The organism is Pseudomonas sp. MWU16-30317, from assembly GCF_020515695.1.
In the GTDB taxonomy this organism is placed as follows: domain Bacteria; phylum Pseudomonadota; class Gammaproteobacteria; order Pseudomonadales; family Pseudomonadaceae; genus Aquipseudomonas.
Genome location: NZ_JAIWJA010000007.1, coordinates 230,687 through 288,146 on the forward strand (window position 1 = coordinate 230,687; position 57,460 = coordinate 288,146).

Annotated in this window: 49 protein-coding genes, 1 pseudogene and 1 riboswitch (1 of these 51 only partly in view); of the genes and pseudogenes, 13 read left to right on the forward strand and 37 right to left on the reverse strand. The window is 62.9% G+C overall.

Going from position 1 to position 57,460, the window contains the following annotated elements; all coding sequences use genetic code 11:
• The first annotated feature begins 1 nt into the window (after position 1).
• Positions 2–1,267 (forward strand): outer membrane protein transport protein, encoded by a 1,266-nt coding sequence (locus LIX93_RS20295; protein ID WP_226505848.1) that lies wholly within the window; start codon positions 2–4, stop codon positions 1,265–1,267.
• A 177-nt stretch (positions 1,268–1,444) separates the two neighbouring features.
• Here the strand turns inward: LIX93_RS20295 and LIX93_RS20300 are convergent, their stop codons facing one another.
• From LIX93_RS20300 to cobO, 11 genes are all read right to left on the reverse strand, one after another.
• A complete protein-coding gene (locus tag LIX93_RS20300) occupies positions 1,445–2,650 on the reverse strand; it encodes an MFS transporter (RefSeq protein WP_226505849.1) in 1,206 nt (401 codons plus the stop codon).
• A gap of 217 nt (positions 2,651–2,867) precedes the next feature.
• Positions 2,868–3,587, reverse strand: a complete 720-nt coding sequence (locus tag LIX93_RS20305) for an adenosylcobinamide-GDP ribazoletransferase (RefSeq protein WP_226505850.1) — start codon at positions 3,585–3,587, stop codon at positions 2,868–2,870.
• Positions 3,587–4,162, reverse strand: a complete 576-nt coding sequence (gene cobC, locus LIX93_RS20310) for an alpha-ribazole phosphatase family protein (protein ID WP_226505851.1) — start codon at positions 4,160–4,162, stop codon at positions 3,587–3,589. Before cobC ends, LIX93_RS20305 begins: the two co-directional genes overlap by 1 nt.
• Positions 4,159–5,214, reverse strand: a complete 1,056-nt coding sequence (gene cobT, locus LIX93_RS20315) for a nicotinate-nucleotide--dimethylbenzimidazole phosphoribosyltransferase (protein ID WP_226505852.1) — start codon at positions 5,212–5,214, stop codon at positions 4,159–4,161. Before cobT ends, cobC begins: the two co-directional genes overlap by 4 nt.
• Entirely contained in the window at positions 5,214–5,732 is a 519-nt protein-coding gene (cobU, locus tag LIX93_RS20320) for a bifunctional adenosylcobinamide kinase/adenosylcobinamide-phosphate guanylyltransferase (protein WP_226505853.1), read from the reverse strand. The genes cobT and cobU overlap by 1 nt, the downstream gene beginning before the upstream one ends.
• A gap of 1 nt (position 5,733) precedes the next feature.
• Positions 5,734–7,200, reverse strand: a complete 1,467-nt coding sequence (locus LIX93_RS20325; protein WP_226505854.1) for a cobyric acid synthase — start codon at positions 7,198–7,200, stop codon at positions 5,734–5,736.
• Entirely contained in the window at positions 7,197–8,195 is a 999-nt protein-coding gene (gene cobD / locus LIX93_RS20330) for a threonine-phosphate decarboxylase CobD (protein WP_226505855.1), read from the reverse strand. The genes LIX93_RS20325 and cobD overlap by 4 nt, the downstream gene beginning before the upstream one ends.
• Positions 8,188–9,096, reverse strand: a complete 909-nt coding sequence (cbiB, locus tag LIX93_RS20335; RefSeq protein ID WP_226505856.1) for an adenosylcobinamide-phosphate synthase CbiB — start codon at positions 9,094–9,096, stop codon at positions 8,188–8,190. Before cbiB ends, cobD begins: the two co-directional genes overlap by 8 nt.
• On the reverse strand, positions 9,093–9,743 hold the full coding sequence (gene bluB / locus LIX93_RS20340; RefSeq protein WP_226505857.1) for a 5,6-dimethylbenzimidazole synthase: 651 nt from the start codon (positions 9,741–9,743) through the stop codon (positions 9,093–9,095). The genes cbiB and bluB overlap by 4 nt, the downstream gene beginning before the upstream one ends.
• 117 nt (positions 9,744–9,860) lie before the next feature.
• Positions 9,861–11,165 carry a cobyrinate a,c-diamide synthase gene (locus LIX93_RS20345; protein ID WP_226505858.1) on the reverse strand — a complete coding sequence of 435 codons (1,305 nt, stop codon included), beginning with the start codon at positions 11,163–11,165 and terminating at the stop codon, positions 9,861–9,863.
• Entirely contained in the window at positions 11,162–11,773 is a 612-nt protein-coding gene (cobO, locus tag LIX93_RS20350) for a cob(I)yrinic acid a,c-diamide adenosyltransferase (protein ID WP_226505859.1), read from the reverse strand. Before cobO ends, LIX93_RS20345 begins: the two co-directional genes overlap by 4 nt.
• Positions 11,774–11,905: 132 nt before the next feature.
• Positions 11,906–12,132: riboswitch (cobalamin riboswitch) on the reverse strand.
• 267 nt (positions 12,133–12,399) lie between these two features.
• Between cobO and LIX93_RS20355 the strand changes: the two genes are divergently transcribed.
• Positions 12,400–13,716 carry a sorbosone dehydrogenase family protein gene (locus LIX93_RS20355; RefSeq protein ID WP_226505860.1) on the forward strand — a complete coding sequence of 439 codons (1,317 nt, stop codon included), beginning with the start codon at positions 12,400–12,402 and terminating at the stop codon, positions 13,714–13,716.
• A gap of 58 nt (positions 13,717–13,774) precedes the next feature.
• On the opposite strand, the gene LIX93_RS20360 is transcribed toward LIX93_RS20355, so the two are convergent.
• From LIX93_RS20360 to galB, 3 genes are all read right to left on the reverse strand, one after another.
• A complete protein-coding gene (locus LIX93_RS20360; protein WP_226505861.1) occupies positions 13,775–14,857 on the reverse strand; it encodes a 4-oxalomesaconate tautomerase in 1,083 nt (360 codons plus the stop codon).
• Between the two features lie 151 nt (positions 14,858–15,008).
• Entirely contained in the window at positions 15,009–15,716 is a 708-nt protein-coding gene (locus LIX93_RS20365; RefSeq protein WP_226505862.1) for a 4-carboxy-4-hydroxy-2-oxoadipate aldolase/oxaloacetate decarboxylase, read from the reverse strand.
• Positions 15,713–16,456, reverse strand: a complete 744-nt coding sequence (gene galB, locus LIX93_RS20370) for a 4-oxalmesaconate hydratase (RefSeq protein ID WP_226505863.1) — start codon at positions 16,454–16,456, stop codon at positions 15,713–15,715. Before galB ends, LIX93_RS20365 begins: the two co-directional genes overlap by 4 nt.
• A 125-nt stretch (positions 16,457–16,581) precedes the next feature.
• Here galB and LIX93_RS20375 point away from each other — a divergent pair, with 125 nt between their 5' ends.
• Positions 16,582–17,772, forward strand: coding sequence for a LysR family transcriptional regulator (locus LIX93_RS20375; RefSeq protein WP_226505864.1), 1,191 nt, complete (start codon positions 16,582–16,584; stop codon positions 17,770–17,772).
• Positions 17,773–17,803: 31 nt separating this feature from the next.
• On the opposite strand, the gene LIX93_RS20380 is transcribed toward LIX93_RS20375, so the two are convergent.
• From LIX93_RS20380 to LIX93_RS20405, 6 genes are all read right to left on the reverse strand, one after another.
• Positions 17,804–19,060, reverse strand: coding sequence for a gallate dioxygenase (locus LIX93_RS20380; RefSeq protein ID WP_226505865.1), 1,257 nt, complete (start codon positions 19,058–19,060; stop codon positions 17,804–17,806).
• A gap of 56 nt (positions 19,061–19,116) precedes the next feature.
• Positions 19,117–20,463 (reverse strand): aromatic acid/H+ symport family MFS transporter, encoded by a 1,347-nt coding sequence (locus LIX93_RS20385; protein WP_226505866.1) that lies wholly within the window; start codon positions 20,461–20,463, stop codon positions 19,117–19,119.
• A 108-nt stretch (positions 20,464–20,571) separates the two neighbouring features.
• Complete coding sequence (locus LIX93_RS20390; RefSeq protein WP_226505867.1) at positions 20,572–21,489, reverse strand: DUF1932 domain-containing protein; 918 nt, start codon at positions 21,487–21,489, stop codon at positions 20,572–20,574.
• Complete coding sequence (locus tag LIX93_RS20395) at positions 21,486–22,811, reverse strand: cation:dicarboxylase symporter family transporter (RefSeq protein ID WP_226505868.1); 1,326 nt, start codon at positions 22,809–22,811, stop codon at positions 21,486–21,488. Before LIX93_RS20395 ends, LIX93_RS20390 begins: the two co-directional genes overlap by 4 nt.
• 105 nt (positions 22,812–22,916) lie before the next feature.
• Positions 22,917–23,789, reverse strand: coding sequence for an oxygenase MpaB family protein (locus LIX93_RS20400; RefSeq protein WP_226505869.1), 873 nt, complete (start codon positions 23,787–23,789; stop codon positions 22,917–22,919).
• 6 nt (positions 23,790–23,795) lie between these two features.
• Positions 23,796–25,010: a multidrug effflux MFS transporter gene (locus LIX93_RS20405; RefSeq protein ID WP_226505870.1), complete on the reverse strand. Its 1,215-nt coding sequence runs from the start codon at positions 25,008–25,010 to the stop codon at positions 23,796–23,798.
• A 208-nt stretch (positions 25,011–25,218) separates the two neighbouring features.
• On the opposite strand from LIX93_RS20405, the gene LIX93_RS20410 reads away from it, so the two are divergent.
• The 3 genes from LIX93_RS20410 to LIX93_RS20420 all read left to right on the forward strand — a co-directional run bounded on the left by LIX93_RS20410 (position 25,219) and on the right by LIX93_RS20420 (position 28,891).
• The gene (locus LIX93_RS20410) at positions 25,219–26,121 is read left to right on the forward strand and encodes an AEC family transporter (RefSeq protein ID WP_226505871.1); all 903 of its coding nucleotides are present in this window, start codon (positions 25,219–25,221) and stop codon (positions 26,119–26,121) included.
• A 213-nt stretch (positions 26,122–26,334) separates the two neighbouring features.
• The gene (locus tag LIX93_RS20415; RefSeq protein ID WP_226505872.1) at positions 26,335–26,847 is read left to right on the forward strand and encodes a cytochrome b/b6 domain-containing protein; all 513 of its coding nucleotides are present in this window, start codon (positions 26,335–26,337) and stop codon (positions 26,845–26,847) included.
• A gap of 259 nt (positions 26,848–27,106) precedes the next feature.
• On the forward strand, positions 27,107–28,891 hold the full coding sequence (locus LIX93_RS20420; protein WP_226505873.1) for a sensor domain-containing phosphodiesterase: 1,785 nt from the start codon (positions 27,107–27,109) through the stop codon (positions 28,889–28,891).
• A gap of 149 nt (positions 28,892–29,040) precedes the next feature.
• Here the strand turns inward: LIX93_RS20420 and gspD are convergent, their stop codons facing one another.
• The 12 genes from gspD to LIX93_RS20480 all read right to left on the reverse strand — a co-directional run bounded on the left by gspD (position 29,041) and on the right by LIX93_RS20480 (position 39,752).
• Complete coding sequence (gspD, locus tag LIX93_RS20425; RefSeq protein WP_226505874.1) at positions 29,041–31,359, reverse strand: type II secretion system secretin GspD; 2,319 nt, start codon at positions 31,357–31,359, stop codon at positions 29,041–29,043.
• Positions 31,356–31,916 carry a general secretion pathway protein GspN gene (locus tag LIX93_RS20430; protein WP_226505875.1) on the reverse strand — a complete coding sequence of 187 codons (561 nt, stop codon included), beginning with the start codon at positions 31,914–31,916 and terminating at the stop codon, positions 31,356–31,358. The genes gspD and LIX93_RS20430 overlap by 4 nt, the downstream gene beginning before the upstream one ends.
• Positions 31,913–32,524, reverse strand: a complete 612-nt coding sequence (gspM, locus tag LIX93_RS20435) for a type II secretion system protein GspM (RefSeq protein WP_226505876.1) — start codon at positions 32,522–32,524, stop codon at positions 31,913–31,915. The genes LIX93_RS20430 and gspM overlap by 4 nt, the downstream gene beginning before the upstream one ends.
• Complete coding sequence (locus LIX93_RS20440) at positions 32,508–33,593, reverse strand: type II secretion system protein GspL (protein ID WP_226505877.1); 1,086 nt, start codon at positions 33,591–33,593, stop codon at positions 32,508–32,510. The genes gspM and LIX93_RS20440 overlap by 17 nt, the downstream gene beginning before the upstream one ends.
• Positions 33,590–34,459, reverse strand: a complete 870-nt coding sequence (locus tag LIX93_RS20445) for a type II secretion system protein GspK (protein WP_226505878.1) — start codon at positions 34,457–34,459, stop codon at positions 33,590–33,592. The genes LIX93_RS20440 and LIX93_RS20445 overlap by 4 nt, the downstream gene beginning before the upstream one ends.
• Complete coding sequence (locus LIX93_RS20450; RefSeq protein ID WP_226505879.1) at positions 34,459–35,064, reverse strand: prepilin-type N-terminal cleavage/methylation domain-containing protein; 606 nt, start codon at positions 35,062–35,064, stop codon at positions 34,459–34,461. The genes LIX93_RS20445 and LIX93_RS20450 overlap by 1 nt, the downstream gene beginning before the upstream one ends.
• Before the next feature lie 92 nt (positions 35,065–35,156).
• Entirely contained in the window at positions 35,157–35,495 is a 339-nt protein-coding gene (locus LIX93_RS20455) for a general secretion pathway protein GspI (protein WP_260524856.1), read from the reverse strand.
• A 191-nt stretch (positions 35,496–35,686) separates the two neighbouring features.
• Positions 35,687–36,121, reverse strand: coding sequence for a GspH/FimT family pseudopilin (locus LIX93_RS20460; protein WP_226505881.1), 435 nt, complete (start codon positions 36,119–36,121; stop codon positions 35,687–35,689).
• Entirely contained in the window at positions 36,121–36,531 is a 411-nt protein-coding gene (gene gspG, locus LIX93_RS20465; RefSeq protein ID WP_226505977.1) for a type II secretion system major pseudopilin GspG, read from the reverse strand. Before gspG ends, LIX93_RS20460 begins: the two co-directional genes overlap by 1 nt.
• 21 nt (positions 36,532–36,552) lie before the next feature.
• Positions 36,553–37,752, reverse strand: coding sequence for a type II secretion system inner membrane protein GspF (gspF, locus tag LIX93_RS20470; RefSeq protein ID WP_226505882.1), 1,200 nt, complete (start codon positions 37,750–37,752; stop codon positions 36,553–36,555).
• Between the two features lies 1 nt (position 37,753).
• On the reverse strand, positions 37,754–39,472 hold the full coding sequence (gene gspE / locus LIX93_RS20475; protein WP_226505883.1) for a type II secretion system ATPase GspE: 1,719 nt from the start codon (positions 39,470–39,472) through the stop codon (positions 37,754–37,756).
• A 64-nt stretch (positions 39,473–39,536) separates the two neighbouring features.
• The gene (locus LIX93_RS20480; RefSeq protein ID WP_226505884.1) at positions 39,537–39,752 is read right to left on the reverse strand and encodes a hypothetical protein; all 216 of its coding nucleotides are present in this window, start codon (positions 39,750–39,752) and stop codon (positions 39,537–39,539) included.
• Positions 39,753–40,216: 464 nt separating this feature from the next.
• Here LIX93_RS20480 and LIX93_RS20485 point away from each other — a divergent pair, with 464 nt between their 5' ends.
• Complete coding sequence (locus LIX93_RS20485) at positions 40,217–42,949, forward strand: glycoside hydrolase family 3 C-terminal domain-containing protein (protein WP_226505885.1); 2,733 nt, start codon at positions 40,217–40,219, stop codon at positions 42,947–42,949.
• A 143-nt stretch (positions 42,950–43,092) separates the two neighbouring features.
• On the opposite strand, the gene LIX93_RS20490 is transcribed toward LIX93_RS20485, so the two are convergent.
• Positions 43,093–43,743, reverse strand: a complete 651-nt coding sequence (locus LIX93_RS20490) for a TetR/AcrR family transcriptional regulator (protein ID WP_226505886.1) — start codon at positions 43,741–43,743, stop codon at positions 43,093–43,095.
• A 173-nt stretch (positions 43,744–43,916) separates the two neighbouring features.
• On the opposite strand from LIX93_RS20490, the gene hmgA reads away from it, so the two are divergent.
• From hmgA to LIX93_RS20520, 6 genes and pseudogenes are all read left to right on the forward strand, one after another.
• Entirely contained in the window at positions 43,917–45,224 is a 1,308-nt protein-coding gene (gene hmgA, locus LIX93_RS20495) for a homogentisate 1,2-dioxygenase (protein WP_226505887.1), read from the forward strand.
• Positions 45,221–46,525, forward strand: coding sequence for a fumarylacetoacetase (fahA, locus tag LIX93_RS20500; protein WP_226505888.1), 1,305 nt, complete (start codon positions 45,221–45,223; stop codon positions 46,523–46,525). The genes hmgA and fahA overlap by 4 nt, the downstream gene beginning before the upstream one ends.
• A gap of 188 nt (positions 46,526–46,713) precedes the next feature.
• Positions 46,714–47,583 (forward strand): oxaloacetate decarboxylase, encoded by an 870-nt coding sequence (locus LIX93_RS20505; RefSeq protein ID WP_226505889.1) that lies wholly within the window; start codon positions 46,714–46,716, stop codon positions 47,581–47,583.
• Positions 47,584–47,717: 134 nt separating this feature from the next.
• A complete protein-coding gene (locus tag LIX93_RS20510; RefSeq protein ID WP_226505890.1) occupies positions 47,718–48,929 on the forward strand; it encodes an MFS transporter in 1,212 nt (403 codons plus the stop codon).
• A gap of 9 nt (positions 48,930–48,938) precedes the next feature.
• A complete protein-coding gene (locus LIX93_RS20515; protein WP_226505891.1) occupies positions 48,939–50,180 on the forward strand; it encodes an arsenic transporter in 1,242 nt (413 codons plus the stop codon).
• A 979-nt stretch (positions 50,181–51,159) separates the two neighbouring features.
• Positions 51,160–51,396 (forward strand): annotated as a pseudogene (locus tag LIX93_RS20520) (integrase); the annotation flags it as partial.
• A 544-nt stretch (positions 51,397–51,940) separates the two neighbouring features.
• Here the strand turns inward: LIX93_RS20520 and LIX93_RS20525 are convergent.
• From LIX93_RS20525 to LIX93_RS20540, 4 genes are all read right to left on the reverse strand, one after another.
• Entirely contained in the window at positions 51,941–53,845 is a 1,905-nt protein-coding gene (locus LIX93_RS20525) for a methyl-accepting chemotaxis protein (protein ID WP_226505892.1), read from the reverse strand.
• Positions 53,839–54,936 carry an NAD/NADP octopine/nopaline dehydrogenase family protein gene (locus tag LIX93_RS20530; protein WP_226505893.1) on the reverse strand — a complete coding sequence of 366 codons (1,098 nt, stop codon included), beginning with the start codon at positions 54,934–54,936 and terminating at the stop codon, positions 53,839–53,841. The genes LIX93_RS20525 and LIX93_RS20530 overlap by 7 nt, the downstream gene beginning before the upstream one ends.
• 140 nt (positions 54,937–55,076) lie before the next feature.
• Positions 55,077–56,927, reverse strand: coding sequence for an ABC transporter ATP-binding protein (locus LIX93_RS20535; RefSeq protein ID WP_226505894.1), 1,851 nt, complete (start codon positions 56,925–56,927; stop codon positions 55,077–55,079).
• Positions 56,928–56,974: 47 nt separating this feature from the next.
• Positions 56,975–57,460, reverse strand: the 3' portion of a protein-coding gene (locus LIX93_RS20540) for an ABC transporter permease (protein WP_226505895.1). 387 nt of this gene lie beyond the right edge of the window; 486 of the gene's 873 nt are visible here — the last part of the coding sequence; its start codon lies off the right edge, out of view — the gene reads right to left on this strand; its stop codon occupies positions 56,975–56,977.

Here is a 57,460-nt window from a genome sequence, read left to right on the forward strand (position 1 = left end):
AATGAAAAAAGCAATGATCAAGACCAGCCTCAGTCTCGCAGTGACTCTTGCCTCCACTCAACTCTTCGCTTCCGGCTTCGCCCTGAACGAACAAAGCATCAGCGGTATGGGTGTCGGCTTCGCCGGCCGCTCCTCTTCCGCCGACGACGCCAGCACCGTGTACGGCAACCCTGCCGGCATGTCGCGGCTCAAGCGTGAACAGATCACCGTCGGCGCCGCGGCGGTCATCGCCAAGACCGACATTTCTGGAAGCAGCACCACCAACACCGGCAGTAACAACGGCGACATGGTTCCCGTTGTTGGTGTGCCCATGGGCTACTACGTCAAACCCATCGACGATCACTGGACAGTGGGTTTCGGCGTTTACGCCCCATTCGGCCTGAAGACCGAATACGAGAACGGCTTCCAGGGCCGCTACTTCGCCCATGACAGCAAAGTGCAGGTCGTCACCCTGCAGCCCACCGTCAGCTATGCCTTCAACGACAAGGTATCGATTGGTGGTGGCCCGACCTTCAACCGCATCGACGGCACCCTGACCTCGGCACTGCGCAACCCGCTGGGCGGCGCCGACGGCAAAGCCTCGATCAAGGGCGACGACACTGCAGTCGGCTACAACATCGGTATCCTGGTACAGGCGACAGACAAGACTCGTCTGGGCCTGGTCTACCACTCGATGGTCGACTACAAGCTCAAGGGCAGCACCAAGGTCAGCCTGGGTGCATTGAATCCTCTGCTGGGCAGCCGCGACTACGACGCCAGCCTGAACATCAAGACGCCAGAAAGCATCGACGCCTCCTTCACCCATGAGCTGACCGATCAGTGGACTCTCTATGGTGGCAGCACCTGGACGCGCTGGAGCCGACTGAAGGACATCACCGTCAACAATACCGGCAATCTCGGGGTCATTGGCGCAGGGCAGTTCGGTACCATCAGCGAACAGGAAAACTGGCACGACACCTGGTCTCATGCGGTTGGCGCTTCCTACAAGGTCAACAAGCAATGGACCCTGCGCACCGGCTTCTCGGTGGACCAGTCGCCCACCAACAACACCGATCGCTCGCCGCGCATTCCTACGGGCGACCGCATGGCGGTCAGCTTCGGCGCAGGCTGGTCGCCAACCGATGACGTGACCATCGACCTGGCATATTCCTACCTCAAGGAAGAGGCCGTTACCGTCGACCAGAGCAATCCTCGCAAAGGCACCTACGACGCTCGCTACCGCAACAGCGCCCACGGCCTGGGTGCCGGCCTGACTTATCGCTTCTGATAGTCATCGCTGACAAAAAACGCATCCTCGGATGCGTTTTTTTATGCCTGTCGATAGCACATCAGCACAGTGCGCCCAGTTGCATCAGCGCCATGCCGCTGTGCTGCCAACCCCACCAGACCAGCGCCAATGCGCTAGCGCCAGCGCAGCACAACAGCCACCGCAGCCCATGACGAATCATGCGGCTGCCATCTGCAAGCGGGCCACAGGGTGCTCACGCACGGGCCAGTTGAGCACCGCGGCGATCAGGCTGAGGGCAATGGATATCTGCCAGATCAGTGTATAGCTGCCGGTATGATCGTAAACCACTCCACCCAGCCAACCGCCCAGAAAAGCGCCCAACTGGTGGAACAGGAAGACGATACCGCCCAGCATCGACAGGTTGCGCACGCCGAACAGTGTCGCTACCGTGCCGTTGGTCAACGGAACAGTCGACAGCCACAGCAGGCCCATGGCGATACCGAACAGATAGGCACTGGTCACCGTCACCGGCGCCCATAGGAACAGGCTGATAACCACCGCCCGCAGCAGATACAGCCCCGCCAGCAAGCGCGGCTTGGAACGTCGACCGCCAAGCCAGCCGGCGATGTAGGTCCCGAATACGTTGAACAGGCCTACCAGCGCCAGCACGGTGGTACCGACCACGGCCGGCAGGTGCTGGTCGACCAGATAAGACGGCAAGTGCACGCCGATAAATACCACCTGGAAGCCACACACGAAGAAGCCCAGGGACAGCAGCCAGAAACCGCTATGGGAACAGGCCTCCTTGAGAGCCTCTTTGAGTGTCTGCTCGGTGCCGGCCACTGCGGGCGAAGGCTGGTCACGCAACATGGCCACCAGTGGCAGAATCAACGCGGCCAGCAGCCCCAGGACCAACAGGGCCCCCGACCAACCGAGCCAACTGATCAGGCCCAAGGTGCCCGGCAACATGGCGAACTGACCGAATGAACCTGCGGCAGCAGCGATCCCCATGGCCATGCTGCGTTTTTCCGCCGGGACGGCACGCCCCACCACACCCAGAATCACTGAAAATGAAGTCCCCGAAAGGCCGATGCCGATGAGTATCCCGGCGCTCAGGGACAGCGACCAGGCCGAGTCAGCCTGGGACATCAGCAACAACCCCGCCGCGTACAGCACGCCACCGGTCAGCACCGTGCGCCGTGCCCCGAAACGATCGGCCAAGGCTCCGGCAAACGGTTGCGCCAACCCCCACATCAGATTCTGCAGCGCAATAGCAAAGGCGAAAAGCTCCCTGCCCCAGCCAAACTGCGCGCTCATCGGCGCAAGGAACAGCCCGAAACCGTGGCGAATGCCCAGCGAAAGCGCCAGGATCAACGCGCTGCCGAGCAACACCCAGCCACAGCTGCGCCAAAGAGAAGTCATTATTGTTATCCCCAGCGAATAATTTGAAACATGGGTATATACCCGTATTGCATTAAAAGGCAAGTACCTTGCTTGCCACTGTCGAACTGTCTATAGCGGGGTTGCAGATGGCCTCTTCGCGGGCAAGCTTTGCACAGGTGTACCACTCAAGATCGACAAATACTGTGGCAGCAAAGACCCGTAGCATCAGCGCAGCGGCTGGATCAAACAGTCACCACTAAATGACGACGGCCAGCAGCGCAGCCAGCTCAAGCAGCTCCAACAGCGCCCCAGCGGTATCCCCCGTGGTGCCGCCCAACCGACGCACCATCAACTGCCGCAGCCAAAAGAACACCACGGCGGCAACGGCCAGCATACCTAGGCCCACCCAGTACCAACAGGCGATCCCACTCACCAGCAACACCGCGCGCCCCGCCGGCCGCGGCAGGTGATCGGCCAACGCCTGCCCCAATCCTCCCGCGCGTACATAAGGCGTACAAAGAAACAAACCCAGCAGACCCGCCCGCCCCACCACCGGCACCATCACCAACAACCCCACCTCACCGCGCTCGAGCAACACCACCAAGGCGCAAAACTTGAGCAGCAATACCAGCACCAGGGTCACCACCGCGATAGGGCCGCTGCGCGGGTCCTTCATGATCTCGAGGGTGCGCGCCCGGTCACCGAAACCACCCAGCCAGGCATCAGCACTGTCGGCCAGCCCATCCAGATGCAACGCTCCGCTCAGCAAGACCCAGGCACTGAGCAACAGCGCCGCTTGCAACATCGGCGGCGTGGCGCCCAGCGCCAGGTGCAGCAACCACAGCAGCCCGCCAAACAGCAGCCCCACCAAGGGGTAGCACAGCAACGAGCGACCCATGGCCTGGGGTGACGGCATGCCAGGCAAGGTCACCGGCAGGCTGCTGAGAAACTGCAAGGCAATCCAGAACGGCAACATCACATTGGCTCACGCAAAATGCCGCCCGCTTCGATCTGCAGCGCCATCAACGCGCCGTGGCGCACCTCCACTTGCAGTAACTGCTCGCGCGGCAGGCCGCGGGCCTGAGCCAGCAGCAGACGCATCACCCCACCATGGGTGATCAGCAGCAAGCGCTGTCCGGCGTAGGCTTGATACAAGCGGTCGATGGCGGCCAACACACGCTCGCGAAACGCCAGCACCGGCTCGCCCCCGGGTGGTGTGAAGCTGTAGGGATCGCTCCAGAACAGCCCCAGACCGCGCTCGTCGGTCTCCATCAACTGCGCCGGGCTGTGGCACTCCCAAGCGCCGAAATGCAGCTCCTGCAGATCCTTTTCGTACACCAGCGGCAGTTCGAGTGCCTGCATCAACGACTCGGCGTAACGCGCGCAGCGCTGCAAGGGCGAGGTCACGATCGCGTCCCAGGGCCCCTTCGCCAGCACCGCATCACGCATCTGCCCCCAGCCCCGCGCGGTCAGGGCATCGTCGGTGCTGCCGCGCAAGCCGCCGCCCTGTTCGGTCTCGCCATGACGCAGCATATCCAGCCACAGTGTCATGCTGGCCGATCCGCCACGGCCGCCTCGGCGAAAGTCGCCATCTGCCCGTGGGTGGCACAGGCCAGGCGCAGCAGCGGAACCGCCAGCGCCGCACCACTGCCCTCGCCCAGACGCAGGCCCAGCTCCAGCAATGGCTGCGCTTGCAGTGCAGCCAAGGTAATCCGATGGCCGGGTTCTGCGCCGCGATGACCGAACAGCAGCCAGTCACGGCAGCCCGGATTGAGACGCACGGCCACCAACGCCGCCACTGTGCAGATGAAACCATCCACCAACACCGGCAGACCTTCCTGCGCGCAGGCCAGATAAGCCCCGGCCAATGCGGCCACTTCGAATCCGCCAAAACACAACAGCTGGGTCAGCGGGTCCTTGCCCTGCAACTGGTGCAGGTCCAAGGCCCGCTGCAGCACCTGCGCCTTGTGGCTCACGCCCTTGGCATCGAGCCCGGTACCGGGGCCGGTCAGGTCACTGACCGGGCACTGCAACATCACGCTGGCCAAGGCGCTGGCTGCGGAGGTGTTGCCAATGCCCATTTCGCCACCGATGAACAGCTGCGCCCCCGCCGCCAGCGCCCGCCCAACGCTGTCGCGCCCGGCTTGCAGGGCCAACATGCCCTGTGCTCCGGTCATCGCCGGGGTATGCGCGAAGTTGGCGGTACCGGCACCGATGTGCAGGTGCCGCACGCCAGGCAGGTCTTCGGTCAGTGTCGCGGTGCCCAGGTCGACCACTTCGAGCTGCGCATCCAGTTGCCCGGCGAGCACGCTGATGGCCGCGCCACCGCTGACGAAGTTGAGCAGCATCTGCGCCGTCACTTCTTGCGGGAACGGCGACACGCCTTCAGCGACGATGCCATGGTCACCGGCAAAGATACTGATCCAGACCTGATCGACCCGCGGCTTGAGGCGCCCCTGCAGCCCGGCAAGCTGCACCGCGACCTGTTCCAGCTGGCCCAGAGAGCCGGCCGGCTTGGTCAATTGCCGCTGGCGTTCCAGGGCTTGTTGCTGGATCGCTTGATCCACGGGCTGGCAAGGCAGCAGCCACCAGTGTTGACTCATTATCGGGTTCCTTTGAGGGTCAGGGGCAAGCCGGCCACGGTCAGCACCACGCGCTCGCAGCGCTCGGCCAGGGCCTGGTGCAACCAGCCGGCTTCATCGACGTATCGGCGGGTCAACTCGCCCAAGGGTACAACCCCAAGGCCGGTCTCGTTACTGACAAAAATGATGTCGCCGGGCAACTCGGGCAGCACGCGCAACAGCGCGTCGCGCTCGACAGCCAGGCGCGCGCTGTCTTCGAGCATCAACAGGTTGGTGAGCCACAGCGTCAGGCAATCGACCAGCAAGCAGCGGCCCGATGCGGCATGGCGCAGCAAGGTATCGGCCAGGGCCAAGGGCTCTTCCACCAGGCCCCAATGGGTCGGGCGACGCTCGCGGTGCACACGCACGCGCTGGTCCATCTCGCCGTCCAGCGGCTGACTGGTGGCTATATAGGTCACCGCCAGGGCGCTATCGTCTGCCAGTTGTTCCGCCAATCGGCTTTTACCCGAGCGGGCACCGCCGAGAATCAATTGCTGCATGTCAAACAGGCTCCTGGGCCAGGCCGCACAAGGTGCGCAACAGGCGCGTATCCAGATGACGCTCCACCAGATCGGCGAGGCGTTCGATATCGGTTTCGCGCAGGGCATGGTAATCGACGCTCTGCACGGCCTCCAGCCCTGCCCAGCGCAACAACGCCACGGACGACGCCGAGGACTCGAACAGGCCATGCAGGTAGGTGCACAGAATCTGCCCGTCGCGGCTGATGGCGCCATCATCGCGGCCATCGTCGAGCTGCACCGCCGGGCGCTCAAGGGCAGGCCCCGAGGTCACGCCGGCATGGATTTCATAGCCACTGACGGCAGCGTCTTCAAGCTGCAGCCGGCCACTGACGTTGCGCAGTTGTTTCTCGGCCGCCAGATCGGTGCTGAACGCCAGCAGACCCAGGCCGGGGCTAGACCCCGCCGGCCCTTCGAGCCCGAGCGGATCATGCAGGTGCTCGCCGAGCATCTGCAGGCCGCCGCAAATGCCCAGCAACTTGCCGCCATAGCGAAGATGCCGATCGATGGCCGTGGCCCAGCCTTGACTGCGTAGATAGGCCAGGTCGCTGCGCACGCTCTTGGAGCCCGGCAGGATGATCAGATCCGCCGCCGGGATCGTCTCGCCAGGGCCGATGAACTGCAGGTCGACCTGCGGGTGCAGGCGCAACGGGTCGAAATCGGTGTGATTGCTGATCCGCGGCAGCACCGGCACTATGACTTTGAGCACTTGCTGCGCCTTGGCCGTCTGCCGCCGATCGAGGCCGTCCTCGGCTTCCAGATGCAGGTCCATCACATAGGGCAGCACGCCGACCACCGGTTTGCCGGTGCGCTGTTCGAGCCAGTCGAGGCCGGGCTGGAGCAACGCGATGTCACCGCGAAAGCGGTTGATGATGAAACCCTTGACCCGTGCCTGCTCGCTGGGCGACAGCAGTTCCAGCGTGCCGACCAGATGGGCGAAGACCCCGCCACGGTTGATGTCGGCGATCAGCAGCACGTCGCAATCGACGGCTTCGGCGAAGCCCATGTTGGCGATGTCGCCGGCACGCAGGTTGATCTCCGCAGGCGAACCCGCGCCCTCTACCATCACCACCGGCCAGGCGGCGCTCAAACGCTCGTGCGAGGCCAGCACTGCCTGCATGGCCACAGCCTTGTAGTCGTGATAGGCCACGGCATTCATGGTGGTGACCGCGCGGCCATGGATGATCACCTGGGCGCCGGTGTCGCTGTTGGGTTTGAGCAGCACCGGGTTCATGTCGGTGTGCGGCGCCAGCCCGGCGGCCTGGGCCTGCACCGCCTGGGCCCGGCCGATTTCGCCCCCCTCGGCGGTAACGGCGCTGTTGAGCGCCATGTTCTGCGGTTTGAACGGCACCACGCCGACGCCCTGGCGTTTCAACCAGCGGCACAGCGCGGTGACCAAGGTACTTTTACCGGCATCGGAGGTGGTGCCCTGCACCATCACTGTGGTCATGAAACGACCTCTGTCTGACGATAGGCCGTGAGCGCCGCCTCCAGCCGCTGCCAGTCGGCCTCGACCGCTGGCAGGCCGAAGCGCAGGCTGCTGTTGTGCGCGAACAGCCGCACGAGGATGCTGCGTTCGGCCAGAAAGTCGTGCAGCGGCGCCGCGTGCTCGGTGATCAGCCACTGGAACAGCGCGCAGCCGCCCTGGGGTTGCAAGCCGGCATCGCTCAACAGCCGCACCAGGCGCTCGCTGGCCAGTGCGCAACGAGCCCGTTGCACCGCTTGGGTGGTGCGATCTTCAAGGCACGCCAGGCCCACGGCGCGGATCGGCCCGCCAACAGCCCAGGGCCCGACCTGCTCGGCCAGCAGACGCAGGAGTTTGCTCTCGGCCAGCGCAAAGCCCAGCCGTGCACCGGCCAGGCCGAAAAACTTGCCGAACGAGCGCAGCACGATGAGGCCTGGACGACTGGTGTAACGGCTGATACTGAAAGCGGCCGTAGGGTCCATGAAAGCTTCGTCGACCACCAGCCAGCCACCGCGCTGGCTCAAGCGCTGGTGCCATTCCAGCAGGCGCTCGGGCGGCACCAGGCGGCCGGTGGGATTGTTGGGATTGACCAGCACCAGCACATCGAGGCCATCGAGGTAATAGTCGACTTCGGCCTCGCGGATCTCGCGCACCAGATGCCCGCCGCGTCGCCAGGCCTCGGCGTGCTCGGCGTAACAAGGCGACAGGACACCGACCTTGCCGACCTTGCGCAGGCGCGGCAGCAACTGGATGGCCGCTTGCGAGCCGGGCACCGGCAGCACTTGCGGCGCGTCGTAATAGGCGCAGGCCGCCGCCTCGAGGCCGTCATCGGTCTCGGGCAGCCGCGCCCAGGCGTGCATATCGATTGCCGGCACGGTAAACGGCCAAGGGGCGATGCCGGTAGACAGGTCCAGCCAGTGCTCTTGCGCAACACCGTATTGCCGAGCGGCGGCGCGCAGGCGCCCTCCATGTTCAAGCATGCACATAGTCTCCCACGCAGAGCAGCAGTAACCACAGCCAGACGCCCCGTTGCACCAGAGCCCAGCCGCGGTCGATGGACCCGGCATCGGCCGCCGGGCCTGCGCCGAGTATGGCGCGTTCGTGCAGTTCACCGTGATAGATCGCCGGGCCACCGAGTTCGACGCCCAGCGCGCCGGCACCCGCAGCCATCACCGGCCCGGCGTTCGGGCTGTCCCAGTGTGGCGCCTGACTGCGCCAGCACCGCCAGGCCAGGCGGGACTTGCCGAGCAGGGTGTAGGTCAACGCCACCAATCGCGCCGGAATGTAGTTGAGCACATCATCGATGCGCGCCGCCGCCCAGCCAAAGCGCTCGAAGCGCTCGTTGCGATAGCCCCACATCGCGTCGAGGGTATTGCTCAAGCGGTACAGCACCACCCCGGGCACACCGGCCACCACGAACCAGAAGATGGCCGCGAACACCGCGTCGCTGCCGTTTTCCAGCACCGACTCGGTCGCCGCACGGGCAACCGCGCTGGCGTCGAGTTCGTCGGTCTGGCGGCTGACCAGATAGCCCACACGGCGCCGCGCCTCAGGCAGATCATCGCTGCGCAGCGCCTGAGCCACAGGAGCAACGTGCTCGCCCAGGCTGCGCAGCCCGAGGGCGCAGTACAGCGCCAGCACGGCGACCCCTTCGCCGATCCAGGGCAGACTCGCCAGCCAACTGGCGATCAGCGTGATCGGCACTACCGCCAGCACCCAGGCAGTCACACCGTGACTGCGCCAACCGCGCCCGCCACTGTTGAAGCGCCGCTCCAGGCGATTGGCCAGATTACCGAAGGCCACCAGCGGGTGCGCCCGCCGCGGCTCGCCGAGCAAGGCATCGAGGGCCACGCCCGCGACGGTCAACAGGGCAATGCTCATGACGTGTGTCCCCACTGGTTCTCGAACAGCATCTCGCTCAACGGTTGTTCGCTGCGCCAGCCTTCCATCACCAGCATCGGTGCCGGATAAAAGCTTTCTACCGGACCCAGGCACAGCACCGCCAGCGGCTTGGCACCCGCGGGCAAGTGCAACAGATCGGCCAGCGCCTGGGGTTCGAACACCGAGACCCAGCCCATGCCCAGGCCTTCGACGCGCGCCGCCAGCCACAGGTTCTGGATAGCGCAGGAAAGCGACGCGAGGTCCATTTCCGGCAAGGTCCGGCGCCCGAACACATGGGCGTCGCGGCCATCCATCAAGGCGGCGACCAGTACTTCGGCGCACTCGTCGATGCCCTCGACCTTGAGCTTCATGAATTCGTCAGAACGCTCGCCGAGGGCTTCGGCAGTGCGCAGGCGTTCAGCCTCCACCAGCGCCTTGATCTGCGTGCGCAGGGCCGGGTCGGTGATACGGATGAAACGCCAAGGCTGCATCAGGCCGACGCTGGGCGCGTGATGAGCAGCCGCCAGCACCCGCGCCAGCAGCTCGGGAGCCACCTGGCCACCGGCGAAATGGCGCATGTCGCGGCGCTCGGCGATGGCGCGGTAGACCGCTGCGCGCTCGGCGTCGGAGAAGGCGTTATCAGTCATGTTGTCTCAGTAAACCTGTAGCGAGGGGGCTTGCCCCCGAAAATATTTCGGCAATTGCGGTGCGCCTGATCGGGCCTGTCGGGGCAAGCCCCCTCGCTACAACGGTAATCGAGATCATCAAGCGGATGTCGGCGCGAACAACGCCGCGACAGCCTGCGGGTTCGACGGGAAATAGAAGTGCACGTAAGACGCCGTCATCCGCCCGATTCGATACACCGCTTCGGCGCCGCGCCCGCCATTGGGGCTGATGCCACGGGCGATGGGCTGGCATTCACTGCTGGTCAATGAATGATGATAGGTATGGCCGCGCAGCGACCCCTCCGGCAGCTCTACCGTTTGCAGCGCAAGCGCCGCCAGGCGTTTTTGCATCACCGCCTCACCGCTCAAGAGCCCCACCAGGGGCGCGCGGACGCCTTCTACATCGGTCAGGGCGTCGAGCAGATAGAGCATGCCGCCACACTCCGCAAGCATGGGCTTGTCGGCCGCATGGTGGGCGCGGATGCCCTTGAGCACGCCATGGTTTTCAGCCAGTGCGAGGTGATGCAGTTCAGGGTAGCCGCCGGGCAGATAGAGGCTGTCGCAGGCGGGCAGTTCGCCGTCGTGGATGGGTGAGAAGAACACCAGCTCGGCGCCCATGGCCCGCAGCAAATCAAGACTGGCGCCGTAGGTAAAGGCGAACGCTTCGTCATGGGCCACCGCAATGCGCACGCCCGCCAGCAGCGGTTCGGCCGCCACCAGGGTGGGCGCAGCAAACCTTACCGGCGGCGGCAGCGCCACTTCGCAACTGCCGCCAAGGGCCTCGGCGGCAGCGTCCAGGCGCGCATCCAGGTCATTCAGCTCGCTGGCCTGCACCAGTCCCAGATGACGGCTGGGCAGCTCGATTGCCAGGTCCCGGGACAACGCACCGTACCAGCGCAGGCCTTCGGTCAGGCTGTTTTCCAGCAGCTGCGCGTGGCGCAAAGTGCCGACCCGATTGGCCAGCACGCCCGCGAACGGCAGATCAGCCTGGTAACGGGCCAGGCCCAGCGCCAGGGCGCCGAACGTCTGGGCCATGGCCGTGCCATCGATCACCGCCAGCACCGGCACGCCGAAATGCCGCGCCAGATCGGCGCTCGACGGCGTGCCGTCGAACAGCCCCATCACGCCTTCGATCAGGATCAGATCAGCTTCGGCAGCAGCTTCCCACAACAGCCGGCGGCTCTCGTCGGCGCCCACCATCCACAGGTCAAGCTGGTACACCGGGGCACCACTGGCGCGTTCGAGGATCATCGGATCGAGAAAATCCGGTCCGCACTTGAATACCCGCACCTTGCGCCCCTGATTGCGATGCAAGCGCGCCAGGGCGGCAGTGACCGTGGTCTTGCCCTGCCCCGAGGCGGGGGCGGCGATCAATACCGCTGGGCATTGACGGGCCTGATTCACAGTTCGACGCCCTTCTGCGCGCCGATACCGGACTGAAACGCGTGCTTGAGCATACCCATCTCGGTGACGGTGTCGCCCAGCTCGATCATCTCCGGCTTGGCACCGCGACCGGTGACGATCACGTGCTGCATGGCCGGGCGCGCTTGCAGGTCGCTGAGCACACGGTCAAGGTCGAGGTAGCCGTGCTTGAGGGCGATGTTCAATTCATCGAGCACCACGAAGTGAATGGCCGGGTCCTGGAGCATCTGCAGGGACACCTCCCAGGCAGCTTCGGCTGCGGCGATATCGCGCTGGCGGTCCTGAGTTTCCCAGGTGAAGCCCTCGCCCATGACGTGGTAGCGCACCTGCTCGGGGAAGCGGCGGAAGAACAATTCTTCCCCGGTGCTGTTGCGGCCCTTGATGAACTGCACCACACCGCATTGCATGCCGTGGCCCATGGCACGGGCCAGCATGCCGAACGCCGAACTGCTCTTGCCTTTGCCATTGCCGGTCAGCACCAGCAGGAGGCCACAGGCATTGGGCGCGTTGGCGATACGCTCGTCGATCACGGCTTTTTTACGCAGCATGCGCGCGATATGGCGCTCGTCGCGCTCGATGGATTCAGTCATGGCAGCCTCCGCTACTGGTGCACGCAGACGGCATCGACGCACGAACGGTGCCCGCGCCGCCCGTGTCGAGGACAGGGCGCGCGGGCGGCTCGCAGAATATCGTCGATGCCGCTCTCACCCGCGCGACAGTCAATTGAATAAAAGCGTCCAGGCCGGTCTCCGGGCTCATGAGCGGGGCAATCACACCCAGGCGGCGCGCCTTCCCGAACCCCGAAGGACCAGTGGCGACGTGCGCGGCCTTGACTCATTTACCGTTGCGGGGGCAGCGCCGGAATCGCGAGGCTATGCTCGCTCACCGGCTTCCCTGTTTCACTCGACCCGCCTTGGGGCGGCCGAGCACCTGAAACACGCCGCGAAGGTTAGAGGGTTGGCGGGTAAGCGTCAAATGAAGCCGCTGGGTGGGACGGGAGCATACGGTGAAGCAATTGGCCCCTTCGCGAGCAAGCTTTGCTCCCACGGTACACAGTTACAGCGTCGTACACCTGTGAGCGCCAGGCTTGCCCGCAAAGGGGCCAATCTGGCGCGCTCACATTCACCGGAACCTACACCGCGATCAATACCTCTACCGCTCAAGCGCAGCATGCACTGCACATAACAAGACCAATGGGAAACACAGGGAACCTGCCATGTACATCACTCGCCTCGCCGCGCTGATCAGTCTCAGCGCCGCCCTCGCCGCCTGCGGCGAAACCTCCAGTCTGCAAGTCAGCGACGGCACCGGCCCCAGGCCTGAACTGCCGCCGCCCAACAAGACCTTGCTGCCCACCGTCAACATCGCCCCAGCCGTGGGCTGGCCCGAAGGCGCCAAACCTGTCGCCGCACCGGGCACCCAGGTGGCGGTGTTCGCCCGCGAACTGCATCACCCACGCTGGTTGTACGTATTGCCGAACGGCGACGTGCTGGTGGCCGAGACCGACGCCCCGCCCAAACCCGACGACAGCAAAGGGATCAAGGGCTGGATCGCCAAGAAGGTCATGAGCCGCGCCGGTTCAGGCGTACCCAGCCCCAACCGCATCACCCTGTTGCGCGACAAGGACGGCGATGGGGTGGCCGAAACCCGCAGTACGTTCCTGAGCAACCTCAACTCGCCGTTCGGCATGGTGCTGGTCGGCGATGACCTGTACGTGGCCGATACCGACCAGTTGCTGCACTTCAAATATGCCCAGGGCGCCAGCTCGATCACCACCCCCGGCGACAAGATCGTCGACCTGCCGGGCGGGACCATCAATCACCACTGGACCAAAAACGTCATTGCCAGCCAGGACGGCAAGAAGCTCTACGTCACCGTCGGCTCCAACAGCAACGTCGCGGAAAACGGCCTGGAGGCCGAGAAAGGCCGCGCGGCGATCTGGGAAGTCGACCCGCTCACCCATCAGCAACGGATTTTCGCCTCCGGCCTGCGCAACCCCAACGGCCTGGCCTGGGAGCCCAGGACCGGTGCCTTGTGGACCGCGGTCAACGAGCGTGACGAGATCGGCAGCGACCTGGTGCCGGACTACATCACCTCGGTCAAGGACGGCGCCTTTTATGGCTGGCCCTTCAGCTATTACGGGCAGCATGTGGACGAGCGCGTGAGCCCACCGAACCCCGAGCTGGTGGCCAAGGCGATTGCCCCCGACTACGCGGTCGGGCCGCACACGGCGTCACTGGGACTGGCGTTTGCCGAGGCCAATGCGTTGCCCGCACCCTTTACCGATGGCGCGTTCATCGGCCAGCATGGCTCGTGGAACCGTAAACCGCACAGCGGCTACAAAGTGCTGTTCGTGCCGTTTGCCGACGGCAAGCCGAGCGGGTCGCCGGTGGATCTGTTGACGGGTTTCCTGGATAAGGACGAGAACGCCATGGGCCGGCCGGTAGGCGTGGTGGTCGATCACCGCGGCGGGGTGTTGGTGGCGGACGACGTGGGTAATCGTATCTGGCGGGTGACGGCGGTGAAGCGGTAGGACCGCTCTGTGGTGAGGGGGGCTTGCTCCCCCACCACAGAGAACGGCGACTAGCGCGTCAGGGCCATAGACTTCGCAGATCTGCGGGGATACACACCACCCCATCAAACAACAACCGCGTGGTGCGCAGCAGCCCGCACCCGGTGATCACGCCGTTATCGCGGCGGATCTCCACGGTGAACTCGCCACTCGGATGCTCCACCGAGACATTCAGCAGCGCGCCCTCCGGCACCTGCGCCAACCCCTCGGCCACCGACCCCTCGAGCAAACAGGCCGACGCGACGCTCACCGCGCCGAACACTCCGATCGAGGCATGGCAGGTGTGTGGAATAAAAGTCCGACTGCTGATTGCTCCGCCGTCCATGGGCGCCGCGATCAGGCTCATCTTCGGCACCGTCCGTGCGCTCACATCGCCCAGATTCATCAACGGCCCGGCCTGTAACCGAATCGACTCCAGACGCGCTTTCAAGCCCTCATCGGCATTCAAGTCGGCGCGGCTTTCACGGCCCGTCAGCCCCAAGTCCGCGGCCCGCAACAGCACCACCGGCATGCCGTTATCGATACAGGTGACCTCGATACCGTCGATGCGATCACGCACCTGGCCCGTGGGCAACAACGCGCCGCAACTGGAGCCGGCAATATCGTCAAAACGCACTATCACCGGCGCGGCACTGCCGGGCACGCCGTCGATGATCGCCGCGCCGTCGTAGCGCACTTGACCATCGATGGTCTGCACCAGCGCGGTAGCGGTCTGACCGGTGTTTTCCATATAGATGCGCACTGCGGTTTGCTCGCCCTGGGCCGCCACCAAGCCGCGCTCCAGCGCAAATGGCCCGACCCCGGCGAGGATGTTGCCGCAATTCTGGCCGTAATCGACCCGTGGCTGATCCACCACGACCTGGGCGAACAGGTAGTCGACGTCGGTGCCGGGGCGGGTCGATGCGCGGATGATCGCCACCTTGCTGGTCAATGAGTCCGCCCCGCCGATGCCGTCGATCTGGCGCGGGTCCGGCGAGCCCATGGCAGCCAGCAATACCCGGTCGCGCTGCGCAGGATCGGCGGGCAGATCGTCCGCGAGGAAGTACGCGCCCTTGGACGTGCCGCCGCGCATCATCAGGCAGGGTATGCGGGTTTGGGGCATGGTTCGAATCTCCATCACGACAAAACATAAGTGCCAGCCCTACCGGCCTCTTCGCGGGCAAGCCTTGCTCCCACAGCGTCCGAGTCGAACACCTGTGGGAGCAAGGCTTGCCCGCGAAGGGGCCGGCATAAACGCCGCATGGCTTCAGGCCTTACACGTCATCCAGACTATCGACATACCGCAAGCCCTTCTCCGCCAGCCGCGGGCGCATGTTGTAGATATCCAGCCCCAGTTCCCCGGCAGCAAGACGCAGGCGCTTCTGCTCTTCGAGATCCGCCCGTTTGCGGCTGGCCTCGACCACCGCGGGCAACTCATCGCGGCGTACGATCACCACACCGTCGTCGTCCGCCAGCACTACATCGCCCGGATTGACCAATTGCCCGGCACACACGATGGGGATATTCACTGACCCCAGGGTCTCCTTGATCGTCCCCTGGGCATGCACAGCCCGCGACCATACGGCAAAGCCCATCTCACGCAAGGTGCGGGTATCGCGCACCCCGGCGTCGAGCACCAGGCCAAGCACCCCTCGGGCCTTCAACGAAGTCGCGAGCAAATCGCCGAAAAAACCGTCGGTGCACGGTGAACTGGGCGCCATCACCAGAATGTCCCCAGGCTGACACTGCTCTACCGCCACGTGGAACATCCAGTTGTCCCCCGGCGCCGCCAGCACGGTGACCGCCGAGCCGCTGAGGGCGAAGTCCTGCTGGATCGGCCGAATCGACGGCGCCAACAGTCCCTTGCGGCCCTGCGCCTCATGCACGGTGGCAACGCCGTACTGGGTCAGTTCTGCGATCAACGCCTGGTCGGCGCGCTGGATATTGCGCACCACCACACCGGTCTTTCCTACACTGCTCATCCCAGATTCTCCGTGACCCGTGGAAAGATGCTCTGATAGCCCTCGGCGTAGACGATGTTCTTTTTCGCCGTGATGCCGATGTTGCGCTTGGCCTGCACGCCGCGCTGCAGGGCCACGCGGGTGTAGTACTCCCACAGGTGCTCCTGACCAGCCATGCACTGGATCGCGGCGTACTTTTTGTCCCAGACCTCGGTGATGTCCAGCAGTACGTCGGGCTTCCACTCGCACTGCTCGGGCTGGTGGGGTTCGAAGCTGTACACCGGCGGCGCACCGACGATCTGCTCGCCGGGCTTGTAGCCCTCGGCCTGGGCGATGATGCGTGCTTCCTGGGTCAGGTGAATGGCCAGCGGGTGATCATAGTTGTACGGGTCCTTGAGCGAATGGCTGAGGACGAACTCCGGTTGCACACGACGGAACACATCGGCCAGGCGGAACAGCGTGTCCTTGTCGGCGCGCATGGGGTAATCACCGATATCGAAGAACTCCACGCTCGCGCCGAGAATGTCGGCGGCGGCCTGGGCTTCTTCGCGGCGCGCGGCCTTGACGGTGGCTTCGGTCATCTCGGCGCCCTTGCGCCACAGCTTGGCCGACTCGCCGCGCTCGCCGAACGACAGGCAGACGATATGCACCTTGTAGCCCTGAGCGGCATGCAGGGCGATCGAGCCGCCGGCGCGCCAGACGAAGTCGGCTGAGTGGGCGCTGACCACCAGGGCGGTTTTGGCGGGGCTGTTGTTATTCATGCAAAGGCTCCTGCTTTTTTAGTCTGGCCATGCTGTCACGCCACGCCATAACGCAATAATGCGTTCAGTTAGGGCTGGTATACTTTTTACTTATCGGCCCTCATTGCCTGACTGGTAACCGCCCCATGCCCGAGCAGCCCCTGCCTTCCCTCATGCAGATCCGCGCCTTCGTGCGTGTAGCCGAACACGGCAGCATCTCCCGCGCGTGTGAGGTATTGCTGCGCGCGCAATCGGTGATCACCCGAGCCATCCGCGATCTTGAGATTCGCCTCGATGTGCCGCTGTTCGAACGCCACGCCAGCGGCATGCTCCTCAGCGGCTATGGCAAAGCCATCCTGCCGCGCGCGGTGCGGGTGCTGGCTGAGCTGGAGGCCATTCCGGCACTGCTCGGCCATGCCGCCCACGAGCCGCTGTACCTGCTGCAAACGCGGCGCCTGGAAATCTTCGTCAAACTCTGCGAAACCCGCCACATGCAAACGGTGGCCAAGGCCTTCGGCCTGACCCAACCGGCCATCAGCGCCGCGCTCAAGGCCCTCGAAGACGGCGCCGGCAAGGGGCTGTTCGAGCGCACCGCGCGCGGGCTGCAGCCAACCCAGGCCAGCCACGACATCCTCTATCCGATCCGCCGCGCGCTCAACGATCTGCGCCGCATCGACGCCGATGTCGCCGCCATCAAGGGCTCGCTGCAAGGCGTGGTGATGGTCGGCGCGCTGCCACTGGGGCGCACACGCATCCTGCCCCAGGCCATCGTGCAGTTGCTTGAGCAACACCCCGGCGTGCGCATCGCCACCAATGAAAGCCCGTTCAATCTGCTGGCCCTGGAACTGCGAGCCGGGGATGTGGATTTCGTCTTCGGCGCCCTGCGTGCCAGCGATTACGCCAGCGACTTGCACGGCGAACGGTTGCTGACCGAGGAGATGGTGATACTGGTGCGCCGCGGGCATCCGCTGCTGGACCGCAGCCTGAACCTGACCGAGCTGGATGATGCGCGCTGGGTACTGCCGCGAGCGGATACTCCAGCGCGATTGCTGCTGGAGGCGCACTTTCAGCAGATTGGCAGCCCGTCGCCTGAACCGGTAGTAGAGACCGGCGACATGGCGATCATCCGTGGCCTGCTGATGCGCTCGGACATGCTCGCCGTGGTGTCGGCACACCAATTGGAATACGAGATGGCCAGTGGTGAACTGCAGCCGTTGCGCCTGACGCTGCATGACACTCTGCGTCCCATCGGCCTGATCTACCGCAGCAACGGCCTGCCATCGCCTGCGGCCGAGGCATTGATGGCGCAGATCCGCAGCGTGGCAAAAAACCTGTAGCGAGGGGGCCTGGCCCTCGCTACGGGGAACCTCAGCGCTTGCCCGCCACCGAATACGTCACCTGCTGATTACGGGTCTGCTGGAACGCCTCCAGGCTCAAGCCCTTCATCGCCGAATAGATATGCAGGTTCGACACCCCCACCACCGCGCCCAGTTTCTCCAGCAAAAAGAAGATCGCCCCGTAGCGAATCAGCCCCTGCCAGTCGCGCTCGCTGACCAGTCGGCGCTCTTCATCCGTCAACTGATGCTCCTCGAACAGCACCTCGGGCGTTTCGAGGAAACGCTGGCGCCAGCCGGGCTCGATCAGCCGATGCAGGAAGCGATTCAAGCGATAACCCTTGTGGCTGCGCTCCAGATCGAACGGATAGGTACCGGGCAGCTTCTCGATTCCGGCCAGTTGATAGCCGATGTGGTCGCGGTGGCGCTGCAGTGCATCCACCGGCACCTCGCGCGCCTGGTTCTCCAGCAGCAAGGTGGCGATGCCGGTCATCGATGGCAGGTAATAGTCCTGATGCAGCTTGACCACGTTGGCCGACAAGGCCCCGCGCATGATCAGCCAGGTGATCACCTCCGAGCCCTCCATGCCGCCCAGGGTGGCGTATTCAGCCAAGGTGATGTCCGTCAGGCGCTCGGGATCGTTGACGAACAGATCGAGAAACTGCGCGTCCCATTCCGGGTTGTTGAAGCCGCATCGCTCGCCGTGCACCTGGTGCGACACGCCGCCTGTGGCAACGATGGCAACCTTGAGGTCTTCGGGATAGCTCTCGATCGCCCGGCGCAGCGCCTGGCCGAGTTTGTAGCAACGCTTGGCACTGGGGATCGGAAACTGCAACACGCCCACCTGCAGCGGCACCACCTGCACCGGCCAGCCGTCCTTGAACGGCATGAGCGCCGACATCGGCGAGAACAGACCGTGGTCGATGGGCTTGTCGCGGAAGAACGCCATGTCGAACTCATCGGCCATCAAGCTCTGGCCGATGTGCCGCGATAACGCCGCGTGGCCGCCAATGGCCGGCAGGTCGCGCTTGCCGCCGCCCTCGTCGGCGACGTCGTACTGGTCGTCCACCCCCAGCGCGAAGGCCGAATAGTGGTCGAAGAAAAACGACGTCACATGATCGTTGAAGATGTAGAACAGCACGTCCGGCTGCTTCTCGGCGAGCCAGGCCTTGATCGGCTCGAAGCTGGCGAAGATCGGCGCCCAGGCCGCTTCCGACTGTTTGTCGTGATCGACCGCATAGCCGATGGTGGGCGTGTGTGATACGGCGAGGCCGCCGATGATGCGCGCCATGTGAAGGTCTCCAGAATAAATGCAAAAACACGGCGGGCCCGCAAGCCCGCGACTTATCAATGGTTGAGTTCAGGCAGTACTCCGAGGGCCTGCCGCGGCTTGGGGCCGGCCAGAATAGCCAGCGCCGCCAGCAGCGCCGGGATGCCGAGCACGGCGAATACCAGGCTCATCGGCAGCCCCAGGCTCAACAGCGCGCCGCCAGTGAGGGAGCCGAAAATGCCACCGAAGCGGCCGATGCCGAGCATCCAGCTGACGCCTGTAGCACGGAAATCCGTTGGGTACTGGCCCGGCGCAAAAGCGTTGAGGCCCGTCTGCGCTCCATTCATGCAAAACCCCGCCGCGAACACCAGCACACCTAACGCCGAGGCGCCGATCTCGACGAAACCCAGAGCGAATATGCACAGCGCGCCGCCTACGTAAGCCAGGGCAATCGCCGCCTTTGGATTGAAGCGGTCCATGGCGAAGCCGACCAACAAGATCCCTGCCAGGCCGCCGAACTGGAACATGGCGGTGATCACCGCCGCGCGTTCGAGGCTGATGCCGGCATCCTTGATCAGGGTCGGCATCCAGCCGGTCAACAGATAGATGACTAGCAGGCCCATGAAATAGGTGCCCCACAGGCTCAGCGTGCGCCAGCGGTATTCAGCGGTAAACAGGTGCGACACCTTGCGCCCTGCCGATTCGCGCGCAACCGGCGCGCTGACCACAAAGCTCACGGTGTCTGAAAATTCCGCCCCCATGCGCTTCAGTACGGCCATGATGCGCTCTCGGGGGAAACGCCGATTGATCATCAAGTCCACCGATTCCGGCAGCAGAAAGTACAGCACCGGCAGCAGCGCCAGCGGCAGCACACCACCCACCAGCAGCACGGCGTGCCAGCCAAACGAGGGGATCATCCATGCCGACACGAAGCCACCCATGGCCGAGCCCAGCCCGAAGCCCATGAACATCGAGGTGATCAAGCGCCCCCGCAACCGCGCCGGAATATATTCGGACAGCAGCGTGGTGCTGTTAGGCATCGCTGCGCCCAGCCCCAGGCCGGTGAGAAAGCGCAATGCGGCCAGCTCCAACGGCGAGCGCGCGAAGGCACACAAAAGGCTGAACACCCCAAAACAGGCGACCGACGCCAAGAGCACGCGGCGCCGCCCCAGGCGGTCAGAGTAAGGCCCGGACATCAAAGCGCCCGCTGCCAGCCCGACCATGGCCGAGGCGAGGATCGGACCGAAGGCAGACTTGCTGATGCCCCAGTCGGCAATCACCGCCGGCGCAATGAAGCCCATGATGGCGGCGTCAAAACCGTCGAAGGTGACGATCAAAAAACACAAACCGAGAATCAGCCATTGAAAGCGGGAGACGGATCGCTGATCGATCCAGTGTTTGATGTCCACGGCGGGAGTGTTCATCGATGCGACCCTTTTATTTTGATTGTGGGGCTGCATGACGCCAAGCAGGGGCGTTTGCAGGTAGCGCCAGCATAGGCTGGCGCGGCCTGTGAAGCGTCTGTGAAATGTTTAAACAGGTATCGGTTCTATTGATCGACCATACAGTTCATCGACCAGCACCTGCCAATCGAAGGGGTCGCTATACGCCAGACCCTGCTCGGCCATCCGCTCGACCAGGCCGCGCTGGGTCTGCACAATCGCCAGGCTCATGTGCGGGCTGACGCCGACATCGGCTGCGGTCTTGGCCACCTCCTCCATCTCTTCGGCGCGGCGCCGCCCATGCTCGGCGACGCGGCTGATCAGGTAATGGGGCTGGCGCGCATCCCAGCCCATGCCCGGGAAGCTCTTGTGCAGCGAGGCCAGCACCCGCTCTTCGGCGCCATACTGGCGGGCGGTCGCCAGGCACTCAGTGGTCAGGGCTTCGAGCCCCTTGATCATCACGCTGCGGCACATTTTGATGGCCGAGGCGACACCGATGCGATCGGCCACCACCTGGATGTTGAAGCCCAGCGGTGTCAGCCAGTCCGCCAGCTGCTGCGCCTGTGGGCCGCCCAGCAGGATCGGTGTCTGCAAGCGCTGCGGCGGTACCGGTGCCATCACTGCGGCGTCGACGTAAAGGCCACTGCGGGCTTCGATGGCCGCGCTGGCAGCTTGCTTGGTCGCCGGCGCCACCGAGTTGATGTCCATGAACAATTGCTGGGGCTGCAGGTGCGCCGCAGCCTGCTCGGCGACCTGCAAGGCCGACCCGGCCGTGACCGCCGAGATCACCAGTTGCACACCTTGGATAGCACTGGCCGCACTCTCGCACAGCTCGACACCCGCAGCCTGAGCTTTGGCCTGCAGCGCCGGCCGCCGCGCCGCGTCCTCGAACAGCCGGTCGTAGACATGAACGCTGACGCCTTGGGCAGCGAGGTCCTGACCAATAATGCCGCCGGCCTCACCGAAACCGATCAGGGCCACATGTTGCAGGGATGCTGGGGTAGTCATTTGAGGCTTTCCTTGAAGACAGGTTGTGGGGTGACAGGCGCTTGCTCGGCCATAGCTCCAGTGCTATCAGGGTTGCGCAGACAGGCGTCGAAGCGTTCGCGATCGAAGAGTTTTTCCCACTTGCAGATCACGATCACCGCCACGCTGTTACCGATGACATTGGTGGTCGAGGTAGCGATGGCCAGCACCCGGTCGATGCCGAACAACAGGCCAAGTGAACCGAGCGGCACCACATGCACTGACTGCAAGGTGGCCGCTAGTTTGATCACCGCACCACCGGCCGCACCGGCGCCGCCCTTGGAGGTCAGCAACATCACCGCCATGATGCTGATCTGCTGGCTGAGGGTCAGGCTGGTGTCGGTGGCCTGGGCCAGGAATCCCAGGCCGCAGGCCATGTACAAACAGGCGCCATCGATATTGAAACTGTAACCGGCAGGCAACACGAACCCGACCACGGCCTCATCGCAACCGGCCTTGGTGAGTTTGTCGACCAACCGCGGGAACGCCGCCTCACTGGAAGCCGTGCCCATGGCGATGATGGCTTCCTCCTTGATGACCCGCAGTATCTTGAAGATCGACAGCCCGGCCAGGGCCGCCACGCTGCCCAGCACCAGGAAGATAAAGATCAGCGTGCTGGCGTAGTACGTGAGGATGTAGCGCAGCAGGTACAGCAAGGTCTGTGAGCCGAAACTGCCAACGGCGGCGGCCATAGCGCCGAATGCACCGATGGGCGACAGGCGCATGATGTAGCTGAGCAACTTGAAGGTCAGGGTCTGGCCCTCGGAGAGCAGCTTGAGGCCCAGCCAGTCGGGTTTGGCGCACTGCGCCAGGGCAATGCCTACCAGCACCGACACGAATAGCACCGGCAGAATATCGCCCTCGACAAAGGCCGAGGCCAGGGTCTTGGGGATGATCGAAAGGAAGAAATGCCCGATGTCGAAACTGCCGCCCGACAGCGCCGCATTCACCGTGGCCGCTTCGCCGGCATTCAGGCTGTCACCGAGGTTGGCGTGCAGCCCCTCGCCGGGACGCACCAGCGACACCACAGTAAAGCCGACAACCATTGCCAGGCTGCTGACCACCTCGAAGTACACCAGGGTCTTGATGCCGATGCGGCCCAAGCGCCGGAAGTCGCCGATATGGGCGATACCGTGGACCACGGTGAAGAAAATGATCGGGCCCAGGAGCATCTTCAACAGCGCGATGAAGGCGCTGCCCAGGGGTTTCATCTGTATGGCGACGGAGGGTGCGGCAAGCCCGAGCACGATGGCCAATGCCATCGCGATCAGCACCTGGATGTACAGTTTGCCGAGCAATTTCATGGGGGGCGACCTTGTTTTTATTATTCAGGTCGAGGGTGGCACAGGGGGGCGTGGTCAGGGCAATGCGTAAGCCTTGCGGGACCATGCCTTTTGTTTATCGGGCCGCTAGAGGGGCAGATCGAGGCGTTTGCGAGCGCGGTGGATCGAGCCGTTGCGCAGCGCCCAGCGCATCGCACCTGCCACGGGCTGCGTGGTGGCACGCACCAGGCTGCGGCGCAGCGGCGAATGCTCGATACCGAAGAGTTGCGCGGCCCACGCGGGCAGCAGATCCACCCCGGCTTGCAGCATCAGGGCCCCCACCGGCCGCGCCAGCACGCTCGGCGCGGGCGCGGTGTGCAGCAAGCGCAACACCTCGAGACTGCGTTCATCGCACGACAATTGCCCACGCATGCCGTCGATATAAGCGACGATCGCGCGGGCATTGGTTGGGACATGCTCGGCGCCGAGCCGTCGCGCGATCAGGGCGGTTTCGGCGTAGTAACGATCCTGCTCGGCCAGCGACAGGTGCGGGTTGAGATAGCGCAAATGCGCGGCCATGAAGCTGTGCACTTCGGCCACGTGCACCCAGGTCAGCAGCGCTGGATCACTGGCCGCGTAGGGCCGGCCATCTGCGGCGGTACCGACGACCTTCTCATGCAGGGTGCGGACCTTGTCGATCAGCCAGTCGGCGTCCGCTCGCGCGGCGAAGGTGGTGCCCGCAATGAACTGCCCGGTGCGGCGCAGGCGGCCGGTCATGTCGTCGCGGAAGTTGGAGTGATCCCACACCCCGGCCAGCGCCAGCGGGTGGAGCATCTGCAGCAGCAAAGCGGTGATGCCGCCGATCAGCATGCAAGGGAAATCGCCGTGTACCCGCCAGCACACTGCATCGGGGCCGTACAAACCGGGGTCGCCCTTGGGCTGTTCGAAATCGATCTGCCCCAGCGCCAGGCCGGTCATGCTGAGCATTTGTGCTTCGATGCGGCGGCGCAGGTATTCCATAGGGCTTCAGGTTTCCATCGGTGCGGCTTCGGCGGCCGTAGCGCGCGCCAGGCCCAGCACCAGCAGCAAGGTCAAAAGGGCAAAACCGGCCATGGTGGCGGTCATGCCGAGTATACCCAGCGGCGGCAGCAGCAGGCTCACCAACAGGCTGGCCAGGGCGCCGGCGAACATCTGAATCGAGGTCAGCAGCCCGCCGGTGACACCCGCCAGCGCTGGCAACGGCTCCAGTGCGCCTTGCGCGGCACAGGGCGCGAGGATGCCGAACGCAGCGGTGGCCAGCACCAGGCACGGCATCAAGGTGACCAGCGTGGCGGTCGCCGTCAGTGACATCACCACCGCTGCGCCCGTGACCAGCACCGCGAGGATCACCCCGCATTGAATCAGCCGCTGAGGTGCCACGCCACGCTGGCCCAGCCAGCCACTCAGGCTGGCACCGGCGACAATGCCGCCACCCGTGCACGCAAACAAGATCGAATAGAGGGTCGTGCTAGCATGCAGGTGCTCGATCAGCACCACGGGAGAACCGGCCACGTAACCGAACATCCAGCCGAACCCCAGGGCATTGATCAACAGATGGTCGCGTACGGAGCGGTGGCTCAGGGCCTCGCGGTAATCCTGAATCAGGCTGCTGGCTTTGGCTGGGTTTGGCACTGGCGCAACGGTCTCTTCAAGGCCGAGCCAGGCCATCACCAGCAACAGCACGCCGCTCACCGCATTGATCGCATAGATGGCGCGCCAGCCCATCGCCGCCAGCACCGCCACGCCAAGCGCCGGCGCGACCATGGGCGCCATGTTCGCCACCACAGTGATCACCGCCAGCCGCGACTGCGCTGTCCGCCCTTCAAAACTGTCGCGCACCATGGCCATGGCCAGGGTCATCCCGGCGCCGGCACCCAGGCCCTGCAGCAGGCGGGCAATCAACAGGACGGTCATGTTCGGCGCCACCGTGGCCAGCACCCCGCCCAGCGCGAACAGCACCAGGCCGACCACCAGCAACGGCCGACGCCCATGACGGTCGGACAACGGCCCGTAGAAGAACGGACTCAGTGCAAAGCCGGCCATGAACAGGCTCAGGGTCATCCCCGCCAGCGATTGCGTGGAGTGCAGCGCATCGCCGATCCGGGTCAGCGCGGGCAACGCCATGTCGGTGGCAATCGGCGGCAGCGCGGCCAACGCCCCCAGGAACACCGCGAATGTCACGCCTGCCCTGCTCATCTTCATGCATTTACGCCTTATCACAGTCAAAAGGCCGCACGGGCGGCCAAAGGGATCAGTCTATCGGGATAAAAACCGCAACATCGGTCAGGGACTTCAGGTTACCGGCCATATGTAGCGCGCAGCGCTCTAAGTCGGGCGGTAGAAGAATGGTACGACAACCGACGTCCATTCGGTCAATAATGCCCGCCATGTATTCAAGGAGCCCAGCGCCGTGGCCGTCCCGCAAGTCATCCTGCCGATTTTTCTGCTGATCATCCTCGGCTATTTACTCGCCCGCCGCGGCCCGCTCAAACCCGAGATCAACAAGGGCCTGAGCAGCATCACCTTCTCGCTGTTCATGCCCATGGTGCTGTTCACCGGCATGGCCAACGCGCCCCTGCACGACGGTTTGAACGTGACACTCCTGGCCGCGTACTTCATCCCGGCCCTGATGATCTTCGCGCTGGTCAATGGCGTCACTCACTACTACGTCGGCCGCCCCACGCCCTACGGCCTGACCGCCGCCTTTGGCAATAACGCCCTGATCGGCATCCCGCTGGTGGCCGGGCTGTTCGGCAGCGGTGGGCTGGTGATGCTGTTCACCGTGCTGGCCGTGCACAGCTTGCTGCTGTTCAGTTTCCAGAGCCTGTACAACAGCTTCGCCGGCAACGAACCCTTCAAGGCCAGCACCCTGGTCGCCAGCCTCGCTAACCCGATGATCATTGGCCTGCTGGCCGGCGTGGCGTTGAACCTCAGCAACCTGCACCTGCCCGTCCCGCTGATGCAGCTGGCGCAATGGCTGGCTCAGGCAGCCCTGCCCTGCGCGCTAATCGTGCTGGGGGCGAATCTGGCAGGGTTTCGGCTCAAGCCCAGTGTCGAGGCGTTGGGGATTACCCTCGCCAAGCTGATGATCATGCCGTTGCTGGTGATCGTGGCGTGCCGGTTCTTTGGGGTGTATGGCATGCCGCGAGGGGTGCTGGTGCTGATGGCGGCGAACCCGTGCGGGGTCAATACCCTGGGGTTCTCGCGCACGTTGGAGGATAGCCAGAAGGCCAGTTCGGCGATTTGCTTGACCACGGTGTTGTCGGCGGTGACGTTGCCGTTGTGGATGTGGGTGAATGGGCTGGTGGGATAGTCAGGTTCATCGACCTTTTCCAGGGCTTTCACGTCCTCGATTAAGCGCGTCGCAGGCGGCATTGAGCCTGAACATGGCCGTGCACCCCGCTTCGGTCGACGGTGCGAGCAGGCACTGGGGGTCGGTTAGTAAAATCACCGTGCAAAAAACGTCCAACAGGCGTATACCACCGACGCAAATGCATCTGTTTCGCAAACGCTAACGGTAACCGCTATGCCTACCAGCTCCCCCTCGTCAGCTGAATCCCCCTACACCCCCGCTCGCAAATACCTGCATTGGCTGTCGGCGTTGATCATTCTGTGGGCGACGTTCAGTGGGTTCGGGGTCGGTCTGCTGGCGCCAGATGACCCGCTGCGGGTGTGGGTCGAGAATCTCAATCCGCAGCTGACCAGCCTGTTCATTCCATTTTTCCTGATGCGGTTGTGGCTGTATCTGCGGGATCGCCATATCGAGGTGCATAACCGTGTGGCGGGCTTGGTGCATGGGTTGTTGTATCTGATGATTTTCAGCGTACTGCTCAGTGGGGTGTTGATGATGACGCATCCGGTAAGGATGCTTTCGCTGGTGACGTTTCCGCAGTTGATCCATTCAAGTCAGGTGCTGGACCGCATCCATGAGGCGCATCATGTGCTGTGTGCACTGTTGGCGTTGCTGGTGGCGATGCACCTGGGGGCGGTGGCGGTGCATGCGCTGCGGGGGAAGTCAGTGTTGTACCGGATGCGGTGATCGCTTAGCGCTGCAAGATGTTATTGCTCGCGATGGGGCCCGTGGCATCAACTCAAGGTTCTCCCACTTATAAACCCGGAAATCGCATCCACCTCGATGCAATAGCCACCTTTCGGTAACAATCTCGACACCTTCCAGCGAAAATCCCCACCACACGTCGCCCGCCCGTGAAACCTTTGCCATCAGTTAGTGTCACAAGGCCATCACCCTGTTAATCTACTAGAAAGCCTCTGCCGTGCACCATTCGAAGGCCACCTCCATGCACAGTACCGATACTGCCGAATCCCAACGCCTGGCGGCTGTGCATGCGCTGCAATGGCTGGAAACCGCTCATAACGAGGATTTCCAGCGTATCTGCCGCTTGGCGGCGGCCTACTTCAAAGTGCCGACCGTATTAGTGTCACTGGTGGAGCAAGACCGCCAGTGGTTCCCGGCGCGTATTGGCTTCGCTGCCAGCGAAACGCCGATCAATCAGTCGATCTGTGCCTTGACCATCCGCCAGAACGGCGTGATGCAGATCCCCGATGCCCGGCAGGATCCGCGGGTGTGCAACAACACGCTGGTCACCGCCCCCGAAGGCATCCGTTTTTACGCCGGTGCGGCACTGCGCACCCGCTCGGGCTTCAATATCGGCAGCCTGTGCATCATCGACAAGCTTCCCCACGAACTGGCCCCGGGCGATAGCCTGGTGCTGCAGGACATGGCCGAAATGGTCATGGCGCAGATCGAACAACGGCAGATGCTCGACACCCGCGACCCGGTCAGTGGCCTGCCCAATCTGCGCCAGTTCCTGACCGATACCCGCGGCGTGCATCTCGATTCTCGCGCCCCGGCGCGCGTGATGATGCTGATCGAGGCGGTGGACAACCACTGGCAGCCCGACGACGGCGCCGACGACAATTTCAGCGCCCTGCGCTCCGGCGCCAAGCGCGTCAGTGACAAGCTGGCGCACATCCTCGAGGGTGTGGCGTGCCTGTACCAGCTCAGCGAGCAGCAGTTCTGCCTGATGCTGACCTGTCACCCCGATCGCCATCAGGAACTGACCAAGGCGCTGGTGGAGATGATCACCCAGCCCTTCCCTACTCAGGATTTCCCCTTGGCACCGTGCACCCGCATCGGTGTCGCCTGTTGCCTGGACGGCAGCCAGTCGGTGGGCAATCTGCTGCGCAAGGCCATCCATGCCGCCAGCGCCGCCGAGCGCGCGCGCAGCCGCTGGCAGGCCTATGACGAAAGCCGCGCGCATATCCATCGGCGCGCCTTCAGCCTGGTCAACGATTTCAGCGCGGCCATGGAAGGCGGCGGCATGTATTTGGAATTCCAGCCGCGCTTCAACCTGCAGGATGGCCGGCAACTGGGCGCCGAAGCCCTGCTGCGCTGGCGCCACCAGCACTTCGGACCGGTGTCGCCGGCCGAATTCATCCCGTTGATCGAACGTGCCGGGCAGATCAACCACGTCACGCGCTGGGTCATCGATCGTTCGCTGGCGGCCGTTGCGCAGTGGGCGCATGACGACAGCAAAGTGTCGATCAACCTGTCGGCGCTGGACTTTCAAGGCATGGACATCGCTCAGACCCTGAGCCGTGCCTGCAAGCTGCATCAGGTACCTGCCGAGCGCATCGAGGTGGAGATCACCGAGGGCGAGTGGATTCGCGAAGCGCCGAATGTGATCGGGCAATTGCAGCGGATTCGGGCGCTGGGCGTGGATGTCGCCATCGACGATTTCGGCACTGGCTACAGCAACTTCGCGTATCTGCGTGACATCCCGGCCAATGTGCTGAAGCTCGACCAATCGATCATCACCGACCTGGAAAACAAACCGCGTAACCGCGTGATCGCCCGCTCGGTGCTGCAACTGGCGCGCGAACTGGGGTACCGGACGGTGGCTGAAGGGATCGAAACGTTCAGAAGCTTGAGCCTGGTGAAGTCCTATGGCTGCCATGAGGCGCAGGGGTACTTCCTCAGTCGGCCGTTGCCGGCGGAGCGGCTGATGCGTGGTTACTCAGAGGATGCGGGTCAGGATTTCCCGTTGATTGCTTGCGGTTGAACGCTTGCGGGCTTGGCGTTGCTTGATCCGGCGCCTTCGCCGCCGAACACGCACCCTGGCTCCCACAGTGTCGACAGTCCCAGCGTCGTACACCTGTGGAAGCGGGCTTGCGCGTTCGGCGGCGAACGGGCCAGCCCTGATTCACCCCATCAAGGCTTGAGCAACTGCATCTGCTGCCGGTAATCGTCGGTCACCTGCTGCGCCTGGCTGTTCCCCGTCACCACGCGCGGCGTGATCAGCACGATCAACTCGGTACGCGCCTTCGACTTGGTGGTGCTGCCAAACAACCACTTGAGCCCCGGAATGCGCCCCAGATACGGCACCGCTGTGCTGGTGTCGCTGTTGTCCTGCTTGATCAAGCCCCCCAACAACACCGTCTGACCACTCTGCACCGCCACCTGAGTCGCCACCGAACGTGCGGAAATGGCCGGGTTGCTGTTGGTGGTGGTGACGTTACTGTAGTCGGCGTTGCTGACCTGCTGCTTGATGTCCATGTACACCAGGCCGCCCGGGTTGATGCGCGGCACCACATCGAGGATCACCCCGGTCTGCACGTATTCGACGCTGCTCAGGGTCGTGTCCGAGGTGGTGGTGTTGACCGAGGTCTGGTTGATCGGGATGTTCTCGCCCACCTGGATCTGCGCCTGCTGGTTGTTCATTACCACCAACGACGGCGCCGACAGCACCTGGGTGCGGCCATTGCTCTCCAGCGCATGCAAGGCCACTTGCAGATTCTTGCTGACGAACGAGTAGAACAGCGAATCGGTGCTGGCTAACGCTGCGCCGCCACTGCCCAGCGCGCCTTGGCTGCCCGAGGTATTGGATACCGTGGTGCTGGAAGAGTTACCGGCCAGGCGCCCGAGGTACCACTGCACGCCCATGTCCAGTTCACCGGTGAGGTTGACCTCGAGGATGCGCGTTTCGATCTGCACCTGCATGGGCGGATTGTCGAGGCGCTTGATGGCGCCTTCGATCTCCGTCCACTGTGCCGGGCGGGTGCGAATCAACAGTTGGTTGCTGCTCTTTTGCGCGGTGATGCGGGTGCTTTGGTCGAGGCTTTTTGCGGTGCCTTGGCTGCCGGCCGAATCACTGCTGCTGCCATCGCTGCCATCGCTGCTGGCGGTGCCGTCCTGATCGCTGTCGTCGTCGCTGCTCTGCTCGCTGCCGACGCTTTGCATGCTGTTGCCGTTGCTGCTGTTGAGGCCCTGGCCACTGCTGCCATTGAGGCCGCCGCTGCTCAGGCCACCGCTGGTGCCCGAGCTGTTGTTGCTGTTCAGCGAGGACAGGCTGGTGGTGCGCACACCCGGCGCAACCTTGGCGGCGCTGTCGTCCTTGATCTCGCCGTTGCCGTAGATCTGGCGCAGGTACTTGGCCAGGTCCGTGGCCTTCATGTTGCGCACGTCGTAGACGTACAGCTGCGGCTCGTTGCCACCGCCCTCGTCAATGGTGTGAATCCAGTCGCCGACTTCGCTCAGGTACTGCGGTTGCGACGAGATGGCGACCACCGAGTTGGTCCGCTCGATCGGCAAGAAGTGCACCATGCCGGCCAGCGGCATGCCGCTGTCGGGGCCGAACATTTTTTGCAGTTGCGGCATCAATTCGCCGACGGTGGCGCGCTGCAGGCCGTACACGCCGATGGACATGCCCTTGAGCCAGTCGACATCGAAGGTATTGATGGTGTCCTGGTAGTTGGCCAGCTCTTCGGGCGTACCGGCCAGGCTGAGCACGTTGCGGGCAGGGTCCACCAGCAGGAAGGCGTTCTCGCGGGCGAAGGGCTTGAGCAGTTTCTGCATCTCGGTGGCGGAGATGTAGCGCAGGCTGAACAAGCGCGCCGATAGGCCATTGGCCGGCCGCGCGGAGGCCAGCGTCGGCGTGAGTTTGCCACTCACCGCCTGGTTGGCCGGCAGGATCACGTAGCGGTTGCCCTGACGAATCATGGCGTTGTTGGTCCAGGACAGCAGGGTCTCGAGGATCGACAGCGCCTCGGTCTTGTTGACCGGCTGCGAGGTGGAGAAGCTGACGTCGCCGGTCACACCCTGGGCGATGCTGTAGTTCTCGTGCATCAGGTCGCCCATGACGCTGTTGATCACCGCTTCGATCGGCTGGTTGGTGAAGTTGAACATGATGTCGCCGGACGCCTGCCCTCCCTGGCCTGGCGTGCTGGCCGGCAGCGCCGTGGCGCGACTCGGCGCGGTGTGCACGAAGCTCTGGTTGCCGCGGATGATCTGCTGGCGTGCGCGACTCGCGGCCGGTGTGGCGGCGTCGTTGACCGGCGTGGCCAGCGGTGTGTCGTCCACTGCCGAGCGCTGGTCGCCGGTGCCGCGCAGGGCCTCGTGCATCAGCGCCGGATCGTTCTCGGTGCGGGTCGAAGGCATCGCGCAACCGGCAAGGGCGACGGCGGCGGCCAGGCAAAGCAGGGGGGTGCGCAAGGTGGCTATGTTACTGACTCCTGAGGGGATGATGTTCATGGTGCGGTCACTGGAGGCTCGGCCTCTTGAGGCGCATCCGTGTGCACGACTGATGGGGCGGGAAGCTTGGGGCCCGATGCGGCATCGGGCGGCGGCAGGCGCAAGGTCGGCAGGCTCAGCTGACGGGTCTGACCTTGGTGAACGAAGGTCGCCTGGCGCGGGGTCAGCGCTTGCAGCTGCCAACCGTTGTCGAGGCTGGCGCCGACTTTCAATTTGAGGCTGCGCGAGCCTTCGCGCAGCAGTGCCCATTGGGCGGCGCCGTCGAGCACCACACCGCTGAGGCTCAGGCCCGCGAGCCCGGTGTCGGCGGCGCGCTCGCCCGCCGGATCACCTTGGCGCGAAGGGCTGAACAGTGGCTGCTGCCAGATGAGCGCGAGGCGTTGCTCAGCCAGCTCCGGCATGGCCAGCGGACGAGCGTTGGCGTTGCTCATCGGCGGCGCGTCGGTGGGCGCCAGCCATTGAGGGTCTTGCCCGCTGCCGGTGAGCAGCATGGCCAACAGCACCGAGAGCAACACACAGGGGATCAGCAACAGCGGATTGAAGGGCAGCGTTTTCATCGGGCGACCTCCTTTGCCGCTGCCGGCTGCAGATAGCCGCTCACCAGCAGATGCACACGCAGGCGACCGGGGCCACCCGTGGCTGGCGCGGTGCTGTTGCGACGAATGCTCAGGCTGTCGACGAACAGCGCCGGCTGGCTGTATTCGATGTCATGTAAAAGATGCCCGAGGGGTTCGGCGGCGCAGTCCAGGGTCAGGCTGACTTTGACCTGACGATAGGGCTGAGCGCTGTCCTGCTCCGGGGTGATCGGCATGCGTTGGGTCAGTTCGCAGCCGGGGCCTTCGTCGGCGTGGGCCTTGATCAATTCGACGCTGTGCTGCATCAACTGCGCGGCCACGGCGCTGAGATCGTCACCGGGCAGCAGGCTGCTGCGGCTGGCAGGATCGCGGCGCGCCTGTTCGAGCTGCTGCTGCAGCAAGGTTTTTTGCGCCAGCTGGCCGGCGTAGCGTTGTTGCTGTTCGCGCAGGTCCTGCAACTGGTCGTCGATATCGCTCAACGGGCCAGTGAACCAGCTTTGCACCAGCAACCACCATGCTGCCCATAGCAGCAGGGCGAGGACGATGACCGCAGCGCCGCGGCGCTCGCGGGCGTTAAGCGGACGGCGCATCGGCGGCCTCCTTGCGCAGATGGGCACGCAGCGAAAAGTGATCCTTGCCAGTGTCGGCGTCGGGTTGAATGATGCCTTGGAACTGCGCGTCGACCAGGCTGTGGCAGCCCTTGACGCGGTTGATCAGATCACTGGCACTGGCGCTCTGGCCCGACAGCGTGACGTCGCCGCTGTCGCTGACCTCGAGCTGCTCGAGCCAGGTGTCGGCGCCCAGGCAGTCGGTGAGGTCGGCGAGCACCTGGGTCAGCGCTGGCTGTGCCAGTTTGCGTTGCGCCAGGTAGCGCGCGGCGCCGCGGGTATTGAGCAGTTCGCTGCGCAGTCGCTGCAGTTGCGCGACCTGCTGGCGCTGCTCGGCGACGCTGTTTTGCATGTCGTCCAATAGTGTTTGCCGGGCGTCGAGCCATAGCAGCATGCAGCCCAGCAGCAGCGTGGCGCTGATCGCCAGCAACCAGCGATCGATGCGGTTGCCGGCACGCTGTTTCGGCCGGGCGTGGGCGGGCAGCAGATCGATGCCGAGCGGCGTGCCGTGGGCATCGCGGACATCTACGGCTTGCAGAACGAGGCCCTGTTGCTGGCATTCATCGAGGATGGCTTGCAGGCGCTCGCGCAGGATCGCGACCAGCACGACTTTAGCCTGATGCTTGTCACGGCTGACGACCTTGGCGTCGAAATACAGTTGAGTGGCGTTGAAGGGGGTGTGTTTGTCCAGCTCGAAACCGAGGACGTCGCGCAGGTTGCGGGTGGCGATGACGGGGACACTGAGGTGTTGGATCAGCACGGTGCTGGCGGGCAGCAGCAAAATATGCCGGGCACCGGACAGAGTGGACGAAACGCCTTCCCTTGTAGGAGCTCCCACAAGCGCCGCATCGCCTAGGCTCAGCGGCCAGTCGAGCGTGCGGATCTGTGGCCCGCTGCCCATACGCGCACGCCAACGCGCCGGCAGCACGCCGTGCAGCTCGCTCAGCCACAAGCGCCAATAGCGCTGCGCCGGGCTGCCGCGCCAATGGCCGAGCAGGCGTTCGACCTGGGCTCGAAGCGGTGCCAGGGCGGTGGAATTCAATGGGTTCATTCTTGCCAACGCAGGACCCGGTAAGGCCGCGTCCCCTCCTTCGATGCATTAAGTAACAGGGTCACGCCCAGCGTCGTGGTGAAACCGTCGGGCAGGCGTGCCTGGCTATATAGCGTGAGAATCGGGCCTTGATCGCCGACCAGCGGGATGCCTTTGGCCAAGCCCAGGGCGCGCTTGAGCTGCGGGCTGGCGAAGGCGGCGTCGGGGCTGTCAAGGCCGCTCCACAGGGTGATGTCGGGGAGTAATGCGCCGTAGAGCGCCTCGGTCATGCCGGGCAGTTCGCGGGCTTCTTCGAGCAGGCGCAGCGGTGCCTGGCCAGCGCCGCGGCGCTGCTCAAGGGCGCGTTCAAGGTCATCGGCGAGGGGGTTCGGAGCGCCGACAGCCTTGAGCAGACGGCCGAAATCCGCAGCGGCGCCCGCGTTCAGATCCAGCTTGCCGCGCTCGCTGAACACGCTGATTTGCAGGGCACTGCCGTCGAAGTTCAAACCGTGGGGTTGGCCGTCGGCGAGCCATTGGCGGCGCGGATCGTGATCGAGCAAGGCGGCCACGGCGACGCCTACCCCGGCCTCGGCGGCGAACAGCGCTTGGGTGTGCTGATGTTGCCAGAGCGCCTGGCGGGTTTCGAGACGCACCCAACCGGCCAGGCCAGCGAGCAGGACGCTGAGCAAAGCCAGAACCCAGAGCACGACCAATAGCGCTATGCCGCGCTGGCGGTGGGCGTTGTGTGGCCAAGGTTGGAACGGCTTCAGCAGCGCGGGCCTCTTCGCGGGCAAGCCTTGCTCCCACAGGGAGGCGACTGCGGTGCAGCCGGCACTGTGGGAGCAAGGCTCGCCCGCGAAGGGGCCGGTAAGGATATGCACAGACATCACTGCCCACCCGCCTGTGCCGACAAGTCCAGCTTCAGTGCGACGCTCTGCAAGGTCCACGGCACCGGGCCGCCGAGGGTGGCGTCGATACGCACCGCCTGCGGCAGGCGGGCCGGCCATGGCCATTGCTCCAGCCAGCCGCTCGGTTGCCCCGTCGGCGTAGTGCCGCGGTAGCTCAGGTGCAGCGCCTTGACGTCATGCAGCAAGACCTGCGGCTCGCCGAATGCGTGGAGCGTCTGCCCGTCGAGCTGTGCCAGATCAACCACCAAGCGATGGTTCTGCCAACTGAATTGATGCTGATACAGGCCGCCCCCCATATGGCTCGGCAGCGGCGCATAAAACCTCATGCTCTGCGCCGAGCCCTGGAATATCTGCGGTGCTTGCGCGTCCGGCGAACCCGCGGCCAATGGTAGCGCCTGGCTGATCGAGCGACGTAAAAACCCTTGGCTGGCACGGACTTCATCCAGCCGCGTGCTGTAGCGATCGGCCTTGGCCACCGCGCGATTGGCACCGACGATCGCGCCGCCGATCAGCGTCAGCATCACCCCGAGCAGGCTGATCACGATGAGAATTTCGAGCAGGGTGAAGCCGGCGCTGCGGCGCATCGCGGGATGCTGCCTTGAACTGCCGAGGCGCACGGGGGGGTGTATCCACTGGGCACGCGGGCATGCCGATGGTCGAAGTTCGCTGCGGTGTTTCACGGCGCGGCCCCACTGCTGGCCGCGCGGGCTTGCAAGGTGCTGAAGCGCGCGTGGCGGCGGTCTTCGTCAAGGTTGAGGTCGAGGCGATACAGCGCAATTTGCGCGGTAGTGCTGGGCTGCTGGCTGACGTCCAGCTGCCAGCGCAACGCGCCATCCCAGGAGCCCTCGCTGCGCCCGGCATGCAGTGGGCCGTTGCTGAATTCATCCATCAACGAACGGGCGGCCAGGCTCAAACGGTCGCTGCGCTGCACCTGCTGCAAGGACTTGGCGCTTTGCCCGAAGGCGGTCAACAGTACGGCGCAGCACAGGGCCAATACGGTGAGGGCCGCCAGCATTTCCAAAAGGGTGAAGCCGCGCTGTGTGAATAGGGTTCGATGTGTATTGCCGCTGCGGGCCTCTTCGCGGGCAAGCCTTGCTCTCACGGGTGTACGCTCGAGCCCTGCTCGCACTGTGGGAGCCAGGCTTGCCCGCGAAGAGGCCACCAAGTCGTACACAAAGTCCGGATCAATAAAGGTGCGCAGGGCAATCACGGCACATCCCGCACAGCCACGCTGCCCGTCAGCCAACCAATATCGATACGCCAACGCTTGTCGCCTTCGCTGAGCAATACGTGCCCACCACTGGCCCCGCCGTCCGGATAGAACTCGAACGCAGCCCCCAGCTCCTGAGCGGTCTGCAACTGAATGTTCATATCCGCCGGCAGCGACTGCGCCGCCTGCCCGGGCGCCGCGAAACGCCGCTGCGCCAAGTCAAACCGCGTCTGCGCCGGCTGTCCGCTGACGATCGCCTGCACCCGCGCCGCACGCAGCGCCTGCACCACCTGAGCGATGGCGCGGCGTTCGGCGGCGGCATGCAGCCCCTTGCCCACCCCAAAGGAAAGAATGCCCACGGTCACGCCGATGAGCACGATCACCACGAGCATTTCGAACAAGGTGAAGCCGCGGGCCCGGTGCATCGTCATTACTGCCAGTTACCCAGGTCGGCCTTGTAGCCATCCCCGCCTGCGACGCCATCCTGACCGTAGAAGATCAAGTCATAGCTGCCATGCTCACCCGGAAAGCGATAGCCAAACGCGTGACCGAACGGGTCCTTGAGGTCCGACGGCTTGGCATACGGGCCCATCCAGCCGCTGGCGTTGGCTGGCTTGGTCAGCAGTTGCTGCAGGTTGGCCGGCGGCGCGCCCACGTCCAACGCGTAGCTCTCGACCTTCATGCTCAAACTGGCCAACTGCGCCTTGCCCGCGCCGTACTTGCCCTTGTCGACATTGCCGCCCACCTGACGCACCACAATGGTAGCGACGATGCCCAGCAGCACGATCACTGCGAGCATTTCCAGCAGCGTAAAGCCGCCTTGGCGACGGCTGGACTTCATGGTTTTCATCGAATCGATTCCTCAGATATTACTGGTAAGGCTCATCAGCGGCAGCATGATGGCGAGCATGATCACCGCCACCATCACCGCCATGACCACGGTCAGGGTCGGTACCAGCGCGGCGAGCATCCGGTCGATACCGCGTTTGGCTTCTACATCGAACACATCCGCGACCTTGAGCAGCATCGCGTCGAGATTGCCGGCCTGTTCGCCGACCTCGATCATTTGCACGGCCAGTTCGGGCAGCAGCGGTTGCTCGCCAAACGCACTGGCCAACGTACCGCCCCCCTTGACCCACTCGCCGGCCTGCTCGACCTGCTGGACGATGGCACGATTGCCACAGACCTGGCGCACGATCAGCAGCGCCTGCAACAAGGCCACCCCGTTGCTCAACAAGGTGCCCAGCGTGCGGGCGAGCCGCGCCGCTTCAATGCGCTGCAGCAGCGGACCAATGACGCGAACCGACAACAGCCGACGATCGAAGCGCAGCCGCCGGGCCGGATCGCGACGGCGCCAGGCGATGCCCCAGACCAGCACGATCAGCCCGGCGAGTATCAACAGCCCGTCATCGCTGAGCACCTGACCGACTCGCAGGATGACCTCGGTGATCAACGGAATCGGCACCCCCAGATCGCGAAAGATCGGCACGAACTGCGGCACCACATAGGCCAGCAGCAGGGCCAGCGAGCCGAGCACGCCGACCACCAGAAAGATCGGATAGATCAGCGCATTGATGACTTCACCGCGCAAGGTCTCGCTGCGCTCCAGATACTCGGAGAGCTGGCGCAGGGTGCTTTCCAGCGAACCACCGGCTTCACCGGCGCGCAGCATACTGATATAGAGCGTCGAGAACTGCCCGCCCTCTTCTTCCAGCGCCTGGGACAGCGGCTTGCCCGCCTTGACCTGCTCGCGTATGCGCTCCAGCAGGGCACGGCGCTTGGGCTCGTTGCTCTGCTTGAGCAAGATGCCGAGGGATTTTTCCAGCGGCTGGCCGGCGCCCAAAAGGGTTGCCAACTGCTGGGTGAAACTCACCAGCGCCGCGCCACTCAGCGCACTGCGCCGACGCCCCAGCGCACTGGCGCCAGCGCTGGCCTGAATACTCAAGACCATCAACCCGCGTTTTTGCAGGAGCGCTACGGCGGCCGGCTGATCGGCGGCGCTGATCGCCCCGCGCTGGCTGGCGCCTTCGCTGTCGACGGCGTGGTAATTGAAGTCGGCCATATCAGTCGCCGCGCGTCACGCGCAGCACCTCTTCGAGCGAAGTGATTCCGGCCACCGCCTGACGCAGGCCCTCTTCGTACAAGGTCCGCAAGCCGCCGCGGCGGGCGGCCTGTTCGAGGGTCGCGGCGTCGGCCTGGCGCATCAGCAGGCCGCGCAGTTCTTCGCTCATTACCAGCAATTCGGTGATGGCGCTACGGCCGTGATAACCGCCGCCGATCGCCTCGGTATCGGGCCGATAAAGAATGATCGGGCGCTGCTCGGTGAAACGATCGAGGCCGTGGGCGGCGACCAGTTCCGGCGGCGCCTCGAAGGCGATACGCGTCTCGGGATCGAGGCGTCGCACCAGGCGCTGAGCGAGGATGCCCTTGACCGTCGAGGCAATCAGGTAGCTTTCCACGCCCATGTCCAGCAGCCGCGTGATACTCGCTGCGGCGCTGTTGGTGTGCAGGGTGGAGAGCACCAGGTGGCCGGTCAGTGACGACTGAATGGCGATGCGGCAGGTCTCGAGATCGCGCATCTCGCCGATCATGATCACGTCAGGGTCCTGACGCACGATAGAGCGCAGTGCCCCGGCGAAATCCAGGCCGATGGAGGGTTTGACCTGAATCTGGTTGATGCCCTCGAGCTGATATTCCACCGGGTCTTCGACGGTGATGATCTTGCGCTCGGCGGTATTGAGCTGCGACAGCGCGGTATACAGCGTGGTGGTCTTGCCCGAGCCGGTGGGCCCGGTCACCAACAGGATGCCGTGGGGGTTGCGCAGCACCTCGAGGAAGCCTTCGAGGCGCTCGCCGTCCATGCCCAGGCTCTGGAAATCGAAGCTGACCGTTTGCCGATCAAGTAAACGCATCACCACCGACTCGCCAAAACTGGTGGGCACCGTCGACACCCGCAGGTCGAGGGACTTGCCCTGGATGCGCAGCATGATGCGACCATCCTGAGGCAAACGCCGCTCGGCGATGTCGAGCCGGGCCATGATCTTCAAGCGCGAAATGACCGCCGCCGCCGAGCTCGACGGCGGCGCTTCGGCTTCGTGCAGCACGCCGTCAATGCGGTAGCGCACCTTTAACTGGCTTTCGAAGGGCTCGACGTGAATATCGGAGGCGCGCTGCTCCACCGCACGCTGGAGAATCAGGTTGACCAGGCGAATCACCGGTGCCTCGGAGGCGAGGTCCTTGAGGTGCTCGATGTCCTCTTTAGCGCCCCCCTCCTCGTCCAGGGTCTCGATCAGCGAGCCCATGGCCGACCGACCTTGGCCGAAGTAGCGCTCGATCAGGGCTTCCACTTCATTGGCCGCGCCCACCGAGAGGTACACCGGCAGCTGGCAGGCATAGGCAACTGCCTCGATGGCGTAGCGATTGGCCGGGTTGGCCACCAATACATGCAGGCCATCACGTTCCGCGCCCAAGGGCACCACGCGGTGATGACGCAAAAAACGTTCGCTCAAGGCCGGCACCGCTTCGAGCATGGGCGGCGCATCGGCGGCCAGCAGCAAGGGGGCGGGCAGGCAGGCGGCCCAGGCCTCGGCCAGGGACATTTCCGAGACCAGCCCCAGGCGCGTCAGCAGGCCGAGCAGTTCATTACTGGCCGAGTCCTGCTCCAGACGCCGCGCGCGCTCCAGATCCACCGCCTTCAGCCCACCATGGGCGAGCAGCCACTCGCAGATCTGCGCGTCGGCAGGCAGCTGTGCGTGCACGGCATCGATGGGGGACAAGGGCATGGGATGAACTTCAGGAATTAAATAAAAAGGGCGCCTTTGCAGACGCCCCGATGAATCTTACCAGTTATTTAGTGGTAGCAGCTGAGGCGCCGGCCGGACGGCCACCCTTGATCGTCTTCTGCGCTTGCTTCTTTTCTGCCTTGGCATCGTGGGTCTGGGTCATGACGGTAGAATCTGCCGTACCCGAAGCACTGGTCGAGTTGGCGGAATCATCAGCCAATGCCATACCTGCAACAACCATCGACAACACTGCCGAACCTGCAATAAGTGGCCACTTCATATAAATCAACTCCAATCAAAGTTATGGCAAGTCAGTATTGCCAAAAATGCAATCAATTAGCCATCACCGCAAAAAAAGACCGCCAAAGCCAGTAAAATCAGGGGTGACGGCGATTTTACTAAACCAACAGACCTGTAGGTTTAGGGTAGGTTCACATCCTGACATAAAAAAATTACATTTTTATTCTTTGTGTTTTTCGTGTTGACACAAATTGAAAAACATCGTCTTAATTTAAGGGAAAGCGGAAGCACTGACTCTAACTTGAAGGCAAGTTGCCAGTATTTTTGCTTTTAAATTAAACAATTCCCCGCTTCATCGCACGGCGATAGCCATGCCTGCTGCTGCCTGTTTGTTCCTTGCCCAATTATGACGGGAGGGGCCAAGACTTGCCGCCAGCAAGGCGTCGCGCTAGTTGCCTGCGACATAAGAGCGCGGGGCAAGATCGGCAGTTGGAGTAATCAAAGATGCGTAACCGAACACTTCTTGGCGCTAAATCGGCACTGGCACTACTGGGCTTGGCAATCGCGCAAGTGCATGCCGCCGACACCACGGCGCAGACGCAGCTTGAAGCCAAAGAGCAACGTGCCGACAAAGCCGCCGCCGCGACCGTGGCGAAGATGAGCATGGAAGAGAAGCTGGCCTATATCGGCGGTACTGGCGGCTGGGACGTCAAACCGTTGAGCGCTTACGGCGTACCGCAGATCCACGGTGCCGATGGCGGTGCTGGCGTGCGCTACACAAGCGAAGGCAACGCGCAGGGCGTGGTCTATCCGTCCGGCCCGAACCTCGCCGCCACCTGGAACCCGCGTCGCGCCATCGATTTCGGTCGCGCACTGGGCTACGACACCGCATCTGGCGGCTATCAGTTCATCACCGGCCCCGGCATGAACCTGTACCGCACCCCGTACGGTGGTCGCGCATTCGAATACCTGTCCGGTGAAGATCCGTTCATTGGTGCCAGCATGGGCACTGCCGCGATCAACGGTATCCAGTCCCGCCGCGTGTGGGCCGAAGCCAAGCACTTCGCTGCCAACGATCAGGAAACCAACCGTTTCATCCTCAACGAAACCATCCCCGAGCGCGTACTGCGCGAGATGACCCTGCCGAGCTTCGAGTCTGCCTCCAAGAACGGCCTGGTGGCGATGATGATGTGTTCGTTCCAGAAGGTGAACGGCGAATACGCCTGTGAAAACTCGCACCTGATCGCCCAGATCCTGAAGAAGGAATGGGGCTACAAAGGCTTCATCCAGAGTGACTACAACGCGGTAGTCGATGGCCTTCCCGCTGCCCAGGCCGGCACCGACCTGGACATGATGGGCTATCAGTTCAACAGCACCATCCTCAAGCCGTACCTGGACAGCGGCGAGCTGAAAGCCGCGACCATCGACGACAAGGTGCGCCGCATCCTGCGCGCGATCTACCTGTACCAGTTCGACAAGTTCGCGCCGCTGACCACCCACAACATGAACAGCGCCACCAGCAACAAGGTCGCCCTGAACGTGGCCCGCGAAGGCATCGTGCTGCTCAAGAACCAGGACAACGTGCTGCCGCTGGACAAGTCCAAGGTCAAGACCATTGCCGTGGTCGGCAACCTGGCCAAGTACTCGCCGCCAACCGGTTTCGGCAGCGCCAACGTCATGGCCAGCCACTACATCAGCGAGCTGAGCGGCCTGACCCAGATCGCGCCGAATGCCAAGGTCGAATTCATCGATGGCCTGTCGTTGGACCCGAGCGCTTCGGTGTGGTCGTCCAAAGACAGCAAAGGCAACAAAGTTGCCGGCCTGAAGACCGAGTACTTCACCAACGCCAACTGGTCGGGCGATGCCGCCGCTACGCAGATCAGCGACCACGTCGATCTGGACTGGTCCACCGATACGCTGCCCGTCAACGGTGACACCGCCAATACCTCGATCCGCTACACCGGTACCGTGACCCCGACCACCAGTGGCGATCAGGTATTCAAGGTACGTGCCGACGGCGCCGTGCGCCTGTGGGTCAATGGCAAGGAAATCATCAACAACGGTGACGGCGAGCATCTGCCTACCAACAGCATCCCGCCGACCATCCCGTCGTTCGGCAAAGTGCATCTGGAAGCCGGCAAGGCATACGACATCAAGCTTGAGTACTCGCGTCGCGATGGCTACATCTCGACCATGGGCGGCCTGGTGGGCGTGCAGTTGTCGTGGGCTTCGCTGGCAGCGCCGCAAGACCTGTCCAAGTACGACGCAGTGGTTGTCGCGGTCGGTAACAGCAACGAATACGAAGGTGAAGGTTTCGACCACGGCTTCGACCTGCCGGAATACCAGAGCGAGCTGATCCAGAGCATCGCCAAGGTCAACAAGAACACCGTGGTGACTGTCCACGGCGGTACTGGCCTGAAGATGGCGGACTGGATCGATCAGGTCCCGGCTGCGCTGCATGCGTTCTACCCTGGCCAGAACGGCGGTCAGGCCTTGGCCGAGATCCTCTTCGGCAAGGTCAACCCGTCGGCCAAGCTGCCGATCAGTATCGAACGCAACATCGAAGACAACCCGCTGTACGCCGACTTCCCGAAATACGACAACAACCTGTCGCTCAAGGAAACCAGCTACAAGGACGACCTGTTCCTCGGCTACCGCGGCTACGAGAAGAAAGGCACCAAGCCGCTCTTCCCATTCGGTTACGGCCTGTCGTACACCACTTTCGGCTACAACAACATCAGCGTGACCCCGGGCGTTGCCGTGGGCAATACGCCGATCAAGGTGTCGTTCGACCTGACCAACACCGGCAAGGTCGCTGGCTCCGAAGTCGCCGAGTTGTATGTCGGCCAGGCGCACCCGAAAGTTGCACGCGCGCTCAAAGAGCTCAAGGGCTACAAGAAGGTCTACCTGCAGCCGGGCGAGACTCGCCACGTGACCATCGAGCTCAACGATCGCTCGCTGGCCTACTTCGACGTAGACAGCAAGCAGTGGGTGATCGACGCTGATACCTTCAATATCTCGCTAGGTGCGTCCTCGCAGGACATTCGTCTGCAAGGCAAGGTGGTCAATCAGTTCCGTCAGGAGCTGTCGACTACTACCAGCAACCCGCTGCCACGTTCGGCGCTGAACTCCACCAAAGTCACTGTGACTGCGGTGAAGACTGGCGGTGTGGATGATCAGGAAACCAGCGACGATACCGGTACCAGCGAAGATAACTACGGTTCGACTGACTACTAAGAGGTGAAGGCTCCTGCGGTGTACGCCGCAGGAGTCGTCGTTGCTTTGCCGGCCCCTTCGCGGGCAAGCCTTGCTCCCACAGATTTGCACCTGTGGGAGCGGGCTCTGCCCGCGAAGAGGCCATCAACCCCACCGCCACCCCATCAAGGTCGCCGGCGAATCGCCTGATCGACCTGCTCTAGATAAACCTCGAAACTACGCTCCAGATCGACCTGCTCGGGAAACCGCAGCCATTGCAGCTGCAGCCCGTCCATCATCGCCAGAATCTGCTGGGTGATGGCCTCCAGATCGACATCCTCACGCACCTCCCCTCGCTGTACCAACTCTCGCAAATGCCCACCCAAGCGGCCATAGATATCCTGATAGCGCGCCTGATACCACTCCCAGGCGGGGTGTCCCTCCACCAGGCTCTCGGCATTGAGAATACTGAACGCCCGCACCACACCCGGCGCTCCGGCGTTGGAGCGATTGATTGCCCGCAAGCTGCCGAACAACCCATCCAGGCTGCCATCGCCACGTACCTCATCGACAATCCGTTGATTGACTTCGTCACGGCGTTGCAGCACGCCCATCAGCAGCGCAATCTTGCTCGGAAAATGATGCAGCACCCCCGCCACGCTGATACCGACACGTTCGGCGATTCGGGCGATGGACGCGCCGCTATAGCCCTCCAGTGAAAACAGCTGCAAGGCGGCATCGAGCAGTTCTTCACGGCGCTTTTCTCCCTTGGGGGCGCGGCGTTGGCGGGGGGTGGCGGGCAGCGCGTCCTGCGCGGGGTCAGGCTGGGTAGTCATCAGGGCATCCATTCGGGCAAGGCCCTTACCGTAAACAGATTGCCCGCGAGGTGCAAATACCTGGCGGCCATCGCCCTTGACCGACCCGCCTGCGGCGACTAGGTTGAGCCTCAACGGGCGGGCCATAGCGCGCGCCCTACAATAAAAATGCAATGCCATAAAACGAGGCCCCCATGCCTGCCAGCCCAACCCCTCCGAGCGCGCTGACCTACCTCAGCGGCTTCGGCAACCAGTTCAGCAGCGAGGCATTGCCCGGTGCGCTGCCAGTGGGGCGCAACTCCCCGCAGCGCCCGCCCTACGGTCTGTACGCCGAGCAATTCTCCGGCAGCGCCTTTACCGTGCCCCGCAGCGAAGCCCGGCGCACCTGGCTGTACCGCCTGCAACCCGCGGCCAACCACCCACGCTTCGAACGCCTGCAACGCCAGTTGCCGGGCCGCGAGCCGGGCGTCATCACCCCCAATCGCTTGCGGTGGGACCCGCTTGAGATTCCCGCCCAGCCCTGCGACTTAATCGACGGCCTGCTGCCGCTCGCTGCCACCCACGCTAGCGATCAGGCCGAGGGCGTCAGCGTCTACCTCTATGCCGCCAATCGCTCGATGCAACGCGCGTTCTTCAGCGCCGACGGCGAATGGCTGGTGGTGCCGCAACAGGGGCGGCTGCGGGTAATTACCGAACTCGGGGTGCTGGAGGTCGAGCCGCAAGAGATCCTCGTGTTGCCGCGCGGCCTGAAGTTCAAGGTCGAATTGCCGGACACCATTGCGCGGGGCTATATCTGCGAGAACCACGCAGGCTCCCTGCGGCTACCGGACCTGGGACCCATCGGCAGCAACGGCCTGGCCAACCCGCGGGATTTTCTCAGCCCCGTGGCGTGTTTCGAGGACTTGCGCCAACCCTGCCAACTGGTGCAGAAATTCCTCGGCGAGCTGTGGGCCACCGAGCTGCCGCACTCGCCCTTCGACGTGGTCGCCTGGCACGGCAACAACGTGCCTTGTAAATACGATCTGCGGCACTTCAATACCCTGGGCACGGTGAGCTTCGATCACCCCGACCCGTCGATCTTTACCGTGCTGACCTCGCCCAGCCCGGACCCTGGCGTCGCCACCGTCGATTTCGTGATCTTCCCGCCACGCTGGATGGTGGCCGAGAACACCTTTCGTCCGCCCTGGTTCCACCGCAATGTGATGAACGAATTCATGGGCCTGATCACCGGCGCCTACGACGCCAAGGCGAGCGGCTTCAGCCCCGGCGGCGCCTCGCTGCACAGCTGCATGAGCGCCCATGGCCCGGACGACAGCACCGTGCAACTGGCCACCGAGGCCGAGCTGCGCCCACAAAAGATCGAGCAGACCATGGCCTTCATGTTCGAGACACGCTACGTGTTGCGGCCTAGCCGCGCCGCTTTGGCGTTACCGCAGTTGCAGAACGATTACGACAGCTGCTGGGCCGGCATGGCCACGCGCTTCGACGGGAATCAACCATGAGCCAGGCACCGCAGAGCTGGATTACCTCGGCCAATGGCCATCCGGACTTTCCCCTCCATAACTTGCCGTTAGGTATCTTCAGCCACGGCGACGGCACACCCCGTGGCGGCGCCGCCATCGGCGATTTGCTGCTGGACCTTCGCGCAGCCATCGCCTTGGGTGTATTCACGGGTGCAGCGCTGGCAGCGGCCGAGGCGGCCAGTGGCGCGACGCTGAATGCTTTCTTTGCGCTGGGCAGTGCGGCGCGCCAAGCCTTGCGCGCGGCCTTGCTCGACCTGCTGGGGGAACACAGTACGGTGCAAACCTTGCTGGCCAGCGCCCTTCATCCACAGATCGACTGCCAGATGCACCTGCCCGCGCAAGTAGGCGACTACACCGACTTCTACGCGGGCATCCACCACGCGACCAACGTGGGCAAGCTGTTGCGCCCGGACACTCCGCTGCTGCCCAACTACAAATACGTGCCTATCGGCTATCACGGCCGCGCGTCGACCTTGAATATCAGCGGCACGCCGGTCCATCGGCCTAACGGCCAGACGCTGCCGAACGGCGCCAGCGAGCCGATGTTCGGCCCCTGCGGGCGGCTCGACTTCGAGCTAGAGCTGGGTGTCTGGATCGGCCCCGGCAATGCCCAAGGCACGGCTATCGCCATTGATCAGGCGGCCGAGCATATCGCCGGTTTCTGCCTGCTCAACGATTGGTCGGCACGGGATATTCAGGCCTGGGAATATCAGCCGCTGGGGCCTTTTTTGTCCAAGAGCTTCGCCACTACGCTGTCGCCCTGGGTGGTCACCGCCGAGGCGCTGGCACCGTTCCGTTGCGCCCAACCCCCGCGCCCCGCCGGTGACCCGCAGCCGCTTGGGTATTTGCTGGCCGAACAGGATCAACGCCATGGCGCGCTGAATATCGAGTTGCAGGCGCTGCTGCTGACACCGCTGATGCGTGAGCAGGGGCTGGCGCCGCAACGTTTGGGGCTGAGCAATACGCAGCACATGTACTGGACGGTTGCGCAGATGGTGGCGCATCACAGCGTTAACGGCTGCCGGTTGCAACCGGGGGATTTGCTCGGCACCGGGACCTTATCAGGGCCGGACGAAGGGGAGTCTGGCAGCCTGCTGGAGATCACCGAGGGCGGGAAGTTGCCGTTGGTACTGGCCAACGGCGAAACGCGGCTGTTTCTGGAAGATGGCGATGAGGTGATTTTGCGGGCCAGATGCCACGGGGCGGGGCTGCCGGAAATTGGGTTTGGGGAGTGTCGGGGGCTGGTGGTGGCGGCTCAGGTCAGCGCTCGACGCAGCTAGTCGAAACCCGCTTGACGCATCGCGTGCGCGGCCACTAAGGGTCATGCAAACAGACCGCTCGGTCATCTTTCATCCGCTGCGACAGCGCGACCAATCGTCACAGACGAAATTATTCCTTATCATACGCGGCTTAAACGATTCCATAGCCCGACGGGATGAACCCGGTACTGCCTCCATAAGGAGCAAACATGTCCAGAATTTCCCACAAGGGATTGCGCAGCGCCTTTCGCGAGTTGCTGGCCTCACACACCTGCTATCACACCGCTTCCGTGTTCGATCCGATGTCTGCACGGATCGCCGCCGACCTCGGCTTTGAGGTCGGTATTCTCGGCGGCTCGGTCGCCTCCCTGCAGGTGCTGGGTGCACCGGATTTCGCACTGATCACGCTGTCCGAATTCGTCGAGCAGGCCACGCGCATTGGTCGCGTCGCTCAGCTGCCGGTACTCGCCGACGCCGACCACGGTTACGGCAACGCCCTCAACGTGATGCGCACCGTGACCGAGCTGGAGCGAGCCGGGATCGCCGCGCTGACCATCGAAGACACCCTGCTGCCCGCCCAATTCGGGCGCAAGTCCACCGACCTGATCTCGGTCGAGGAAGGCATCGGCAAGATCCGCGCGGGCCTCGAAGCCCGCGTCGACCCCGAGCTGGCGATCATCGCTCGCACCAACGCTGGTGTGCTGTCGACCGAAGAAGTGATTCACCGCACCAAGGCCTATCAGAAGGCCGGTGCCGACGGTATCTGTATGGTCGGCGTGCGCGACTTCGAGCATCTGGAAGAAATCGCCGCCAACCTGACCGTGCCGTTGATGTTGGTGACCTACGGCAACAAGGCGCTGCAGGACGATGCGCGCCTGGCCAAGCTCGGTGTGCGTATCTGCGTGGATGGCCACGGCGCCTATTTCGCGGCCATCAAGGCCACCTATGATGCCTTGCGCGCGCAGCGCAACCTGACGCACAGCACCGAGAACCTCAGTGCGACCGAATTGACCCGTGTTTATACGCGCCCGGAACGCTACGTCGAGTGGGCTCGGGAGTTCATGCACGTCGATGAGTGATGCTTGCTGGGGGCCGGTGAAGACCTTTCTGCGCCCGACGCGCACGCCCACTCACACAGATGATGGGCGGTCGCACGGAACTTAAAGGACCAAGCGCCACACTGAGTTTCAACGCGTCCTTCGTCGAGCTCATCATGGCCCACTCCGCCTCGCCTCGCAGCACCTATGCGCTGGATGCGCTGAACTTCTTTTTGGCCGATGTACGCGACGGCCTGGGGCCTTACCTGGCCATCTACCTGTTGGCCGTGCACCATTGGGAACCTGCCAGCATCGGCCTGGTGATGACCCTCGCCGGCTTGGCCGCGTTGGTGACCCAGACCCCGGCTGGCGCGCTGATCGACCGCACCCGCGGCAAGCGCCTGATCGTCGCCGTGGCCGCTTTGGTGGTCACTGGCAGTTGCGTGATCCTGCCGTTCATCAACGACTTCACCTGGGTCGCGCTGACCCAGGCGTTCAGCGCGGCGGCGGCCTCGATTTTCGCCCCGGCCATTGCAGCCATCTCCTTGGGCATGACCGGCCCGAAGGCCTTCACTCGCCGGACCGGGCGCAACGAAACCTTCAATCACGCAGGCAATGCCTGTGCTGCCCTGCTGGCGGGGGGCTTCGCCTGGTTGTTCGGGCCGGTGGCGGTGTTCTACCTGATGGCGATCATGGCGGTCTGCAGTGTGGTGGCCGTAGTGGCCGTTGCACCGGGGGATATCGATCATCAAATGGCGCGGGGCTTCGATCCTGCCCACGGCGAGCAAGCCTCCGGCTGGCGGGTGTTGCTGAGCAATCGCTCGCTGATGTTGTTCGCGTTGTGTTGCGCGTTATTTCACCTGGCCAATGCCGCCATGCTGCCGCTGGTGAGCCAGAAGCTCTCACAGTTCGACCTGAGCCTGGCCACCCCGTTGACCTCGGCGTGCATCGTCGCTGCGCAACTGGTGATGGTACCTGCCGCGCTGCTGGTGGGCGCCCGTGCCGATCGCTGGGGGCGCAAACCGCTGTTGCTGGCTGGGTTCGCCATCCTGCCGATCCGCGGCGTGCTCTACACGCTGTGGGATAACCCTTACTGGCTGGTGGGCGTGCAGTTGCTCGACGGCATCGGTGCTGGGCTGTTCGGTGCGTTGCTGCCGCTGGTGGTCAAGGATCTCACGGCGGGTACCGGGCGCTTCAACGTCAGCCTGGGCGCGGTGACGACTGCGTTCGGCCTGGGCGCGGCACTGAGTAACGGGCTGGCAGGCTGGGTCGTGCAAGAAGCGGGCTATAGCGCGGCGTTCTTGACCCTGGCAGGCATTGCCGCGGTGGCTGTGCTGCTATTGTTGGCACTGCCTGAATCCCTCGATCGATCCTCCACTGCCTCCTGAGTTCGCCCTATGCATTCACCGTTGATCATCTGGTGCATCACCGCCGTTGCCACTGCTGGCGTCATCCTGAGGCCGTGGCGGGTGCCAGAGTACATCTGGGCGCTAGGCGGCGCGCTGATCCTGGTCATCAGCGGCCTGGTACCTGTAACGCTGGCGCTGAGCGCGGTGACCAAGGGCGACGACGTCTATCTGTTCCTGATCGGCATGATGCTGCTGGCCGAGATGGCCCGGCGCGAAGGCCTGTTCGACTGGCTGGCGACCCTGGCCGCGCGGCACGCCCGTGGCTCCAGTCAGCGCTTGTTCGATCTGGTGTTCGGCGTCGGCACGCTGGTCACGGTGTTTTTATCCAATGACGCCACAGCTGTGGTGCTGACCCCGGCGGTATACGCCGCGACACGGGCCGCCAAGGCCGATCCCCTGCCCTATCTGTTCATCTGCGCCTTTATCGCCAACGCCGCGAGCTTCGTGCTGCCGATTTCCAACCCGGCCAACCTGGTGATCTTCGGCCGCCATATGCCGCCGTTGCTGGACTGGCTGGCGCAGTTCAGCCTGCCGTCGCTGGCGGCGATCGTGCTCACCTACGGAGTGTTGCGGCTGAGCCAGCGCAAGCATCTGCGTCAGCCATTGGCCGAAGTTTCGGCACTTGGCCCGCTACCCATGGGCGCACGGCTGACGGCGGCGGGCATTGCGGTGACGGCGGTGTTGCTGCTGGTGGTGTCGGCACTGGATCAACCGCTAGGGCTGCCCACGTGCATCGCTGGGTTGCTGACGGTAGCGCTGGTGCACGTGCTGCAACGCCGTACGCCATGGGCGGTGTTCAAGGGTGTGTCCTGGGCTGTGCTGCCGTTAGTGGCGGGGCTGTTCGTGCTGGTGGAGGCGTTGGCCATGACCGGGGTGATCGCGGAGCTGGCCAAGGCGCTGGAGCAGTGGACACGACAAGCGCCTGCGCAGGCGACCTGGGGCACCGGGATATTGGTCGCGATCGCCACGAACTTGATGAACAACCTTCCGGCAGGGTTGATCGCCGGTTCGGTCGGCCAGCTGGCGAGCCTGCCCGGGCAAACGACAGCAGCTTTGGTGGTAGCGGTAGACCTTGGCCCCAATTTGTCGATCACCGGTTCCTTGGCGACTTTGCTGTGGTTGATCGCCGTACGCCGCGAGGGGCTGCATGTGAGTGCGTGGACGTTCTTGAAGCTTGGGGCGTTGGTGATGCCTCCGGCGCTGTTGGGGGCGCTGGCGGCGATACGTTAAGCCTTCGGGTGAGGTGGGCGATCTGGGGATTCGGGGATTCGGGGTGGTTCTGCTTTCGAGCCGGCCTTGGGGTCGCGGCCCCCGCCATTGGCCCTTCGCTTTGGCTCAGGGTTCCCGCGCTTCGACGCACTGACGAGGGGCACGCCCCGATGGGCCTTCCGTGGCCCAACGGGGCTTAGCCGGCATCCATGCCGGCTATCCCCTCGTCAGTGCGTCGAAACGCGGCCTGCTGGAAGGGGGCCGCGACCCCAAGGCCGACTCGAAAGCAGAACAGTGCTATTTGTGGCGTCCTCGAGGTTCTAAAAGCGTCAGCGATTCGCTTTTGGCTTCTTGGGCTTTGAGTTTTGAAGACACCGCGATTTCCGCTTGGTCCTGCTTGCGCTCCAGCATGTGCGGCGCCCTTCCAGCAGGCCGCGTTCCGGCTGCTGAATCGGTGGCTCCCCGGCATGGATGCCGGGGAAGCCGCGCTGAGCCATGGAGGGCGATTCGCGGCGTGCCACCGATTCAGCAGCCGGAACGCGGGTACCCTGAGCGTCAGCGAAGGGCCAATGCTGGGCGCCGCACAGGCTGGAGCGCAAGCAGGACCAACACGCCATCCAAAAGCCCCATAGCCAAGACACCCCAGCACTGAAGCCAAATCCGAACGCAGATGACAAAACGCGGCAACCAGGAACCAGGAACCAGGAACCAGGAACCAGGAACCAGGAACCAGCCTCGGCCTTGCCATTAACCAGCGCCCACAAAAAAAGCGACCCGAAGGCCGCTTTCTCTGTTTCGCTTCAAGGAGTTCAAGGGCCCTGAAGCTATGTATGGCGCAGCGGACGGGATCATAACTCACCCTCTAAATCGTTGAAAGCTTTAGGTTTCCATAGTCTAGCGTGTCGCTGATGGACTTGATTATGTACTTCTAATGAGCGGCTGGCAATCTGAGGACCGTACCGTTTTTATGCAATGCCGAGTGTATCGAGAACCTCAAACCTCTATGGCGAGCACAATTCTGAATGAGCACAGCTGGGACCCGGAGTTGGTTGAGGTCGCGTTAGCGCATGTCGATAGTGACGAAGTTCGAAGCGCTTACAACCGAGCGGATTACATCGAACGCCGGCGGCCGATGATGGCGTGGTGGAGCGAGTACATCCAGAAGGCGGCGACCGGCAGCCTGTCAGCGTCTGCCATCAACCGAACCAAGGAACGAAACGTCCTTTCAATACTCTAGGCGTGGATAGGTTGGCGACAGCGGGACAATCCGCGTAATCAGCGTGCTGTACCGCGACAGAGGTGGCGACTTTCGCCAAATCGCGCCCATACGCACGCGGCACTCCACCCGGCAAGCCCTGATCCTGGGAACACTCATCGCTGGCTGAGCTACTGCGAAGCTAAGGGTATGAGGCCAAACATCGAGGACCTTCCGGCATCACAGGATAGCGTTAGCTTACCGCCACGCGACAGTCCGGCAACGCACGACCTTCTCCTTTATTATGACGCTCGAGGTGTTGAAGATGCCCGAGTGAGTCGTTCTGCGGAACGGTATCATTTCCCGCATAATCTTTCCGCAGGCAAAGGCCATCAATCAATTCTGCCGAGTTATCGCTTAAGGCCATGCTGACTGCTGTTACGAAACGATTTAGCCCAAATTCAGACCGATTTCGACAATTGAAGGTTTTACATCCCGTTCCGGCCGCTAGTACTCACTGGAAAGAAATAGAATAAACTGGCTTTGCCCAAGGCGCGGGAGCCAACTCAAACAATTAAATGAAGAGTCATACGACGAATTTATTTACCATATTTTGCAGTTGAACGCCCAATCGGGCCAATTCCACACTCGACGATGCAGTTTCATTACTGGCGAAAGCGTTCTGTTCGGAAATGTCCCTAACACTCAAAATACTGCGATTTATTCCTTCTGCAACCGCACTTTGCTCTTCGGCAGCCGCCGCAATCTGGACATTCATCGATTCGATGGTCGAGATCGAGTGGCTGATACTCATGATGGACGCTCCGGCATCGCGTGTCAGTTCTACGCTGTTGTCACTCAACGCTCGGCTGTTATCCAGGATTGCTGCAACCTGTTCCGTCCTGCTATGCAAACCACTGATCAGTAACGCGATTTCCTCTGTAGATAACTGGGTGCGTTGGGCGAGGCTTCTCACCTCGTCCGCCACCACCGCGAATCCTCGTCCGGCTTCACCAGCCCGAGCAGCCTCGATGGCGGCATTGAGAGCCAATAAGTTGGTTTGCTCTGCCACCGCCTTGATCACATCCAGCACCCCACCGATCTTGTTGCTCTGGGCTTTGAGATCGTCCATGGCGGTTTTGGAGTGACCAACCTCGATCGCTAGCCTTTCGATTCGTAGGATCGCTTTTGAAACAACGTCGCCACCCTCCCGAGCCTCCAGTGAAGCGCTGATCGCCGCCCGAGAAGCTTGCTCAGCGTTCCTTGCGACTTCCTGCACAGTGGCAGCCATTTCGTGCATGGCCGTGGCGACCTGGTCTGTTTCGCTCTTCTGGCTGTTGACGCCTTCGTTAGTCTGCTCTGTCACCGTTTGAAGTTGTTCGGCAGCGCTAGATATCTGAACCACACCGTCACGCAGACCGCCAATCAACACGCGCAAGTTAGCCGTCATCTTATGCATGCTGGTCTGCAATCGCCCCAGTTCATCCTGACGAGTCGTGGTCTGTGTGTCTGTCAGGTCACCATTCGCTACCTGCTCCGCGACCTCTAAAGCATCGAGTAGCGGTGTAACGATCAAGCGGGTAATGATCCAAGCGATCAAGATGCTCATGACGAGAACGACGATCAGCCATAGGACAAGGTATTTTTCCGCCTGCAGGATATCACTGACCCGCAAGGCTTCCTGGTTCTTGGTCAGTAGTGCAGTGGACGAAAGCAGGCTGGCAATATTCTGGCCGATACCGGTCTGGGCATCCTCGACAGCCACCTGCGCATCGCCAAACTGGGAAATTGCATCCTGATACGCGTTTAACGACTTTTGGAGATTTTTCACTGTATTGGCTTGTAATTCGAACCCCTCCAGATTGTTGATATACCCGATAGTCGTGGCGACGGAAGAACTCGCCACTTTTTTGGTCTCGGCATTCAGAGAGTAGGTATAACCGCGCACATCGAAACGCATTTTTTGAAACAGGCTGAGCGCCTGCGCCGTTGCAGCGCGCTGAGCAATATTCCCTTCCGAGGAGTTCGCGAAATCGTCCAGGTCATTCAACGCATCGGTCGCTATTTCAGCCTGGCGCCCCGCCGCTGCACGATTGGCCACCATCGCGGCGGTGCCACGAATGATGTCGTTGTAGTAGTCCCGCGATTGTTTCAGGGCGGTGGTTGCCGCCTCCAGATGAGGAGCATCGGACTCGGAAACAAGTACCGAACGTACATAAACCAAATGGCTTTCCAGATTTTCTAGGCTGACCAGCCAACTGGCGGCATGATCAGCATCGTAGTTGATCGCGTAGGATAAGCGGCTAATCAACACGTCCCTCGTCAACACACCGAGCGTTCCAATGTCTGCAATTTTTTCGCTTCTCTGGCTTAACGTTTGAATACCGCTCCAACCGGTAAAGGCGACCAGAACGGTCAGGACGATAACCAAGGTAAAGCCGAGTATCAGTTTCGACCTTACGGCGATATTCAGCAGCGCATTGGTCAACATAGTGCGTCCTTGAAGGGCGAACCCACGTTGACCCGGCTGAGTAGGCCCTGAACAGTTTCAGTTGAAAGACCCAGGGCCTCAATCAGGTCATTGGCCGTGAGCAACGCTTCGCCGACAATCAGCCCGGCTGTGGCAACGATGGCCTCGGTGGCTGGCATCGCGACGTTCGCAATCCGCCCAAGCGCCAGCGTAAATAACAGGCCGTAGGGAACGTCCTCCCAGACATAACGCGTCTCTGTGCGGGTGGGGCCGGCGGGGCCGCCTCGTTTTCGGTGAAGTTCCTCGGCCACGTCAGCTAACTCGACCGACTCAATGTTGAAGGACTGGCGCAGCTTCTGGGCAAAGCTGGGGAGACTCCAACCAAAGACACTGGCGAGCGAACGGCGCTCGGCATCCAGCGCGTTGATCACCTCTGCTGTGCTGGACGTCATGTAGTAGTACTGCGGCCAATCTTCACCGCGTTCGATTCGTGTCCAATTGAACAAGGCCAGCGGTACATGGCCGACAGCACTGGTGTTGGAAAGCATCGAACTCAGAGGATTTTCTTCAGTTTTAAAGTCACTCCCGAACAGTGATTTACAGACGTCCAACGCAAGCCCCCGTTGCGAAACTGGTAAACAGGAAACTCCTAAACTCGGGCGCTTCGTCATGATGTGGACATTTACCGGCCCCTTGCGTCGGGCCGTCAATGCAGTTGTACCAAAGCTCGCAACAGTGATCTCAATGCCACGCTTAAGCGCCCCCTCGTACAAATAAAGTGAGGAGAGAGAAGCCATGGAACTAACAATTACAATCTGCCCCGTTCGTAGATGCGGTAACAGCGCGTCCATGACTACGCGGTGCCCATTGAGTGGCAAGGCAATGATTATTACGTCAGCGCCAGTGGCGAGTTCTTCTGCACTTAATGCGTAACTGACTTGAAACGCCTCCTCGAGCAATCCTGTTGCTCGCAACGGCTCACTTTGTAGCAATTGTGCACTGCCTGTCTGAGGCGACCAGACGGCAACATCATGTTGGGTATGTGAAATCCAGGCCGCATAGGCGAGACCTATCGCACCAGAGCCAACTATTCCAGTATTCAAGCGAAGCATTTATAAACCCCACAGTTCTGTGTCTACGATGCGTAGTACCGCGCTCGCACGGCACTACTTGCATCGTATCGTTTTAGATATTATTCGTTACTTCAGCTGAACTTGTCCTTGCGACTAAGTCTCATCCACCGAACACCAATTCACTTCCACTCGTCTCCCGGCTCCATGTAAAAGTGATTGGGCCCGGCCTGATGGTAGGTCCTGACCGCAGGCTCGAAGTCATGTGACTTGTAGGGTGTATGCAGTTCGCGTGGAACCAGGTGCCGAGTCTGACGGCGCGCCGGATCAGGGACCGGGACCGCTTCGAGCAGACGACGGGTGTAAGGGTGTCGCGGATTGCTGAAGACCTCGGCGCGGGGTCCTATTTCGACGATCTCACCCATGTACATGACGGCCACGCGATGGCTGATGCGTTCCACCACGGCCATATCATGGCTGATGAAAACGAACCCCAGTCCCATCTCTTGCTGCAACTCCAACAGCAGATTGACGATCTGAACCTTCACCGATACATCAAGTGCTGAAACCGCTTCGTCCGCTACGATCGTTCCAGGCCGTAACGCCAGCGCGCGGGCAATACAAACGCGCTGCCGCTGCCCGCCTGAAAACTCATGGGGTAGGCGCAACACTGCATCGGCCGGCAATCCCACCCTTGCCAGCAACTCCACTGCCACCTGTTCGCAGTCGCGCGAACTGGCCAGGCCATGCACCCGCAACGGTTCGATGAGTGCCTGCGCAACACTCTGACGTGGATTGAGGCTTGAGTAGGGATCCTGAAAAACCATCTGGATTTTCCTGGCGCGCTCCATCGGGGCGATGCTCCCAATGTCTTGACCCTCGACCTTGATCTGGCCGCCCGTTGCGGATAACAGGCCTGTAATCAGTCGCCCTGTGGTCGACTTACCGCAACCGGACTCGCCGACGATAGCCAGCGTCTCACCACGTCGGAGATTGAAGTTAACGTTCTCTACCGCATGAACACGCCCGGTCACGCGCTTGAAGAAGGACGAACGAACGTCGAAACGCGCGACCAGGTTCGATACTTCCAGCAAGTACGGAGCGTCATGTTGAACGCTGTCGCTGACCTGTGGAACGGGGGCGGTCGCGCCGGTTTTGATGTCATAGATCGGGAACGGCTGGGGAAGATTGTGCGCATTCATGGAGCCCAATTCCGGAACAGCCGCAATCAGCGCCTTGGTATAAGCCTTCTGCGGGCGCGCAAAAATGTCAGCGGTGGCTCCGGTCTCAATCTTGTCACCGCGGTACATCACCAAAGTGCGGTCCGCGATCTCCGCTACAACTCCCATGTCGTGTGTGATGAACACCACTGCCATATGCTCTTGGGTTTGCAGTTCTTTGATCAGTTCCAGTATCTGTGCCTGGATGGTCACATCAAGCGCCGTGGTCGGTTCATCGGCAATGAGTACCGATGGGTTACACGCCAACGCCATCGCGATCATGACGCGTTGACGCATGCCACCCGAAAACTGATGAGGGTAATCGCTGAAACGCTGGTTACTTGCCGGAATTCGGACTCGATCCATCAGGCGCAACACTTCGGCGCGTGCCTCGGCGTGATTCAGTCGGCGATGAAGGAGCAGCGGTTCCGCAATCTGTTCCCCAATGCTCATGACCGGGTTGAGCGAGGTCATCGGTTCCTGAAAAATCATGGCAATCCGATTACCGCGCAGGGTCGCCATTTCAGGTTCTGAAAGGGTCAACAACTCGCTCCCATCCAGACATATACTTCCTTGGACGCGGCTGCTTTTAGGCGACAGAAGTCCCATGACCGCCATCGCTGAAACGCTCTTGCCGGAACCTGACTCGCCGACGATCGCAAGGGTCTCGCCCCGCGCAACGCTGAAATCCAGGCCATTGACGACTGAGGCCCATGCTTCGCCCCGGCGAAACGCTACGTTGAGCCCGCTGACCTGCAGAACCGCTTTCTGGCGCCCGGCCGATGCAGTGGCGCTGATAAGAGTGTCATTCATAGGGGGCCGAATGCTCCGAGGGCTGGAGGTGATGATGCTGTGCGTATTCATGAGCGCTCCGATCGTGTTTTGGGATCTATGGCGTCACGTAGCGCATCGCCCAGCAGACTGAGCGCCAGGACCGTCAGTAGAATCGCGATGCTCGGGCAGACCGTCAGCCACCACGCATCCATAATATTTTCAAAGCCTTCACGGATCATGCTGCCCCATGTCGGCGTGGGTGGCGGCGCACCCAGACCAATGAAGCTCAGCGACGCCTCTGTGCGAATCGCGGTCGCCATCCACAGGGCGCCCAGCACGACGACTTCTGAAATCATGTTGGGCAGAATGTGGATACCCATCAGGCGCATCGGCCCGTATCCCAATGAGCGGCCCGCTTCAACGAAATCCCGTTGTTTCAATACAATGGTCGGTGCGCGGGCGACGCGTACGAAAGGCGCAATTTCGGTGATGGCGATCGCGATGATCAGGTTTTCCAGACTAGCCCCTAACATGGCAGCCACCATCAGGCCGAGGAGCAAGGTCGGAAATGA

What these genes read in the sequence shown, in the direction of transcription:
- LIX93_RS20485 (WP_226505885.1), top strand. Translation starts at nt 40,217, where the DNA reads ATGCGTAACCGAACACTTCTTGGCGCTAAATCGGCACTGGCACTACTG.
- LIX93_RS20415 (WP_226505872.1), top strand. Translation starts at nt 26,335, where the DNA reads ATGCCTACCAGCTCCCCCTCGTCAGCTGAATCCCCCTACACCCCCGCT.
- LIX93_RS20515 (WP_226505891.1), top strand. Translation starts at nt 48,939, where the DNA reads ATGCATTCACCGTTGATCATCTGGTGCATCACCGCCGTTGCCACTGCT.
- LIX93_RS20530 (WP_226505893.1), bottom strand. Translation starts at nt 54,936, where the DNA reads ATGCTTCGCTTGAATACTGGAATAGTTGGCTCTGGTGCGATAGGTCTC.
- LIX93_RS20420 (WP_226505873.1), top strand. Translation starts at nt 27,107, where the DNA reads ATGCACAGTACCGATACTGCCGAATCCCAACGCCTGGCGGCTGTGCAT.
- LIX93_RS20440 (WP_226505877.1), bottom strand. Translation starts at nt 33,593, where the DNA reads ATGAACCCATTGAATTCCACCGCCCTGGCACCGCTTCGAGCCCAGGTC.
- LIX93_RS20460 (WP_226505881.1), bottom strand. Translation starts at nt 36,121, where the DNA reads ATGACGATGCACCGGGCCCGCGGCTTCACCTTGTTCGAAATGCTCGTG.
- LIX93_RS20385 (WP_226505866.1), bottom strand. Translation starts at nt 20,463, where the DNA reads ATGAACACTCCCGCCGTGGACATCAAACACTGGATCGATCAGCGATCC.
- gspM (WP_226505876.1), bottom strand. Translation starts at nt 32,524, where the DNA reads ATGCGCCGTCCGCTTAACGCCCGCGAGCGCCGCGGCGCTGCGGTCATC.
- LIX93_RS20325 (WP_226505854.1), bottom strand. Translation starts at nt 7,200, where the DNA reads ATGACCACAGTGATGGTGCAGGGCACCACCTCCGATGCCGGTAAAAGT.
- LIX93_RS20360 (WP_226505861.1), bottom strand. Translation starts at nt 14,857, where the DNA reads ATGCCCCAAACCCGCATACCCTGCCTGATGATGCGCGGCGGCACGTCC.
- LIX93_RS20455 (WP_260524856.1), bottom strand. Translation starts at nt 35,495, where the DNA reads ATGCTGGCGGCCCTCACCGTATTGGCCCTGTGCTGCGCCGTACTGTTG.
- LIX93_RS20505 (WP_226505889.1), top strand. Translation starts at nt 46,714, where the DNA reads ATGTCCAGAATTTCCCACAAGGGATTGCGCAGCGCCTTTCGCGAGTTG.
- LIX93_RS20430 (WP_226505875.1), bottom strand. Translation starts at nt 31,916, where the DNA reads ATGAAAACGCTGCCCTTCAATCCGCTGTTGCTGATCCCCTGTGTGTTG.
- gspG (WP_226505977.1), bottom strand. Translation starts at nt 36,531, where the DNA reads ATGAAGTCCAGCCGTCGCCAAGGCGGCTTTACGCTGCTGGAAATGCTC.
- cobC (WP_226505851.1), bottom strand. Translation starts at nt 4,162, where the DNA reads ATGACACTGTGGCTGGATATGCTGCGTCATGGCGAGACCGAACAGGGC.
- hmgA (WP_226505887.1), top strand. Translation starts at nt 43,917, where the DNA reads ATGCCTGCCAGCCCAACCCCTCCGAGCGCGCTGACCTACCTCAGCGGC.
- fahA (WP_226505888.1), top strand. Translation starts at nt 45,221, where the DNA reads ATGAGCCAGGCACCGCAGAGCTGGATTACCTCGGCCAATGGCCATCCG.
- LIX93_RS20445 (WP_226505878.1), bottom strand. Translation starts at nt 34,459, where the DNA reads ATGTCTGTGCATATCCTTACCGGCCCCTTCGCGGGCGAGCCTTGCTCC.
- LIX93_RS20510 (WP_226505890.1), top strand. Translation starts at nt 47,718, where the DNA reads ATGGCCCACTCCGCCTCGCCTCGCAGCACCTATGCGCTGGATGCGCTG.
- bluB (WP_226505857.1), bottom strand. Translation starts at nt 9,743, where the DNA reads ATGACTGATAACGCCTTCTCCGACGCCGAGCGCGCAGCGGTCTACCGC.
- gspD (WP_226505874.1), bottom strand. Translation starts at nt 31,359, where the DNA reads ATGAACATCATCCCCTCAGGAGTCAGTAACATAGCCACCTTGCGCACC.
- LIX93_RS20490 (WP_226505886.1), bottom strand. Translation starts at nt 43,743, where the DNA reads ATGACTACCCAGCCTGACCCCGCGCAGGACGCGCTGCCCGCCACCCCC.
- gspF (WP_226505882.1), bottom strand. Translation starts at nt 37,752, where the DNA reads ATGGCCGACTTCAATTACCACGCCGTCGACAGCGAAGGCGCCAGCCAG.
- LIX93_RS20450 (WP_226505879.1), bottom strand. Translation starts at nt 35,064, where the DNA reads ATGCGCCGCAGCGCCGGCTTCACCCTGCTCGAAATTCTCATCGTGATC.
- LIX93_RS20480 (WP_226505884.1), bottom strand. Translation starts at nt 39,752, where the DNA reads ATGAAGTGGCCACTTATTGCAGGTTCGGCAGTGTTGTCGATGGTTGTT.
- cobT (WP_226505852.1), bottom strand. Translation starts at nt 5,214, where the DNA reads ATGAGTCAACACTGGTGGCTGCTGCCTTGCCAGCCCGTGGATCAAGCG.
- LIX93_RS20400 (WP_226505869.1), bottom strand. Translation starts at nt 23,789, where the DNA reads ATGGAATACCTGCGCCGCCGCATCGAAGCACAAATGCTCAGCATGACC.
- LIX93_RS20535 (WP_226505894.1), bottom strand. Translation starts at nt 56,927, where the DNA reads ATGAATGACACTCTTATCAGCGCCACTGCATCGGCCGGGCGCCAGAAA.
- cbiB (WP_226505856.1), bottom strand. Translation starts at nt 9,096, where the DNA reads ATGAGCATTGCCCTGTTGACCGTCGCGGGCGTGGCCCTCGATGCCTTG.
- cobU (WP_226505853.1), bottom strand. Translation starts at nt 5,732, where the DNA reads ATGCAGCAATTGATTCTCGGCGGTGCCCGCTCGGGTAAAAGCCGATTG.
- cobD (WP_226505855.1), bottom strand. Translation starts at nt 8,195, where the DNA reads ATGCTTGAACATGGAGGGCGCCTGCGCGCCGCCGCTCGGCAATACGGT.
- LIX93_RS20375 (WP_226505864.1), top strand. Translation starts at nt 16,582, where the DNA reads ATGCCCGAGCAGCCCCTGCCTTCCCTCATGCAGATCCGCGCCTTCGTG.
- LIX93_RS20355 (WP_226505860.1), top strand. Translation starts at nt 12,400, where the DNA reads ATGTACATCACTCGCCTCGCCGCGCTGATCAGTCTCAGCGCCGCCCTC.
- LIX93_RS20305 (WP_226505850.1), bottom strand. Translation starts at nt 3,587, where the DNA reads ATGTTGCCGTTCTGGATTGCCTTGCAGTTTCTCAGCAGCCTGCCGGTG.
- LIX93_RS20525 (WP_226505892.1), bottom strand. Translation starts at nt 53,845, where the DNA reads ATGTTGACCAATGCGCTGCTGAATATCGCCGTAAGGTCGAAACTGATA.
- LIX93_RS20365 (WP_226505862.1), bottom strand. Translation starts at nt 15,716, where the DNA reads ATGAGCAGTGTAGGAAAGACCGGTGTGGTGGTGCGCAATATCCAGCGC.
- LIX93_RS20390 (WP_226505867.1), bottom strand. Translation starts at nt 21,489, where the DNA reads ATGACTACCCCAGCATCCCTGCAACATGTGGCCCTGATCGGTTTCGGT.
- galB (WP_226505863.1), bottom strand. Translation starts at nt 16,456, where the DNA reads ATGAATAACAACAGCCCCGCCAAAACCGCCCTGGTGGTCAGCGCCCAC.
- LIX93_RS20300 (WP_226505849.1), bottom strand. Translation starts at nt 2,650, where the DNA reads ATGACTTCTCTTTGGCGCAGCTGTGGCTGGGTGTTGCTCGGCAGCGCG.
- LIX93_RS20395 (WP_226505868.1), bottom strand. Translation starts at nt 22,811, where the DNA reads ATGAAATTGCTCGGCAAACTGTACATCCAGGTGCTGATCGCGATGGCA.
- LIX93_RS20295 (WP_226505848.1), top strand. Translation starts at nt 2, where the DNA reads ATGAAAAAAGCAATGATCAAGACCAGCCTCAGTCTCGCAGTGACTCTT.
- LIX93_RS20405 (WP_226505870.1), bottom strand. Translation starts at nt 25,010, where the DNA reads ATGAAGATGAGCAGGGCAGGCGTGACATTCGCGGTGTTCCTGGGGGCG.
- gspE (WP_226505883.1), bottom strand. Translation starts at nt 39,472, where the DNA reads ATGCCCTTGTCCCCCATCGATGCCGTGCACGCACAGCTGCCTGCCGAC.
- LIX93_RS20380 (WP_226505865.1), bottom strand. Translation starts at nt 19,060, where the DNA reads ATGGCGCGCATCATCGGCGGCCTCGCCGTATCACACACGCCCACCATC.
- cobO (WP_226505859.1), bottom strand. Translation starts at nt 11,773, where the DNA reads ATGACTGAATCCATCGAGCGCGACGAGCGCCATATCGCGCGCATGCTG.